Source organism: Capnocytophaga sp. oral taxon 864 (assembly GCF_002998835.1).
GTDB lineage: Bacteria > Bacteroidota > Bacteroidia > Flavobacteriales > Flavobacteriaceae > Capnocytophaga > Capnocytophaga ochracea.
The window spans coordinates 1,714,045-1,770,501 of the sequence record NZ_CP027232.1 but is presented as its reverse complement, the minus strand read 5'-3'; the positions used below and the strand labels follow the sequence as shown (position 1 = coordinate 1,770,501).

At 40.1% G+C, this 56,457-nt stretch carries 59 protein-coding genes, 1 tRNA gene and 2 pseudogenes (2 of these 62 cut by a window edge); 14 read left to right on the top strand and 48 right to left on the bottom strand.

Going from position 1 to position 56,457, the window contains the following annotated elements; genetic code table 11:
- The 13 genes from C3V44_RS07855 to C3V44_RS12310 all read right to left on the bottom strand — a co-directional run.
- Positions 1–285, bottom strand: partial view of a type II toxin-antitoxin system RelE/ParE family toxin gene (locus C3V44_RS07855; protein ID WP_106096092.1) — the 5' portion only. The gene continues 18 nt to the left of window position 1, outside the view; 285 of the gene's 303 nt are visible here — the first part of the coding sequence; its start codon is at positions 283–285; the stop codon falls past the left edge of the window.
- Positions 276–446 (bottom strand): antitoxin, encoded by a 171-nt coding sequence (locus tag C3V44_RS07850; RefSeq protein WP_106096091.1) that lies wholly within the window; start codon positions 444–446, stop codon positions 276–278. The genes C3V44_RS07855 and C3V44_RS07850 overlap by 10 nt, the downstream gene beginning before the upstream one ends.
- 104 nt (positions 447–550) lie before the next feature.
- On the bottom strand, positions 551–1,372 hold the full coding sequence (locus C3V44_RS07845) for a mechanosensitive ion channel family protein (RefSeq protein ID WP_106096090.1): 822 nt from the start codon (positions 1,370–1,372) through the stop codon (positions 551–553).
- Positions 1,373–1,669: 297 nt separating this feature from the next.
- On the bottom strand, positions 1,670–2,353 hold the full coding sequence (locus tag C3V44_RS07840) for a hypothetical protein (RefSeq protein WP_016478441.1): 684 nt from the start codon (positions 2,351–2,353) through the stop codon (positions 1,670–1,672).
- A gap of 19 nt (positions 2,354–2,372) precedes the next feature.
- Positions 2,373–3,068: a hypothetical protein gene (locus C3V44_RS07835; RefSeq protein ID WP_106096089.1), complete on the bottom strand. Its 696-nt coding sequence runs from the start codon at positions 3,066–3,068 to the stop codon at positions 2,373–2,375.
- Between the two features lie 15 nt (positions 3,069–3,083).
- Positions 3,084–3,596, bottom strand: a complete 513-nt coding sequence (locus C3V44_RS07830) for an STM3941 family protein (RefSeq protein WP_016478443.1) — start codon at positions 3,594–3,596, stop codon at positions 3,084–3,086.
- A 22-nt stretch (positions 3,597–3,618) separates the two neighbouring features.
- Positions 3,619–4,278, bottom strand: coding sequence for a hypothetical protein (locus tag C3V44_RS07825; RefSeq protein ID WP_016478444.1), 660 nt, complete (start codon positions 4,276–4,278; stop codon positions 3,619–3,621).
- A gap of 113 nt (positions 4,279–4,391) precedes the next feature.
- Entirely contained in the window at positions 4,392–7,994 is a 3,603-nt protein-coding gene (locus C3V44_RS07820) for a class I tRNA ligase family protein (protein ID WP_106096088.1), read from the bottom strand.
- 188 nt (positions 7,995–8,182) lie between these two features.
- Complete coding sequence (locus C3V44_RS07815; protein WP_254425417.1) at positions 8,183–8,389, bottom strand: hypothetical protein; 207 nt, start codon at positions 8,387–8,389, stop codon at positions 8,183–8,185.
- The gene (locus C3V44_RS07810) at positions 8,379–8,651 is read right to left on the bottom strand and encodes a flagellar motor switch protein FliM (protein WP_164996610.1); all 273 of its coding nucleotides are present in this window, start codon (positions 8,649–8,651) and stop codon (positions 8,379–8,381) included. Before C3V44_RS07810 ends, C3V44_RS07815 begins: the two co-directional genes overlap by 11 nt.
- 158 nt (positions 8,652–8,809) lie before the next feature.
- Positions 8,810–9,460, bottom strand: coding sequence for a hypothetical protein (locus C3V44_RS07805; RefSeq protein WP_009411537.1), 651 nt, complete (start codon positions 9,458–9,460; stop codon positions 8,810–8,812).
- Between the two features lie 787 nt (positions 9,461–10,247).
- Complete coding sequence (locus C3V44_RS12315; protein ID WP_254425416.1) at positions 10,248–10,760, bottom strand: hypothetical protein; 513 nt, start codon at positions 10,758–10,760, stop codon at positions 10,248–10,250.
- Positions 10,761–10,898: 138 nt separating this feature from the next.
- The gene (locus C3V44_RS12310) at positions 10,899–11,492 is read right to left on the bottom strand and encodes a hypothetical protein (protein ID WP_254425415.1); all 594 of its coding nucleotides are present in this window, start codon (positions 11,490–11,492) and stop codon (positions 10,899–10,901) included.
- 210 nt (positions 11,493–11,702) lie between these two features.
- Here C3V44_RS12310 and C3V44_RS07795 point away from each other — a divergent pair, with 210 nt between their 5' ends.
- The 5 genes from C3V44_RS07795 to C3V44_RS07775 all read left to right on the top strand — a co-directional run bounded on the left by C3V44_RS07795 (position 11,703) and on the right by C3V44_RS07775 (position 16,715).
- Entirely contained in the window at positions 11,703–12,020 is a 318-nt protein-coding gene (locus tag C3V44_RS07795) for a hypothetical protein (RefSeq protein ID WP_106096087.1), read from the top strand.
- A 105-nt stretch (positions 12,021–12,125) separates the two neighbouring features.
- Positions 12,126–12,806 (top strand): hypothetical protein, encoded by a 681-nt coding sequence (locus C3V44_RS07790; protein ID WP_129588183.1) that lies wholly within the window; start codon positions 12,126–12,128, stop codon positions 12,804–12,806.
- Between the two features lie 207 nt (positions 12,807–13,013).
- Positions 13,014–14,759 carry a thiamine pyrophosphate-dependent enzyme gene (locus C3V44_RS07785; protein WP_106096085.1) on the top strand — a complete coding sequence of 582 codons (1,746 nt, stop codon included), beginning with the start codon at positions 13,014–13,016 and terminating at the stop codon, positions 14,757–14,759.
- A gap of 291 nt (positions 14,760–15,050) precedes the next feature.
- On the top strand, positions 15,051–15,614 hold the full coding sequence (locus C3V44_RS07780) for a hypothetical protein (RefSeq protein WP_106096084.1): 564 nt from the start codon (positions 15,051–15,053) through the stop codon (positions 15,612–15,614).
- A 132-nt stretch (positions 15,615–15,746) separates the two neighbouring features.
- Positions 15,747–16,715, top strand: coding sequence for a cation diffusion facilitator family transporter (locus C3V44_RS07775; protein WP_106096083.1), 969 nt, complete (start codon positions 15,747–15,749; stop codon positions 16,713–16,715).
- A gap of 50 nt (positions 16,716–16,765) precedes the next feature.
- Here C3V44_RS07775 and C3V44_RS07770 read toward each other — a convergent pair whose 3' ends face one another.
- The 19 genes and pseudogenes from C3V44_RS07770 to C3V44_RS07670 form a co-directional block, all read right to left on the bottom strand.
- On the bottom strand, positions 16,766–17,377 hold the full coding sequence (locus C3V44_RS07770) for a DUF502 domain-containing protein (RefSeq protein ID WP_106096082.1): 612 nt from the start codon (positions 17,375–17,377) through the stop codon (positions 16,766–16,768).
- Between the two features lie 11 nt (positions 17,378–17,388).
- Positions 17,389–18,303: a glutaminase gene (locus C3V44_RS07765; protein WP_009418159.1), complete on the bottom strand. Its 915-nt coding sequence runs from the start codon at positions 18,301–18,303 to the stop codon at positions 17,389–17,391.
- A 6-nt stretch (positions 18,304–18,309) separates the two neighbouring features.
- Complete coding sequence (gldE, locus tag C3V44_RS07760; protein ID WP_009411525.1) at positions 18,310–19,605, bottom strand: gliding motility-associated protein GldE; 1,296 nt, start codon at positions 19,603–19,605, stop codon at positions 18,310–18,312.
- 56 nt (positions 19,606–19,661) lie between these two features.
- Positions 19,662–20,084: a single-stranded DNA-binding protein gene (locus C3V44_RS07755; RefSeq protein WP_002674608.1), complete on the bottom strand. Its 423-nt coding sequence runs from the start codon at positions 20,082–20,084 to the stop codon at positions 19,662–19,664.
- 64 nt (positions 20,085–20,148) lie between these two features.
- Entirely contained in the window at positions 20,149–21,168 is a 1,020-nt protein-coding gene (gene mutY, locus C3V44_RS07750) for an A/G-specific adenine glycosylase (RefSeq protein WP_106096081.1), read from the bottom strand.
- A 16-nt stretch (positions 21,169–21,184) separates the two neighbouring features.
- Positions 21,185–21,502, bottom strand: coding sequence for a heavy metal-binding domain-containing protein (locus C3V44_RS07745; RefSeq protein WP_106096080.1), 318 nt, complete (start codon positions 21,500–21,502; stop codon positions 21,185–21,187).
- A pseudogene (locus C3V44_RS12305) lies at positions 21,499–21,597 on the bottom strand (IS1595 family transposase); the annotation flags it as partial. The gene C3V44_RS07745 and the pseudogene C3V44_RS12305, both read right to left, overlap by 4 nt.
- 260 nt (positions 21,598–21,857) lie before the next feature.
- Positions 21,858–22,292: a DUF417 family protein gene (locus C3V44_RS07735; protein WP_106096079.1), complete on the bottom strand. Its 435-nt coding sequence runs from the start codon at positions 22,290–22,292 to the stop codon at positions 21,858–21,860.
- 317 nt (positions 22,293–22,609) lie between these two features.
- Positions 22,610–22,732 (bottom strand): annotated as a pseudogene (locus tag C3V44_RS12300) (IS1595 family transposase); the annotation flags it as partial.
- A 34-nt stretch (positions 22,733–22,766) separates the two neighbouring features.
- The gene (gene tatA, locus C3V44_RS07725) at positions 22,767–22,979 is read right to left on the bottom strand and encodes a twin-arginine translocase TatA/TatE family subunit (RefSeq protein ID WP_009421490.1); all 213 of its coding nucleotides are present in this window, start codon (positions 22,977–22,979) and stop codon (positions 22,767–22,769) included.
- A gap of 132 nt (positions 22,980–23,111) precedes the next feature.
- On the bottom strand, positions 23,112–24,101 hold the full coding sequence (locus tag C3V44_RS07720) for a DUF4837 family protein (protein ID WP_106096078.1): 990 nt from the start codon (positions 24,099–24,101) through the stop codon (positions 23,112–23,114).
- A 671-nt stretch (positions 24,102–24,772) separates the two neighbouring features.
- Complete coding sequence (locus C3V44_RS07710; protein WP_106096076.1) at positions 24,773–26,938, bottom strand: peptidase domain-containing ABC transporter; 2,166 nt, start codon at positions 26,936–26,938, stop codon at positions 24,773–24,775.
- Between the two features lie 102 nt (positions 26,939–27,040).
- Positions 27,041–27,262, bottom strand: a complete 222-nt coding sequence (locus tag C3V44_RS07705) for a hypothetical protein (protein WP_106096075.1) — start codon at positions 27,260–27,262, stop codon at positions 27,041–27,043.
- A gap of 415 nt (positions 27,263–27,677) precedes the next feature.
- Positions 27,678–28,133 (bottom strand): hypothetical protein, encoded by a 456-nt coding sequence (locus C3V44_RS07695; RefSeq protein WP_106096073.1) that lies wholly within the window; start codon positions 28,131–28,133, stop codon positions 27,678–27,680.
- A complete protein-coding gene (locus tag C3V44_RS07690) occupies positions 28,130–28,645 on the bottom strand; it encodes a hypothetical protein (protein ID WP_106096072.1) in 516 nt (171 codons plus the stop codon). Before C3V44_RS07690 ends, C3V44_RS07695 begins: the two co-directional genes overlap by 4 nt.
- Before the next feature lie 307 nt (positions 28,646–28,952).
- Positions 28,953–29,150 carry a hypothetical protein gene (locus C3V44_RS07685; RefSeq protein ID WP_106096071.1) on the bottom strand — a complete coding sequence of 66 codons (198 nt, stop codon included), beginning with the start codon at positions 29,148–29,150 and terminating at the stop codon, positions 28,953–28,955.
- Between the two features lie 43 nt (positions 29,151–29,193).
- Positions 29,194–29,433, bottom strand: a complete 240-nt coding sequence (locus C3V44_RS07680) for a hypothetical protein (RefSeq protein WP_106096070.1) — start codon at positions 29,431–29,433, stop codon at positions 29,194–29,196.
- Positions 29,434–29,527: 94 nt separating this feature from the next.
- Entirely contained in the window at positions 29,528–30,052 is a 525-nt protein-coding gene (locus C3V44_RS07675; protein ID WP_106096069.1) for a redoxin domain-containing protein, read from the bottom strand.
- 122 nt (positions 30,053–30,174) lie between these two features.
- Positions 30,175–30,807: a hypothetical protein gene (locus tag C3V44_RS07670; RefSeq protein WP_106096068.1), complete on the bottom strand. Its 633-nt coding sequence runs from the start codon at positions 30,805–30,807 to the stop codon at positions 30,175–30,177.
- 180 nt (positions 30,808–30,987) lie between these two features.
- Here C3V44_RS07670 and C3V44_RS07665 point away from each other — a divergent pair, with 180 nt between their 5' ends.
- Positions 30,988–31,368, top strand: coding sequence for a helix-turn-helix domain-containing protein (locus C3V44_RS07665; RefSeq protein ID WP_106096067.1), 381 nt, complete (start codon positions 30,988–30,990; stop codon positions 31,366–31,368).
- Between the two features lie 599 nt (positions 31,369–31,967).
- Here C3V44_RS07665 and C3V44_RS07660 read toward each other — a convergent pair.
- From C3V44_RS07660 to C3V44_RS12585, 11 genes are all read right to left on the bottom strand, one after another.
- Positions 31,968–32,591 carry a hypothetical protein gene (locus C3V44_RS07660; RefSeq protein ID WP_106096066.1) on the bottom strand — a complete coding sequence of 208 codons (624 nt, stop codon included), beginning with the start codon at positions 32,589–32,591 and terminating at the stop codon, positions 31,968–31,970.
- A gap of 97 nt (positions 32,592–32,688) precedes the next feature.
- Complete coding sequence (locus tag C3V44_RS07655) at positions 32,689–32,919, bottom strand: hypothetical protein (RefSeq protein WP_106096648.1); 231 nt, start codon at positions 32,917–32,919, stop codon at positions 32,689–32,691.
- Positions 32,920–33,103: 184 nt separating this feature from the next.
- A complete protein-coding gene (locus tag C3V44_RS07650) occupies positions 33,104–34,354 on the bottom strand; it encodes a glycoside hydrolase family 57 protein (RefSeq protein WP_106096065.1) in 1,251 nt (416 codons plus the stop codon).
- A gap of 11 nt (positions 34,355–34,365) precedes the next feature.
- Complete coding sequence (locus tag C3V44_RS07645; protein ID WP_106096064.1) at positions 34,366–35,655, bottom strand: glycosyltransferase family 4 protein; 1,290 nt, start codon at positions 35,653–35,655, stop codon at positions 34,366–34,368.
- Positions 35,656–35,710: 55 nt separating this feature from the next.
- On the bottom strand, positions 35,711–35,965 hold the full coding sequence (locus C3V44_RS07640) for a DUF4377 domain-containing protein (protein ID WP_254425414.1): 255 nt from the start codon (positions 35,963–35,965) through the stop codon (positions 35,711–35,713).
- Between the two features lie 117 nt (positions 35,966–36,082).
- The gene (locus C3V44_RS07635; protein WP_106096062.1) at positions 36,083–38,038 is read right to left on the bottom strand and encodes a glycogen debranching enzyme N-terminal domain-containing protein; all 1,956 of its coding nucleotides are present in this window, start codon (positions 38,036–38,038) and stop codon (positions 36,083–36,085) included.
- Between the two features lie 176 nt (positions 38,039–38,214).
- Positions 38,215–38,670: an SMI1/KNR4 family protein gene (locus C3V44_RS07630; protein ID WP_016478389.1), complete on the bottom strand. Its 456-nt coding sequence runs from the start codon at positions 38,668–38,670 to the stop codon at positions 38,215–38,217.
- A 113-nt stretch (positions 38,671–38,783) separates the two neighbouring features.
- On the bottom strand, positions 38,784–40,748 hold the full coding sequence (locus C3V44_RS07625; protein ID WP_106096061.1) for an alpha amylase C-terminal domain-containing protein: 1,965 nt from the start codon (positions 40,746–40,748) through the stop codon (positions 38,784–38,786).
- Between the two features lie 226 nt (positions 40,749–40,974).
- Positions 40,975–42,252, bottom strand: a complete 1,278-nt coding sequence (locus C3V44_RS07620; RefSeq protein ID WP_106096060.1) for a Na+/H+ antiporter NhaC family protein — start codon at positions 42,250–42,252, stop codon at positions 40,975–40,977.
- A 183-nt stretch (positions 42,253–42,435) separates the two neighbouring features.
- A tRNA-Leu gene (locus C3V44_RS07615) sits at positions 42,436–42,517 on the bottom strand.
- 175 nt (positions 42,518–42,692) lie between these two features.
- The gene (locus C3V44_RS12585) at positions 42,693–42,839 is read right to left on the bottom strand and encodes a phosphinothricin acetyltransferase (protein WP_082150243.1); all 147 of its coding nucleotides are present in this window, start codon (positions 42,837–42,839) and stop codon (positions 42,693–42,695) included.
- Between the two features lie 572 nt (positions 42,840–43,411).
- Between C3V44_RS12585 and thrS the strand changes: the two genes are divergently transcribed.
- The 4 genes from thrS to rplT all read left to right on the top strand — a co-directional run bounded on the left by thrS (position 43,412) and on the right by rplT (position 46,718).
- Entirely contained in the window at positions 43,412–45,352 is a 1,941-nt protein-coding gene (thrS, locus tag C3V44_RS07595; protein ID WP_106096059.1) for a threonine--tRNA ligase, read from the top strand.
- A 105-nt stretch (positions 45,353–45,457) separates the two neighbouring features.
- Complete coding sequence (gene infC / locus C3V44_RS07590; RefSeq protein WP_106096058.1) at positions 45,458–45,955, top strand: translation initiation factor IF-3; 498 nt, start codon at positions 45,458–45,460, stop codon at positions 45,953–45,955.
- A 121-nt stretch (positions 45,956–46,076) separates the two neighbouring features.
- Positions 46,077–46,274 carry a 50S ribosomal protein L35 gene (gene rpmI, locus C3V44_RS07585; protein WP_002674635.1) on the top strand — a complete coding sequence of 66 codons (198 nt, stop codon included), beginning with the start codon at positions 46,077–46,079 and terminating at the stop codon, positions 46,272–46,274.
- Between the two features lie 99 nt (positions 46,275–46,373).
- Entirely contained in the window at positions 46,374–46,718 is a 345-nt protein-coding gene (gene rplT / locus C3V44_RS07580; RefSeq protein ID WP_106096057.1) for a 50S ribosomal protein L20, read from the top strand.
- 105 nt (positions 46,719–46,823) lie between these two features.
- On the opposite strand, the gene C3V44_RS07575 is transcribed toward rplT, so the two are convergent.
- The 4 genes from C3V44_RS07575 to C3V44_RS07560 form a co-directional block, all read right to left on the bottom strand.
- Positions 46,824–50,762: an ATP-binding protein gene (locus tag C3V44_RS07575; protein WP_106096056.1), complete on the bottom strand. Its 3,939-nt coding sequence runs from the start codon at positions 50,760–50,762 to the stop codon at positions 46,824–46,826.
- A 26-nt stretch (positions 50,763–50,788) separates the two neighbouring features.
- The gene (locus tag C3V44_RS07570; protein ID WP_106096055.1) at positions 50,789–51,112 is read right to left on the bottom strand and encodes a type II toxin-antitoxin system YafQ family toxin; all 324 of its coding nucleotides are present in this window, start codon (positions 51,110–51,112) and stop codon (positions 50,789–50,791) included.
- Positions 51,105–51,362 (bottom strand): flagellar motor switch protein FliM, encoded by a 258-nt coding sequence (locus C3V44_RS07565; RefSeq protein ID WP_015782214.1) that lies wholly within the window; start codon positions 51,360–51,362, stop codon positions 51,105–51,107. Before C3V44_RS07565 ends, C3V44_RS07570 begins: the two co-directional genes overlap by 8 nt.
- A gap of 79 nt (positions 51,363–51,441) precedes the next feature.
- Positions 51,442–52,149 carry a tRNA1(Val) (adenine(37)-N6)-methyltransferase gene (locus C3V44_RS07560; RefSeq protein ID WP_106096054.1) on the bottom strand — a complete coding sequence of 236 codons (708 nt, stop codon included), beginning with the start codon at positions 52,147–52,149 and terminating at the stop codon, positions 51,442–51,444.
- Positions 52,150–52,765: 616 nt separating this feature from the next.
- Between C3V44_RS07560 and C3V44_RS07555 the strand changes: the two genes are divergently transcribed.
- The 3 genes from C3V44_RS07555 to C3V44_RS07545 all read left to right on the top strand — a co-directional run bounded on the left by C3V44_RS07555 (position 52,766) and on the right by C3V44_RS07545 (position 54,812).
- Complete coding sequence (locus tag C3V44_RS07555; protein WP_009410996.1) at positions 52,766–53,173, top strand: hypothetical protein; 408 nt, start codon at positions 52,766–52,768, stop codon at positions 53,171–53,173.
- Positions 53,173–53,691: a J domain-containing protein gene (locus C3V44_RS07550; RefSeq protein ID WP_106096053.1), complete on the top strand. Its 519-nt coding sequence runs from the start codon at positions 53,173–53,175 to the stop codon at positions 53,689–53,691. The genes C3V44_RS07555 and C3V44_RS07550 overlap by 1 nt, the downstream gene beginning before the upstream one ends.
- 200 nt (positions 53,692–53,891) lie before the next feature.
- On the top strand, positions 53,892–54,812 hold the full coding sequence (locus C3V44_RS07545) for an acyl transferase (RefSeq protein ID WP_106096052.1): 921 nt from the start codon (positions 53,892–53,894) through the stop codon (positions 54,810–54,812).
- A 426-nt stretch (positions 54,813–55,238) separates the two neighbouring features.
- On the opposite strand, the gene C3V44_RS07535 is transcribed toward C3V44_RS07545, so the two are convergent.
- Complete coding sequence (locus C3V44_RS07535) at positions 55,239–55,481, bottom strand: twin-arginine translocase TatA/TatE family subunit (protein ID WP_106096050.1); 243 nt, start codon at positions 55,479–55,481, stop codon at positions 55,239–55,241.
- Between the two features lie 129 nt (positions 55,482–55,610).
- Here C3V44_RS07535 and C3V44_RS07530 point away from each other — a divergent pair, with 129 nt between their 5' ends.
- On the top strand, positions 55,611–56,457 hold the 5' portion of the coding sequence (locus tag C3V44_RS07530; protein WP_106096646.1) for a M23 family metallopeptidase. 128 nt of this gene lie beyond the right edge of the window; only the first 847 of its 975 coding nucleotides appear in the window; the start codon lies at positions 55,611–55,613; the stop codon falls past the right edge of the window.

The following is a 56,457-nucleotide window of genomic DNA, read 5'->3' as shown; positions in this document are numbered from 1 at the left end:
TAAGCTATTAGGATTTCTTCGATTGTCCCAAAAAGAAAGAATACGAATAATATTGTTTTCTACTCTGTAAAAAATAGAGTAATTATAAAATACTAAAACAGAACGGACATCTTCATATCCTTGTTCTATAGGCCAGATGTATGGATTATCAATAAGAGATTTAACTACTTTTTGTGCCTCTGTATTCAGTTTTACTGAATAAGTATTACTTTTGTTCCGTTTTTTCCAATAAACAAGAATTTCTTTCAGCTCCTCCTTTGCTTTAGGAGTCCAAACTACGACCATAATATCGCATTCATTTCTTGTTCTACATCTTCTTGAGGAATATGTAACCCTGCCTTATCTTCCTCCAAACCTTTTTGTATACTATACTTTTTCGCTTCTTTTTGTTGTTTAAGAAGGAAATCGTCTTCAGTTAAGATATTATCTATAAGCTCTGCGTCCATAGTCTTTTATGTTTTTACGTTGCAAAAATATAAAATAAAGAACAATTAACAATGAATAAAAGACAATTTTAATCACTAATCATTAACCATTAATCACTGCCTCTCTACTGATGCACTTGCACTTGTGGGAATGGTATCTCTATACCAGCTTCGTCGAAGCGGTTTTTGATAGTCTCTAAAGTACGGAATATACACCCTGCGTGCTCGGAAGTCAAGCACCAATAGCGCAGTGAAAGGTTCACCGAACTATCAGCCAATTCCTCTACATATACCACAGGCTCAGGGTCAGGCAAGGCTTGGGGCTCTTCTTTAGCAATTTGCAAAAGCACTTCGCGAGCTTTTTGAATATCCGAACTGTAACCTATGCCTACTAATACGTACACCCTGCGCTTCTCTTCCCTACTGTAATTGATAATGCTATTGCTAAAAAGTTGGGTATTGGGGATAATCGCCTGCTCGTTGTTGGCTTTGTTAAGAGTTGTAGCAAAGAGTCCAATGGTTTTTACTGTCCCTTTTTCGCCATTACCTTCAATGGTATCGCCTACGCGGAAAGGTTTAAAGATAAGAATCATTATCCCGCTTGCAAAGTTGGATAGCGACCCCTGTAAGGCTAACCCCACTGCTACAAAACCACTGGTAATAATCGCAATAAACTGAGTCGCAGGCAAACCTATCACTTGCACGATAGTAAGGAACAGAGCAATATAGAGTATCCACCGTACAACTTGCAAGAGGAATCCCTGCAAAGCCACGTCTACTCCACGGCGTACCATCAAGCCTTTAAGGAGTTTTGCAATAAACCGAATAATGTATCGCCCTATAAAATAAAGCGCAATTGCCCACAATAGTGTAGGTGCAAATTTAATAAGTCCGGTAATCCACTCTTTAATGAGTCCTTCAAAATCCGCAGTCGAAAAATCATTCATTTTTGTTTGTTTTATTTTTTAGTTTCTAAATCTCACCAGCCCCTCTCTTCTCTCTGTTCTATCTCGATTGATGCGCAAAAATACAAACTAATTCCCAACCGCCAAAATTCCCTACAACTCTCTTTTGATGTTTTTCGTTTCTCTCTGATAATTCAGGAACTCTTCAACCCTCTCCGAAAACTCCGACCAAACTCTCTTCCCATTTCACAAGGCGTAGCCTTAATTTTGTTTGATTTTTGTTTAATTTCTGAGGCACAGCCTCATTCCTCTAATTCAAGCTCGCACCTCATTTGCTAATTAGAAAGTTCGTATTTTCGGGTTATATTTTTTAATGATTTGCAAGAGATAAGACAATGTCTCGCGCGACATTGTAATCCTTGTGACTTTAGGCGATTTGATTTTTACATATAAACCATTTTTGCTATAACCCCAATCTATATCTGTGATTTTAGCAGGGTCAATTTCACGAATTGCATAGAAAATAAAGAAGTACAGTTGCTTGTTGCATAACACAAACGGCGGATTGTAGCGAGTGAGAACAAATAGACTATCTTTTACTTTTAACAGCAAGTCGAAATCACTATCGCTCATTTGTTCTACCAGCATACGCAGAGCTTTTTCGTTGCGCTTGAACACATAAGAAAGGAGGTAATACACCAAAAAGGGAATAAGTAAAGAAAGGAGGGTTTCCCCTATTATTTCATCAGGAAACAACAAGTGTAGCACCTCTACACCTTCTTGTATCATCAGCACAAGATAAAGAAACAAAGGCGCTAAAAAAATCACGATAATAATACCGGTAACCCACAAGCGGAACTTACGTACCTTTTTCAAATAAGCCTCCCGCTTTTGTGACAGTTGGTGCTGAGGACGATAAAGTGCCAAGCGCTCTTCGAATTCGTTTTTGCGCAACATCGTAAAGTACATAAAAACCAAGAGAAGCACCAACGAAATAAAACAGAGTAAATAAATTATGTCCATAATTTTAAGTAAGAGTTATTTATTTGGACTTTGTATATTGTTCAACGATTGGCAAGAAATAAGAAAACGTTGTGGGGGATAGGGTAAACATCGTTCTCTTAGGAGATTTGAGGCGTATAAAAATACTATTCTTATTATTTTCCCAATTTATCTCGATTATTTGAGTAAGGTCAATTTTTCTAATTGCATAGAAGAGAAAAATATACAACTGATTGTTACACAATACAAACGGAGGACTATACTTACTGATAGATGACAAACTATCTCTTACCTTGAGGAGTGTTTCAAAATCAGTATCACTCATTTGTTCCAAAAACATACGTTGAGCTTTTTCATTGCGCTTCAGCACATAGGTAGCAAGGTAATACGCCAGAACAATAGGTATAAGGACAAGAAGGACAAACAATATGAGTTTCTTAATTTTATTAAAGATTACCATATATACACTGCCTATTTCCTCAAAATCCTCTTTGAACATTACAAAAATCAAAATCAATAAAAGAAAAGAAAATAGCACCAGCAAAACAATAGAAGCATATTTGCGGTATTTGTGCGCCCCCTGCATATAGCTTTCACGCTTTTGTGAAAGCTGGTGAGTAGGACGGAAAAGCACTAATCGTTCTTCAAAGGCGTTTTTCCGTATTATCGTAAGGTACAGAAAGAAGCCTATAAAAATCACTAAGGGTACCAAACAGATAATGTAAACTGTGTCCATTTTTTTAGGTAAGAATTAAGAATTGCCGTATTTAGCAAAATACTCATTGATAAGCCTTTCTAATTCCTCAAAAGTGATTTTGAGTTCGCTATTGTCGATTTGAATTCCTTCAAACCTATTCCTTATCTCTTCACTTTTGATTCTGCTCAAGTAGTTTTCAGGGTGTTTGAGTTTGATATGGATGTGTATTCCATAGAATTTCATTCTGCCTATAGCAGCTATTTCGTTCCAAGGAATTTCACCTACCCATTTACCTACAAGACTCACATTGCTTTTGAGGTACTCAGGAGTGAGTATTACACCTCCTTTGCTTCTCTTTAACGATAATAGTCCTTTTATTCCCATAAAAAAGAGAATAATGGTTACTATCAATAAAACTAAAAAGAATGCTAAATAGTATAGGTTTAGGGTATCAGCTGATAAAATAAGAGCGATAACACCTGCTACACCAAGGATTATAAGAACATAAATGCCTGTGAGTTTCAGCATTTTCTTTTTGCTGAACGGAATGATGATAGTATCGTTCATTTTTTTTTATTTAGTTAATAGGTTATTTTAAAGTTTTTATTTGAGCATTAGGATTGTATTTCTCGATAATCTCTACCAAGAGAGGGTATATATTCCTATACATAGTAATTCGAATAGATTTTATCGATTTAATATGTAGAAATAATCTCCCTCCCCTAGCATAAACAAAACTTACTTCTTTTATTGTTGTAGGATCAATCTCCTCAACGGTAAGAGAAACAAATAAGTACAGCTTATCTTTACAAAGTATAAAAGGAGGAAAGTATTTGAAGAGAAATAATTCTTTTTGTACACTCTGCAATAGCCGAAAGTCGCTATCACTCATTTGTTCTAAGAGTGCTTGCTGGTTTTTTATATTTCTTTTTAAAATACGATATAGTAAATAAATAGCCAAACACTCTATTGCTATTAGAAAAATTAGAAGAAGAAAAATGATAGGAATACCAACATCAGCTAATAGAAAAGCACATATAACCATTAACGGAAAGCTAACAAACAAGCCTATAACTACGCTCGCTTTTTTGATATATCGTTCTGCACCCTTTATATATTCCCGTCTTTCGGAGGAAAGAAGGCGGGGGGTATGATAGGCTAAGCGTTTTTCGAAATTACTTTTGTACTGCACAATAAAATATACCGAAACAACTACAAGTACGAATATGAGAATGATTATGGAATTCATTGTATATATACTTTTATTTTAATTTAGAGCGAAGTTTTATTTTTTAAACCCTCAATAATAGGACTACAACAAAAAAAGAGGCTTCTCCACTGAGGAGAAGCCTCTTTGTATTATTACATTACAATATTGATAATCCTATTAGGCACTACAATTATCTTTTTAGGGGTGTTGCCTTGTAGCTGTTCTGCGGTTTGAGGATCGGCGAGGATGGCTTGCTCTATCTCTGCCACACTCATACTGGTAGCATAAGCGCGTTTGAAGCGTACTTTGCCATTGAACGATACGGGATATTCCTTACTGTCCTCTTGCAAATACTTATCCTCGTGTACGGGATAAGGTGCATAAGTTACGCTTTCAGTATTTCCAAGCCTTTTCCAGAGCTCTTCGGCGATATGTGGAGCGAAAGGTGCTACCAATACCGCAAGAGGTGTTAAAACGTCTCTATGGTGGCATTTTAGCGATGATAACTCATTCACACATATCATAAACTGACTCACCGAGGTATTGAATGAGAAATTCTCGATATCTTCATTTACCTTTTTAATCGTTTTATGCAGTGCTTTGAGCATTTCGGGTGTAGGGGCTTCATCGGTTACTTGCCAGCCATTGTCATTGAAATACAAACGCCATAGCTTGCGCAAGAAGTTATATACCCCCGAAATACCTGCTGTGTTCCAAGGTTTAGCTTGTTCCAAAGGTCCTAAAAACATTTCGTAGAGGCGCAAAGTATCCGCACCGTATTGTTCGCAAATATCATCGGGGTTTACCACATTGTATTTGGATTTCGACATTTTTTCGACTTCGCGACCTGTAAGAAAAATTTCTTTTTCATCTATATCTTCTGAGCCAAGAATTAATTCTCCTGATTTTGTAAAGAAAGAAGCGTTATTATAATCCTTTCTCCATTCTCTAAACTTCAACATATCTAACTCATCAGAAGTATCTTTAAGTAAAGAAATATCTACATGAATAGGAGTAATAATTATTGATTCAAACTCAAAATTTATAATTGAATAAGAGTCTCCAAATTTTTTTTCAATTATTTTATTTATTAATAATCTTTCGGATTCTTCTTTTAACTTACCATTTTTAGTCATAAAAGGAATATTACTATTCTCTAAAAATGCTACAAAATCTTCTAAATGATCTAAGGAAACAAATACATTAAGTGTTACTTTAAATTCTTCATATTCTTCTTTATTTTTATTTTTTAAGCTTATTTTACAAACATAAGTTGCTCTGTACGCAAAGGCACTCATTCCCAATATCATCCCTTGATTAATGAGTTTCTTAAATGGTTCTTCAGTAGGGGCAAAACCGCGGTCTTTGAGGAATTTGTTCCAGAAACGAGAGTATAACAAGTGCCCTGTGGCGTGTTCGCTACCTCCTACGTAGAGATCTACGTTTTGCCAATAATCTACTACGGCTTTGGTAGGGAAGGTTCCACGTGCGTCTTTTTCCATCATATATTCCAACCAATACCACGAAGAGCCCGCCCAACCTGGCATTGTATTCAATTCCAATGGGAATATGGTTTGGTTATCAATCAGCTCATTGCTCACTACCTTGTGGTTTACGGTATCCCACGCCCAAGTGGTCGCGTTGCCCAACGGGGGGTTACCCTCTTCGGTAGGGAGGTATTTCTCTACTTCGGGTAGGAGAATAGGGAGGTGCTCCTCGCCTATCATCTGTGGCAAGCCGTTTTCATAGTATACTGGGAAAGGTTCGCCCCAATAACGCTGACGTGAGAAGACAGCATCGCGGAGACGGTAATTCACTTTGGCTTTGCCTGCTCCTTTGGCTTCTAAGGCAGCTAACACTTTGTCAACCGCTTCGTCAAAGTTAGTGCAACCATTGAGGAAATCCGAATTTTGGTAAGTCATTCCCTCTTTGTCGGTAAAGGCGTTTTCTGAAATATCTTTATCGAAAATGTTAATCATTTCTGGCATTCCTTTAGTGCCCTTGAAGTGTTTGGCAAAGGCATAATCGCGGTCGTCGCCAGCAGGCACTGCCATAACAGCTCCCGTACCATAGCTTGCCAATACATAATCGCCTATCCAGATAGGGAGTTGTTTGCCGGTAAGTGGGTGCACGGCATACGCTCCTGTGAAAGCTCCTGATACGGTTTTGGTATCTGCCATACGGTCGCGCTCTGAACGTTTGGCAGTAGCAGCGATGTAGGCTTCTACCTCAGCGCGTTGTTCCTCATTAGTAATTTGCAATACTAAGGGGTGCTCGGGAGCAAGGGTAAGGTAAGTAACACCGAAGAGAGTATCGGGGCGAGTGGTGAAGACTGTGATAAGCCCCCGTTCCCCCGAAGGGGGACAAGCCTCAGTAGCGATGGTAGAACCTGATGCAATAGCCTTACTCAATTCCTTTTGATTAGGAAGAAAAGAAAGTTTTTCAGTGATTTGGTGAATAACTTTATCAAGGTTGTTTAATACTTCTTCATTGGTAAATCTAATTACTTCAAAACCTAATTGTTTGAGTTCTTCTGCTCTTCCTTCATCTAAACCTTGTTGAGTGTCATCAGTATGATAGCCTCCATCTACTTCAATTACTAAACGTTTAGAAAGACATACAAAATCTGCAATGAAATTGCCTATAATATGTTGTCTTCTAAACTTATCTCCTATATGTTTTGATTTTAAAGCTTCCCAAAGGACTGTTTCGGATTCAGTCATATTTTCTCTCATTTCTTTAGCTTTCTGTTCTAAGAAATGAAAATTATCTCCAGAAGTCATATAACCAAATTTTCCATCTGAAATCACTTCTGAAACCATATCTATTGTCTCATCCGCTGCATTTGCGGATTTTCCCCCTTCGGGGGATAGGGGGCTAAGCACAAAATCGATAGAGGCTCCTACTGATTTTCCTATCCAGTTGCGTTGACTTTCTTTGATGCTCTCACTCCAATCGATGGTGTCTAAGCCTTGCAAAAGGCGTTCAGCATAAGCGGTAATGCGCATACTCCATTGGGTCATCTTCTTGCGAATCACTGGGTGACCCCCACGTTCGGATACACCATTGACAATTTCATCGTTGGCGAGTACAGTTCCTAAGGCAGGACACCAGTTTACTTCGGTTTCTGCCAAGTAGGTAAGTCGGTATTTTAGTAAATGACGTTGTTTGCTTTCAGCTGTCATTGCGTGCCATTGGGCAGCAGTGAAGGTTGGGGTATCGTCGTCGCAGGCAGCATTTACCTTGCTATTGCCTTCTGTTTCAAAGAGAGCGATAAGCGTTTCGATAGGCTCTGCCTTGTCGGTTGCGTTGTTATACCACGAGTTGAACAACTGTATGAATATCCACTGGGTATGACGATAGTAGTCGGGGTCGGAAGTTTTGACCTCGCGACTCCAATCAAAAGAAAAGCCCATTTTATCTAATTGTTCGCGGTAACGGGCAATATTCTGCGCGGTAGTAACCGCAGGGTGTTGCCCTGTTTGGATAGCGTATTGCTCGGCTGGCAGACCGAAGCTATCGTATCCCTGAGGATGCAACACATTGAACCCTTTGTGACGCTTGTAGCGCGCTACAATATCGCTGGCGATATAGCCCAGCGGATGCCCTACGTGTAAACCCGCTCCTGAGGGGTAAGGGAACATATCGAGCACGTAGTACTTAGGTTTGGTACTGTTATTCTGGGCTTTGAAAGTTTGGTGTTTAGCCCAATATTCTTGCCAAAAGGCTTCTATTTCTTTGTGATTGTAAACCATTCGTCGTTAATTTGTCGATTTGCTAATTAGCAAATTAGGTATGAGCTACAAGCTCTATTTATAGTAGGCACGAGCTACAAGCTCGCGCCAACGGGAGCAAATTTGCCAATTGTGGTGCAAAGGTAGTGTATAATTAGCAAATGAGCAAATTTGGTGTGAGCTACAAGCTCTATTATAGTAGGCACGAACTACAAGCTCGCGCCAGCGGGGGGCAAATGAGGATATCTATCAAAAGGAATTCCTTCACTTCCTTTTTCCATTAAGATTTGTACTATCTTCTCTATTTTGTCAAACTTCTTCGGTTGTTTTTTGTATTTCTTCAATTCTTTTTTATAAATGGATGTAGGAATAATGGTGTACAAAAACTCTTGGCTTTCATCATCTTCATTCATCATCTTCGGATAATATGTCGTTAAACATTTCTTTAGCGTTCGTATAGCCTTTCACAAGTCCTTTTTTGTATTTTTCTACTAACATATCGCCTTCTTCAATAGCTTCAATAGTTTTTTTATTAGGTACATACTCTTCAGTAGGTTCGGATATGTGCACGGGTTTTACTATTACATTGTATTTCTTGAAGAGAGATTCAAAAATAGGCATATCAACTTCAGGAATGCTTACATTGTAATTCATCATTTTGTAATTTGTAGTTCTCATATTTCTTCTATTTTTGTGCAAAGGTATGAAGTAATTAGCAAATGAGCAAATTTAGGGATTGGCAAATGCTGAGAAGTAATAAAATAGAAATCTTTGCCAAGATTATAAAACCTTGACAAAGATGAAGAAAGTTTATGTTTTTCGATTAACTTATGTTTCTAAAAACGTGGGAGTTTTTCAGGGATAATGTGTGCTGTGTCGTACCCTGCAAAGTGTTTTAGGTAGTTTTGCAACGTAGTACCATTGCCATCGGCAAAGGCATAGCGTCCTTTTTTCTTCAAATATTTTTTTACTGATTGCGCTCCGACTAAGTGAGCTGCGGCTAATATGCCTGATTCGGTAATTTCTATACCGTTAATTTTAGTGCCTACGTATTGCTTGATTTCATTGCGCAAATACCATTTGTTGCGCTGAAGACTAAGAGTAAAAAGTCGTTCTTGTTGTTCGGGGGAATTGAGAAATTGCTGAGCGTCTTTTACTCCGTAGAACTGCAAAGCTGATTTTCCGAATTGATATTTCCCCATATAGCCAAACCTATTCACTATAAAATAATTGCCTCGTGACTCGCGGTAGGCTAAGGCTTCTTTAAAGCCTATAAAACTTTTTCCTACTTGTGGTGGATTTAAGGAAAACAGATTGGGTTCGCTTGTTATTTCTTTTGGCATAGCGGTAACCAAACGAGGTATATCTACTACAAAACTGGGCGGTACTACGGTAGTTCTCTCTTCATCACTTTTTACAGTAAAACCCAACATAAAAAATACGGCCATCATCACGGCACAATAATACCTCTTTTTTATATTTTTCATAAAAATTGTTTTCTTTAAGACTTACATCTGTTCTTCATAAGAAGTACACCTGCTTAAAATTATTTCGGGGGCAAAATTACAAAAAAAATGCCAAATGCAACTATTTTGGGTTATAATTTTATCGATAGTGCTATAAGAGTTCTCGATAGCTACCTTCTAAACATTAGTAATTACAAGGGTCGTAGCACGACGGACGAGAGAGAAATTAGAGAATTAGCAAATGAGAGAATGAGGATTCTCAGTTTATTCAACTTTGCCAAAGTTAACTTCCCATTATGCTACGACCCTACATTCCCTTCCCTTTTTTGTCATTACATTCCCCCTCTTCGAGGAGGCTAGGAGGGATGTTATCCCCTATTGCCAATGACCTAAGATCTATCGCCTGTTTCCCTTTCTTTCGCCTCGAAACCCCTTTTTCACCATTTTTTGCATCGCTGTATTATACTATGAGTCAGCTACTTATACACCCTTTCTAATACCAATCGTCCAAGATTATTCGTATAAGCTTCCTATAAGCTCTCTATAAGCTAACCCCACCCTCCTTACAGCCTTTTTTCATCAAAATTCTCTTCATTATCCTTTCGTTCTTCTTTGTTATCTTTCGAACTCCTCAACCCTCCAATTTGCTAATTTTCTCATTTCCTAATTTGCTAATTTTTTTCCTGCCCGTGTGGCTCACACAGCCTGTGCGGATCGCACCTTTGGCTCGCATCTTATCTTGATAATACATTATAGCGGCGTTTTGCAAACGCCACTATAAACAAAATTCTTCAGATAGATTCATTTTTTATTGGAATAGTTGTATCAAATTTTCTATGACTCCGAAGTTTGTTTGCTTAGCAAGAGTGCGCAATCGCTCTTTTAAGGTCAAACGCTTGCTCAACTCTCCTTTTTTACAGCGCTTCAAATCGATGAGAAGTTGCTGAATTTCTTCATATACCCTCGTTTTCCAATGTGGCTGACGTTTAGAAACAAGCTCAGGAATAGAAGGGTCAAACAAACGCAACATATCCACCGTTTGGGCAGCAAATTGAGTGTCGCGCTCATATACAAAACGCTGCGACATATTTTCTACAGGATCTTTCGTTAGAAAAAGTTCTTCGCTAAAAGTACTATAAATCTCTATTGCAAAATCCACTTTTCCCATCCATATAAGAGCATTACACAGTTTAGAAATGAGGATATCAGGAGTGTTAAATTCCTCATCAAACACGTGTAAGGGTTTGGCGCGTAGGTTGCGATGTAAAGCAGCTTCAGCCACACGAATCGCTTCTTGTTCATTGTTGTTCAAGTAAGCCAATACTACTTTGGCTATGGTATAGCGCGTTTCAGGGTAATGAAAGAAACTATCAGGATAATCTCGCCATACCGATTCGATGTATTTATCAGCTTCTTTAGTATATTTTTCTACAAGACCTTCTCCCCCCCATTTTGTACTTCAAAACACACCATAAGCAAGAAAAGAATTTTGGCATACTCTCAAGTGTTCCAAAGGTTGAGTAGCGAGATAGGTTTCAATGAGGTGTACATAACTCGCTTGTGCCATATAGTCGTAGTATGGGAACCAAGGGTAAAGCGACTGAGTGATTTTTGGGGTGTTTTTATAGCGTTCCAAAAACGAATATGCATAAGGCAAATCGTTCAAAATGATAGGAGCGTAAGCCTCGTGAGTATCACGCAGTTTAGCATCGAAAAAACTCGCGTCCGAGAAAGCAATAGTGTCGTAGAAAGAGTTGATAACCTCGCGCAGTTGTGTAGGGGTAGCAGGGGTTGTGTTGTTGCAAAAGCTCTGCCAGTCGGCAAAACCAATGTAGTTACACAGCAAGTTTAAGCTTGTAGTGCTAAGTTGTTTATCCTTGTCAATTTTTCCAAAGAAGCGGCGCAAGGTTTGGGTAGATAGACGCGTTTTTTCCGATAATTCTTCAAAGTCAGCTATAGAAGTAACCGTTTTTCCAAAGAAGCGGTTTACTTCGTTTTGTAAGCGGTTAATATGTTGTTTATAAGCGTTATCAGTAGCTAAATCATTTGTCATTTTCCACGTCAAGTATTTATAATAGGGGTGCAAATATACACAAAAAACACCAGACTGTATAAAATTGTACAGAAATCTTATACAGAATTGTACAAAATTGGACTTTCATATTTTTTGGAGCGATTATACTTTTGCCTCTGAAAAAAAAAAAATGAATGTAGGGGAAGCCGAAAACCTGATAGAGTAGGTATAAACAAAAACAAAGTGTCTATGATCACAAAAATAGATAACAATGGTAAAGTGAAATTTTATAATCCTCAAACCGGAGGCTTATGTGGTGGTATAAGTGCCATAGGTAAAGCAGTAGAAGCATCTCTTAATAGCAATGAGGAAGAAGTTCTTATTCTTTTCGAAAATGGAGATGTAAAAATCTATGCTGTGAAGTCTGGAGGACTTAAGTATTCAGTAGCTAATGCTTCGGAAAAAGTAGTAAGAGCAGTTTTTCAAGGAGATAATGTTCTTCTTACTTTTCAAAATTCTAAAATGCAATTGAGAAGTAAAACAGGTGGGATTATTAGTAATTATTAGTTCCTTTTCTAAAAAAGATACAAACTATAAAAAAATAGAATTTGTGTCTTTCTTTACCTTATTTAACGATTGTTAAAAAGAAAAAGCTATAATAACATGTTTAATATGAGTATTTTAGACCGAATAGAAGAAGATATAAAAGAGTTTTTGAATAAAGAACTAGAAGAAGAAGGGAGAGTATTCCTTAATGAATGGGATTTTCAAATGAGCTTATCCCTATTCCTAACACATATAAAAGGTTATAAAGTTCACTTAGAGTATGTTGTACCTTTAAACTTTTTGGGAAAAAAGAATAATAAGGAATATCCATTTGCTAACAAAGAAAATATCAACATTGATATTGTGATAGAGAAAGAAGGTCTTTTTTATCTTATAGAACTCAAATATAAAACTCAAAGAGCAACTATAAAATTTGAGCGATTTGGGGAAATAAATTGTGTTTCATTAAAAGACCAATCTCGCATACCTATGAGTAAATATGATTTTTGGAAAGATGTAGCTCGTTTAGAATTCCTAAAAGAAAGTTTTGAGAAAGTTAAAGGTGGACTTTGTATATTTCTAACGAATAATGAGACTTATACAAAGGGGGATAAAGGTATTTCAGAAAAATTTACTATGGAAAAAGGGGAACCTCATTCAGGTGAATTAAAATTTAAGGAAGGCGAACTTAAAGAAAAGAACCCTGCTTTTTCATTGTCAAAAGACTATCAGATAGAGAAATGGCACGAATTGACAAATGAGGAAACTAAAATAGCTTTCCACTATTGTATAGTAAGAGTTGATTAAAAATAGCAAATTGGCTAATTTCCTCATTCTCTCATTTTCTAATTTTCTAATTCTCTCATTTCTTTCGCTGGCTTTGGCTCGCACCTCATTCCTCTAACTCAAACTTGCACCCCTAGTGCCTATGGCCTAAGGCCTAAGTCCTCATACAATAAAATAGTATTAATTGGTATTATTTTTGCATACAAAAAACCATTAATAATAAAACATATGAGCAAAAATGTATCCGACCAATTGGTCGAAATGTTAGTACAAGCAGGCGTAAAAAGAGTCTATGCCATTACCGGCGATAGCCTCAACCCTGTAAACGACGCCATCCGTCGCGATGGTCGCCTTGAGTGGATACACGTCCGCCACGAGGAATCAGCGGCTTATGCTGCCTCTATGGACGCCGAACTAAACGGCATAGGCTGTTGTATGGGAAGTTCAGGACCTGGACACGTGCACCTTATCAACGGACTCTACGACGCCAACTGCTCAGGCAACCCTGTGATTGCCATTGCCAGCACCTGCGCCACCCATAAATTCGGTACCCACTGGTTCCAAGAAACCAACCCCTTCTTGCTGTTTCAAGATTGCAGTAAATACGTATATGTAGCCAATACCCCAAAACAGTTCACCACAATGATGCAACGCGCCATACAAACGGCTATCAACGAGAAAGGCGTGGCGGTGTTGGGACTCCCAGGTGATGTAGCAGGCGCCGACCTTGAAGAGGTACCTACTGCTACACAAACCTTCTTAGCAAAACCCGTAGTACGTCCTTCCGATAGTGAACTCGACAAATTATCAGCCGTATTAAACGACGCTAAAAACAAGAAAATAGCCCTTTACTGCGGTCACGGTTGTCAGTATGCGGTGAAAGAAGTAGAACAGCTTGCCGAAACCCTCAAGGCGCCTATCGTCGCTTCTTTCCGTGGCAAAATATTCTTCGACCGCACCGATAGCCCTTATATAGCGGGAATGAACGGCTTGCTCGGGCATCGTTCAGGTTATGATGCTTGCGCCAAAGCCGATGTGCTCGTAATGCTCGGCACCGATTTCCCTTATGCGGAGTTCTTACCTAAGAAAAGCACTATTATCCAAATAGATGAACGCCCCGATATCATTGGGCGTCGTGCCAAAGTAGATTACGGTTTTGCAGGCGATGTGAAAGATACCATTACCGCCTTATTACCTAAACTCACCCCTCGCACCGACGATAGTTTCCTCAAAGACATTCACAAAGAGTATTTGGATCTCGAAAAATCATTGGACGATTACACCAAAAAGAAAACCGAAGAGAACCAAATAGACCCCGAATATGCGGCTAAACTTTTGGATAAATACGCCGCCAACGATTCTATTTTCACCGTCGATACAGGTATGAATGTAGTCTGGGCAGCGCGCTTTATCAAAGGTACGGGCAAACGTTACCTCACTGGTTCGTTCAACCACGGTTCTATGGCAAACGCCCTCCCAATGGCAATTGGGGCAGCAGCTTCCTCCAAAGGCAGACAAGTGGTAGCAATGTGTGGCGATGGCGGGCTATCAATGCTCTTGGGCGATTTGGCTACCCTGATGCAATACCAATACCCTGTGAAAATATTTGTGTTCAACAACCGTTCGCTCGCAATGGTAAAACTCGAAATGGAAGTATCGGGCTACCTCGATTGGCAAACCAATATGGTAAACCCACCTTTCGACAAACTCGCCGACCTGATGAACATCAAAGGCTATGAAGTGCGCAAAACCGAAGACCTCGAAGCCACCGTAAAAGCAGCTTTCGAGCACGACGGGCCTACTTTGGTGAATATCTACACCAATCGCGATACCTTAGCGATGCCTCCTCATATCACTTTTGAACAGATGAAAGGTTTTGCGACCAACATCATCAAGAAGATAGGTCAAGGTGACTTTGCAGAAGCCAAAGGCAGTATTGCCAACAGTATGAAACACATCAAGGACGTTTTTTAGATTTTAATTTTGATAATAAAAAAGTCGCTAAGCATCTCGCTTAGCGACTTTTTTTCTTGTATTTACTGTGTTACTCTCATTTTTTCAATTCTTAGCCTTGTATCTCAAACGCACAATCCTTGTCCTAAAATCCTACAACCCTTGAATAAGAATTTGCCCATAAAAAATTATTGCCAGAATTTTGCACCGTAAAAACTTGATAAGGAGAAAAGCCGAAAGACAAAAGGTAAATATAAAGTCGACGCCTTTTATTTTTTAGGTTTTAACCCCTTATCTAAAAAATCAATCATTATGGCAAAAAGTAAAAATAATGTAGTAACCGAAGGATTGAGCGGTATGTTAGCTCGCCAAATCGTATTCCGCCAACGCGCAGGACAAATCATCGTAGGGAAAGCCCCCGTTCGCTCTCAGAAAGCAAGCCAAGCTCAACAGCTACATCAGCAAAGGTTTGCTCGAGCAGCTTTCTATGCTAAAAGCGCTTTGCAAAATAGTGCACTTAAGCAAAGCTATGCCGAGGAAGCTAAAAAGCGTCCAGGTACCACCCCCTATAATATGGCAATTGCCGATTATCTTAAAGCTCCTGTGATTGACGCGGTAGATACCTCAAACTATACAGGTTCCGTTACCGGAGAAAAGATTGTCGTACAAGTGTCCGACACTTTTAAAGTAACAGGCGTGAAAGTGAAAATCACCGACCACGATGCTACACTTGTAGAGGAGGGGAATGCTACCTTCCAAGAAGGTAAGTGGGTGTATACCACCACTGTGGTAAACGCTTCTCTTACCGGCGATAAGGCAATAGTAACAGCCACCGACCGTCCTGCCAATGTTACCACTAAGGAATTTATTCTTTAAAGTGAGTAACAACAAGAAAGGTAAAGCCAACAGAACTGGCTTTACCTTTTATCTTTTACCTTAAAATCACCCTTATTACAAAATAATTCGTATCTTTGCATCGCTTGTTATCTTTTACCTAAAAAAATTATTATGGAACATTCACACCACGGTCACGACCATCATCACCACGGTCACGACCACCATCATCACCACGGTCACGACCACCATCATCACACCGTAACTGACCTCAGTACTCTCAATCGTGCCTTCTACATAGGCATTGGGTTGAATCTGCTCTACACAATTATTGAGTTTGCAGTAGGCTTTCGCGTCGATTCCTTAGCACTTATTTCCGATGCAAGTCATAATTTAAGCGATGTTGCCAGTTTAGTGATTTCACTTATCGGTATGAAACTCACCCATCGCACCGCTAATCAGCTCTATACCTATGGCTACAAAAAAGCATCTATTCTCGCATCGCTCATCAATGCGGTACTACTGATGTACATTGTGATAAAAATCTTTATCGAAGCCTTCGAGCGTCTTGCTAATCCACCCGAAATGGTAGGTTCAGCAATTATGCTTACAGCTTTTATAGGAGTAATAATCAATGCAGTTTCAGCATTCCTATTCTACAAAGGACAGAAGACAGATATCAATGTCAAAGGAGCTTTTCTGCACCTAATGCTCGATGCTTTGGTATCGGTAGGGGTAATTATCTCAGGGGCAATTGTATATTTTACCGGTTGGAACTTAGCCGACCCTATCAGTAGTTTTATGGTAGGTATCGTGATTCTGTTCTCCACTTGGGGATTGCTCAAAGAAAGTGTAAAACTCATCTTAGATGGAGTGCCTCACGACATCGATAAGGAGCATATACAGCACCTTATAGAAGAGCACCCAATGATAGAGAGCGTACATCACTTGCATATTTGGGCGCTCAGTAGTTCACAGAACGCTCTTACGGCTCATATTGTACTGAAAGAGTGTATTACGCTTAAAGAATTTATGAATATTAAAGCCGAGTTAAAGCACAAGCTCTCACACGAAGGGATTACCCACAGCACTTTTGAAATAGACACCGATAATTGCCACTGCGAAGAAGAAAAATGTAATTAATACCACAATGCTAATAGCCTAAACAAACAATAAACTACTCTATAAAATCACTATTTATTACCAGTATTATCGGCATTATTGGCATTACTGGTATTAGAAAGGATTCCGCCACTAAGGGCAAACTCCATTGCTTTTTGGGAAGAGAAACCTTCGGCAGGCTTTATGTTATCTTTAGAAGTAACAATCACCCAACCAGAAATAGCATACGAATGCGGAAGATAAACACTTACCATTTCGCTGAGTTCAGCAAAATCCATAGAAGGTTGGGTAAGGAACCCAATGCGCCATATTTCGGGCGCTTCATTCACTTTTACCCATACCGGATTAGTAAGCTTGCGTTTGTCACCTACAAAAGAAGCTAAAATATCTTTAATAGAAGAATAAATAACCTTTACACCGGGAATATGAGCTACTAAATAATCTAATAGTCCCACGAACAGTTTCCCTAAAATCAGTCGACTACCAATAAAACCAATAATAGCAGTACCAAGTAAAACCAAAGCAAAAACTAACCCTGGGTAAGCCTTTGAGATATCAGGTACAAGGTTATCTACACTCTTGAATATCGACCAAATAATCCAGATAGTAGCACTCAGCGGACCTATGATAAGTATCCCTTGAAAAAAGTATTTGATAAAGGTACTGAAATAATTCTTTGACATATATTTTATTACTAAAAAATAGAAGTATGTGTTTGTGCGGTAAACTCTTCTAAGAACTTCATTCCTCTATACGAATTCCCTTTGTTATTAAGTTTCGGACTCCATACCGCAATGCTATATTGATTAGGCAAAAGAGCTACAATACCGCCTCCTACACCGCTTTTACCTGGTAGCCCCACCTTAAAAGCAAACTCCCCCGACTCATCATAGAAACCGCACGTTTGCATCAAAGCGTTTACCCGTTTAGTACAAGTTTCAGTAAGGATTTGAACTCTATCGTGCATACGGATACCATCGTTGGCAAGAAACGAGAAGATATATGCCATCGATTTGCAAGTAAGCTCTAATGAACAGAGCTTGAAGTAGAAATTGAGTACCTCAATAGGGTCATTCTCTATGTTCCCTAATGATTTGATATAATAACATAAGGCAAAATTACGATATCCTACTGATTTCTCCGACTCGGCTACTAATATAGAGTAATTTATACTATCATCATTAGCTAATTCTCTTACAAAAGTTAAGAAATCGGCTTCAGCATCTTCCAAGATAGAGAGGAGAATATCACAAACTACAATAGCCCCTGAATTGATAAGAGGGTTACGTGGAATACCGTTATCGGCTTCTAACTGTATTAATGAATTGAATGAAGTGCCCGAAGGTTCTACGTCTACACGTCGCCATAGTTGGTCGCCTATAATACTATACGCTAACGAAAGCGCTAATACCTTAGAAATACTCTGTGCTGAAAACTTTTCATCGCAATCACCAATCCCATACGATTGTTTATTGAGGCTATAAAAATATACTCCAAACTTATCGGGGTTCACTTGTGCCAATTCTGGGATATAAGTAGGAACTTTACCTAAATTATCAGCAGATAAAACAGATTGGTATATAGTGTCAATTATTTTAGAATATTTCATATGTATTTATTGTGGATTGTTCGTTCTAATGATTTTGATTTGCTTGATGCGTTTCTTGTCAAAAGCCTCTACAATGAATTTATAGTTGCCAAAGAGGATAGGTGTTCCTTTCTGAGGAAAGTTGCCCGAAATCTCCAAGAGAAAGCCTGCAAGCGTTTCGGCGTCACCGCGATTTTCGTCAAATAGAGCCTCTTCTTCATCAGTAAATTCAAGAATGCGATAGAAGTCCTTTAAAACCGTTTTTCCTTCAAAAATAAAGACATTATCATTGATTTTGAAGTGTGTTACATCTTCATCGTCAAACTCATCGTTGATATTTCCCACAATTTCTTCTATGATATCCTCTAAGGTAATCACTCCACAAGTACCACCGTACTCATCTACTACAACAGCGAGGTGTATCTTCTTCTCTTGAAACTCGCTCAACAAATCGTCTAATTTCTTGTTTTCGGGAACGAAGAAAGCATTGCGTTTCACACTATTCCAGTCGAAATCAGTTTTGTCTAAATGTGGCAATAGATCTTTGATATAAATTACCCCTGTGATATGGTCTAAATTCTCGTGGTATACGGGAATGCGTGAATAGCCTATCGCCACGATTTCGTTTAGCAACTCCTGATATGAGAGCTCTTCGCTGAGAGCAAAGATATCTACACGGGGTACCATCACTTCGCGGGTTTCAGTATTACCAAAAGAGACAATACCCTCTAATATCTTCTTTTCCTCGTTGGTGGTATCTTCTTCGGAGGCAAGTTCTAAGGCTTGCGAGAGTTGTCCTACTGAAATATTGCTTTTCTGTTTGCCCAATTTCTTTTGTATCCATACGGTAAAGTTTTTCATCGGCATACTGATGGGCGTAAAGAAGGTGTCGAGAGAATAGATGAAGTAAGCTATGCGCCGTGAAAACAAAATATTGTTGCGATTGGCATAGATTTTAGGCAGAATTTCACCGCAGAGCAAAAGCACGAAGGTAACCAGACCTACATCGAGTACTGCCCGCACCCAAGGAGTTTTAATTCCTCCGAAGAGGAAGTCGCCTAAATCGGCAAAGAGGAGTACGATAGTGATGTTTGCCAAGTTATTGGCAATAAGTACCGTTGCCAATAGCTTTTTAGGATTCTCTGCGAGCTTGGCTATAATATCGCCAGTAGGCGTTTTTTCTTCTTTGAGTGTTTCAATCTCAGCAGGAGTAAGCGAAAAGAGAGCTACCTCAGCTCCTGAGATAAGAGCAGAGCAGAATAATAATAGTATAAACACTGCAAATTGAATAACGATACCCACGTCAATGCTTAAGAAAGGCATTAATGAGAGTACCGACAAAGGTTCTGTTTCCAAAATATTATTATTTCGTTACACATTTAGAAAGGAGGCTCCGTGCTTACGGGCGGTTCAGGAGCCTTAGGTTCAGCTGTTTTAAGAGCTGGTTTAGGTTGCCCATCACGTTTAGGATTTGGTAGAAAAGTTACATCGGAAGCGTGGATTTCAGTTGTTTGGCGCATCACGCCGTCTTCCGTTTGCCATTTACGTGTTTTGATGCGCCCTTCGACATAGATAAGGTCGCCTTTGTGAGTGTATTTCTCTACGAGTTCTGCCAGCTTGTTGCGTACGATAACAGTATGCCATTCGGTACTGCTAATGCGCTCGTTGGTAGCGCGATTGGTATACTCATCATCAGTGGCTAAGGGGAACTGACCAATGCAGTTACCTTCGCTGAAATAGGTAAGCTTTACAACATCTCCCATACGACCTATGAGAATAACTTTATTTAAAGTTCCGTTCATTGATATATATAAATATAAAGTTGATAATCTAAATATTCTCCAAAAGTACGACAAAATTTTAAAACTACCAAAATTTGGTAATGAAATTTGCAGTGAGAGCTGATACGGGATAGCTGTGTATATCGGCGATAAGTATGCTATTATCAAGGAGTTCAGTGGTGGTAACTATCCAAAAAGAAGTATAAATATGCTGGTGGGTGAGTTTGTGGATTACAGGCATTTCGTTATACAAACTCACGGTAGCAGAGGGTAAGATAGAGGCTATTTCTTCGGTAGTAGCAGGAGCGTGAGTTTCGAGTAGAGGAAACTCATAGAGCCCGTGCCAGATATCTTTGCCTTTGCGCTTTTGCAAAAGGGTTTGTCCGTAAGGATTGAGCCATACGAGATAGTTGAAATAGCGTTTTTTTATAGTGATTTTCTTGATTTTTACGGGTAGGACGTCTACTTGCTGATGATGAAAAGCCCAACAGTGGTCACGTAATACACAATTTGCACAATCGGGACTCTGGGGAGTGCACTGCAAGGCTCCGAACTCCATTAGGGCTTGGTTATAAGTACCGGGGTTGTGCTTGTCTAAACATTCGTAAGCTAATGCTTTGAACTCTTTGGCACCTTGTGGGCTGTTAATAGGTGTTGCAACACCAAAAAGACGAGAGAGCACACGGTATACATTACCATCGACTACGGCACAAGGTTCGTTATAACAAAAGGAAGCTATGGCACTTGCGGTATAATCGCCTATACCTTTGAGTTTTACAAGTTCTTTATAGGTTTTGGGGAAGACACCTCCCAATTCAGTAGCGATATATTGCGCTGTGTGGTGTAGATTCTTAGCGCGCGAGTAATAGCCTAAGCCCTGCCATAGTTTGAGCACTTCTTCTTCGGGGGCATTGGCTAAATCGGTGACAGTAGGGTACCGACTGATAAAACGCTGGTAGTAAGGCAGACCTTGCACTACGCGCGTTTGCTGTAAAATTACTTCGGAGAGCCACACCTTATAGGGATTAGTGGTGCCACGCCAAGGCAAAGACCTTTGCGCAACTTTATACCAAGAAATTAGTTTGTTGATGAGCCAATCTGTCAATTTGTGAATTTGCTAATTAGATAACTACGGCAGTGCCGCTAACAGTAACCATTAGCATACCGCCGTTAGCGCCTACGGTTTCATAATCGAGGTCGATGCCAACGATCGCATTAGCACCTTTTTGGGCAGCACGTTGTTGGAGTTCAGCAAGGGCAGAATCTTTAGCTTCGATAAGGACTTTTTCGTAGGTAGAGGAGCGTCCGCCAAAGAAGTCGGTAAGTCCAGCCATAAAATCTTTAATAGCATTTGCTCCGATGATAGTTTCACCGGTAACGATACCTAAATACTGTTTGATAGGTTGTCCTTCGATAGTGGGGGTTGTTGTTAAAATCATAGTGTTAAATTGTTAAAGATAGTACCTTTATTTTGTGAGCGATTAATTCTAAAACTGTATTCCGCTAAATATCGGTCTATATTAAATTCTGATACTCAAGAATACATACCTCGTATCTAAGACTTTTCTTGGTGTATTTCCTTTCTCTTTTTCCTCCTATGGTAAATTCATCAACCTAAACGCTATCATTCAATTTGTGCAAATCACTAGATTTCATAGCTTCGCGGACTTTTTGCATAAAATAGTGTTCCTGCAGTAGGACTTTCTGTATCAAATCCATAAAAATCTTTTCTGACTTAATATTTTTTATGACTACATTTGCTACAGCAATATTCTTCTTTCCATTTTAAAAAAGCTACTTAGGCTTGTTCATACTTATCATTCCAAAGCCTAACATAGGAATATCTTTTAAAATAAAGAAATCAGTAACGGGAACTCCTTCTATATAGTAATAGGTTTTAGCAGAAGTAAAAAGAAAACTCAAAGTAATAAGAAAAGTAATTGTACAACCTACAAAGGCTAATTTACGCACTATGGGAGAGAATATCCCTATTATCAGTGCTACTGCTATAGCTATCTCTATTACGCCTATGAGATTGGAAACTCCTTGCAAACTTAGAATTTTATAAAGCCATGATAGCAGGAAACTTTGTTCTACCAAGGATTTAATTCCCTCTGCCTCAGCATGTGTAAACTTGAATGCGCCTATCCAAAGTAGAATAGTTGCCACTCCAAAAAGACTGATGTAATACCCTATTTTGTAACATAGGGAGATGCTACTATTTTTCATTTCTTGCGATTTATTATATTGCAAAGTTACAATTTTTTTAAGTAAAAAAATTACTGAGGTGCCTATTAGTTAGATACTAATACTAAGGAATTTGAGTTATATTAAGGTCTTTTATTAGGTTTATATCCTTTCCATTGGTCAGTAGTAACTTGTGCTGTTTTCCTTCCTCTTTTTCCTCCTATGGTAAATTCATCAACCTAAACGCTATCATTCAATTTGTGCAAATCACTGGATTTCATAGCTTCACAAACTATTTTGCATAAAATAGAGTTCCTGCACTAGGACTTTCTGTATCAAATCCATAAAAATCTTTTCTGACCACATTTGCGACAGCAATATCCATCTTCCCATTTTGAAGAAGCTAAATATTCTTCCCAATCTAAGTCAGTTTTAAAGCGTTCAGTAAACTCTAAGAGGTTTTGTCCATTAAATAATCCCATAATGTATTAATTTTCAGAGTGCAAATATATGAAATTATTTTGACATCTCAATTTCTGATTTCTCGGTATTTTCTTTTTTCTTGTCGGTATCGTTATTCTCTTTGGTAGCATCTTTGAACTCGCGAATACCTGTGCCCAGACCGCGCATTAATTCGGGAATTTTCTTGCCTCCAAAGAGCAATAATATAAGGGCTACAATGATGACTACTTGCCAGGGACCTACTACCCCTAAAAATATACTTAGCATAGTTATTAGATTTTAGTTATTAGTTATTAGTAAATTAGGTATGTCGGAATTGTCAAACTTGACAGACGATTCTGAACAAAGAAATAATAATAGTGCAAAATTATAAAACTTTTTTGAATTGACAATCTTTTTCTAACGACTAAATTCTATTGACTTGATAATGGCTTCGAGTTCGAAGAGCATATCGCGTTTAGCAACGCCTGGGGCATATAAAAAACCTTCGGCTACTACCAGGCGGTTATGGGCTTTGTCTTCAATAATATAATTGATATAAGGGCCTCCAAGGGCGAAATCTTTTACTTCCCACAAGCCTTTGCTTTCAATGGTTTTTCGTCCTTTTATTTTCATTTCGCTAATGCTGGGAGCCAAATAGGTTTCGGTAACCATATACATACCTTCTTTGGGGCCTGGAATATATTTTTTGCCTATGGAATCGCGCATCTTTACGATGGTTTTAGCGCGCCCTTCTTCATCGGCAGGGATACTTCCGAAAGGCATTTCGTAAAGGATAATACTTGCTCTCCCGCCTTTGATAGGACGTTCTATCCAGAAGAAATTGTCGCCGTATTTTCTCACCTGGTACACGGCGGGCATCACGAATTTGAAGCCTAAGGTTTGTTCTACTTGTTTGTCTTTGCTAAGGGCATTGTTAAAACGATGACGTGTTTCTTTCAGGTCGTTGTTCTTGAACGCAAGGATAAACTGGTCGTGAAATTCTTCGACTTTACAGGCTATATCGCGCACTTGTTTGCCTTGTACTTCGCATACTACTTGTGGTTTGGCGTATACATCTTCGCTGATAGTTGCTTCGTTTTTATTACCGCGATGCACAATGAGCACATTGCGACTGTTACGGGTGTTGCCTTCAAATACTTGTGGGGGCACTTGATGTAACGAAAAGATAGGTTCTTCGGTAGGTAGCCCATCGATAGGGGCGGCGAAGTAACGGCGAATGGTATCGCCTACGGCGCCTTCCCAGAGGTCGTTATCGATGACCACGGCGAGGGTGTTGATTTGCCCTACTGAAGAGGGGAGGTAAGTTTCTCCGTTTTTATTGTTGCTATTGTTACAACCCAATAGGAACAGGGAGCAGGCGATGCTTGCAAATAGAAAGCGTTTCATAAAAATAACTGATTATTTCTTTATAAGAAAAGATACAGCTAAAATCGTTCCAAAATCACTTTTTTGGTAAAAAATATTGTTAGATTAGGAAGGAGGTGCGAGCCACACGGGCTGTTGAATTAGGAAATGAGAAAATTAGAAAATGAGGAAATGGGGTGTGAGGTTGTATTAGAGGAATGAGGCTGTGCCTCAGAAATTAAACAAATTTTAAACAAAATCAAGGCTGCGCCTTGTGAAATGCGGGAGAAGCGACGGGCGGTTGTAGCACGACGGGCAGTAATGGAGTTCTCGGACGATTCAGACTTGTCGGACAGAAGTAAGACGAGATTAAAGGCTTTATTGGGAAGAGCTAAGGAGATAGAAAGATATCGGAGAGATTCGGAAGAGGGGAGGAAGGATTTTGACGAAAAAAGAGTGTAAGGAGGGTGGGGTTAGCTTATAGAGAGCTTATAGGAAGCTTATACGAATCTTGGACGATTGGTATAGAAAGGGTATATAAGTGGTTGATTTATAACATAATACAGCGATGCAAAAAATGATAAAAAGAGGGTTTCGAGGCGAAAGAAAGAGGAAGAAATGACGAGGGACGAATGACGAATGACGAAGGGAATGTAAGGTCGTAGTAAGACGGGCGGGTGAAAAATAGTGTTATATATTATATTGAACTGATATTAATGGGTAGGCTTACTCCTTAGAAAGAAATCGCTGTAGAAGTTTTGGGTTTGCATAAGGTGGTTGTGAGTGCCTGAATGTTTTACGGTGCCGTTTTCTAAAATACAAATACGGTCGGCGAAGTGTTGCAAGGAATGCAAACGATGAGAAATAAAGAGTGTAAGACTATCGCGTTTAATTTGATTGAGTATCCTATGCACAAAAGCTTCGGTATGCCTATCCATTGCTGAGGTAGCTTCGTCTAAAATGAGCAATTGAGGTTTCTTAAACAGCGCCCGCGCAAAGGCAATAAGTTGTTTTTGTCCGCCTGAGATATTTACACCTTTCTCTCCTAGCTGAGTAGTTAAGCCTTGTGGAAACTGATTGAAGTAAGTGTCAAAACCATATTCACTAAGAAAAGCCAAGAGGTCTTCTGCTTTACAAGGAGTTCCTAATAAAATATTATCCAATACATTTCCGTTGAAAATAGCTACTTCTTGAGGAATATAGGCTACTTTACTGCGATAGCTCTTTGTAGCAATAGTGTTTAAAGGGTATTGCTGATTGATGTAAATAACACCTTCATCGGGAGGGTAAAACTGTAATAACAGATTGGCAAGCGTACTCTTACCACAACCATTTTCACCTACAACAGCCACTATTTCGCCTTTGTTTATTTGTAAAGAAAGATGGTGCAAGATAGGTTTTCTACCTATAAAGCGAAACGATACGTTTTCTAAGGTTATCCTATCGATAGTGTGGATATTTTCACCTTCTTCTTGCTCAGGAGGTATGGCTGTGAAATTGTACATACGAGCAAAAGCCACTTTAACTTCGTTGATAGGAATGCTTATCAGGGCTAAATTGAGAACAGAGGGCAATAAAGAACCTACCATTGAGAGGATAGCCATCAGTTCGCCTAATAGTAATGTTCCGTTTAGCACTTGTATGGCATTGTAAACGAGTATGCTCACTAAGAAAATGACGCTTATCGCTCCTGAAATCCAAGAGAGTTTGATATTTACTTTACCTAACTGAAAAGTTTTCTCTTGTGAAGACAGAAAAATAGTCTTGTTTACTTTTGAAAAGACCCCTTGTTTATTACCTATCTTTATATCGGTAATGCCTTGAAAGGTATTGATATAATGACTTTCGACCAAAGCGTAACTCTGCATTACTTCGCGTTGTAAGGCAACGATTTTAGCATTGTTTTTATGAATGACGAAAAAGTAAATGGGAATGGAAAGCAAAGTGAATACGCCCACTTGCCAAGAGTAGTAAAACAAGAACGTAGACGTGATAAACACTACCAAAATATCAATGAACGTAGCACTCACGAGCATTTTTATCACCCGTTGAATGCGCTGAGTGTCGTTTAGACGAGCTACTAATTCGCCTATTTTGCGTGTATCGAAAAAGAATTTGGGCAAGTGGAGGAGTTTGCTAAAAAACTGCTCATTGATACGCGTATTGAAGTCTTTGGCTTGCAAGAGTAAGAAATATTCTCTCACTACTGAAATACCAATGCGTGCCAATAACAAGAAAGTGAGCAATAGCACGCCTTGAATGAGTTTACTAACGTCTTTTGAGGGGAGGATATTATCGATGAGTTTTTGAGAGAAGATAGCCATAGCTAAACCTAAAACAGCTATAACCGTGCCTAAGAGTCCGCTGATGAGTAGCAGGCGTACGTCTTTTTGAATGAGGTTTAAAAACCATTTAAACTGTGCTTTTTGCTGTGTTGTTTTCTTTTTAAACTGCGGAGTAGGGGTGAGTGTTAGACAAGTTTTAGAACGCCAAAGGCTGTTTAATTCTTGTGGAGATAGTTTTATAATACTTTTGGCGGGGTCTCCAATGATAAATACACCCTTTTCAAAGCCATAGCACACTACATAATGCTCTAAGTTGCCCATAGTTAAATGCAGTATAAGCGGAGCGTTATAGGCTTTGAGAACTTCTATATCAGCCTCATTGCCTTCTGCTTCAAAGCCTATGGAATTGGCAGCTTGGTAGAGCCCTAATAGGGTAGTGCCTTGCACGGTAGTACCACTAAGGGAGCGGAGTTCTTCTAAAGTGTGCGCACCACCGTAATATTGGACAAGAGACAACAAGCAAGCCACTCCGCAATCGCTTTGGTCGTGCTGGAGTACAAAAGTTTTATGAATAAGTTTTAGGGAGAGAGACATATAACAGAAGGGCTGTTAAAGTTAGTTAGTTTTTAGTTTTTTTCCTTTTGGTCTCAAAATATACTACTAAGGGGTTGTTAAGGTTAAATTTTATAAAGCAAGCTAACGCTCTTGTTGTTCTTTTTCTTCTTCTTTTCGTATTTTGTAAATGTCTATACCGACAGATATACCAGTGGATACACATACAAAAACATTGATCATCATAGCCCAAAATATTTTGGGTTCAGGATTTGTTACTACAACGTAAGCAATGCTAGCCCCTGCAGTAAGAAAAGCAACTATAAATATAACACTTCTTAAATCCTTTCTTAAATAAGGTTTCATATAGTATCAATTAATTTTTATTACAAAATACCTATCTGTTTTAACAAAACTATAATACGATATAGGAATAATGTACAAAAGTAAAACTAAGCTAAAAAATAACATAGGTATCTTTCCAAAGAAAAGCAAGAAACACACTATTAAAGTAAAACCTCCTGCTAATAAATAATATTTATCAGAAAGACGACTTTTGATGTTTATAACGGTATTTTCTGACAAATGAGAAACTGTTTTGTGATTCTTTTTGAAAAGGAGAGGCTTTATTACTTCTATACAGTAGCTTTCAGCTTCTTTGAGGGGTATTACTACCTTTTTTGCTGGAGAAAGTTTTACCTTTTCACCATTTATAGCCACTGTGATATTGCATAACGGGAATATACTTCTTTTGAGAACCATAGAAAAATGTTTCTTTACTTTAAAACCAAATAAGTTTGGCGAGAATGATAAGAAATAGTATAAAATAGCAAATAGTAATATAATATTCCTTTTTATAGTGTTTAGCTATGTACTGCCTCAAAGCCTCTAAAACAAAAAGCACTACAAGAACGGTTACTATATGTGCTAAAAGCACTTCGTACCACTGATAGCCTATGATATTTTTGCAAAGGTATACACTGCTTAATACAAAATACCCTATAAAGAAAGGATTTTTAAGCAACTGACCTACATTAGCCAGCACCTTCCCTTCTTTGTATTTTTCGGGATATATGAAAGGGATAACCAAATGCAAGGAGATGAAAACTACTGAGTCCATTAAAAAGGCTTCGGTGAAATGTTCTTTCTCAAAAGCAAATACAATGACTATTACGTAGAGGGCTAATAGTACAGCGTATAAAGTGATAAATATTTTAGATAAATCTTCTTTTTTCATACAGATTGTTCTTTTCTCTTTTCTTCATACAAGAAGCCTGCTCCTGCTACACTTAAAGCTAAGATATAGGATATATTTTTAAAAAATGTATCACTAAAAAAAGCTATATAGTTTTGGAGAAGTATCCCCATAATACATATATAAATATAGTAATACCTCTTGAATTTTAAAAGATATAAACTTAGTTTAACAATAACTGTTGCCAAGATAAGCAAAGCTACAACTAATACTACTGTTTCAAGGATAGAAAAAGTGTTTTCTATTTTATAAAAGAGCCCCATTAGTAAAGGCAACAACAATACTACCCAATTGGGGATATATAAACTTTGCTCTTTGAAAGTAATGTATTTATTTTCTTTAAAGTTATCTAAAGGAATAAAAATAGATAAAGAAAATATATTTAATACAATATTGTACAAAACGATATTTCCTTCTGTCTTATCTACAAGATAGAATAATACAATAGTAATAGCTACTACAAAAAGCCTAAATAAATTGCCAAAAATGCGCATAATAAGCTGTAATTATTTTTTTGGCTTGTGCCTCAAAAGCAAAAAGTTTTAACAACCCTCATTTAAGAAACCCTAAATGAGGGTTGTTAAGGTTAAAAATTTTTACATTGAAGCAAGCTAACGCTCTTTTTTCTTTTTTAATAAATAGGTAGTAATTAACCCACTACCAAATATTATTACATATGATGAAGCTATCACCCATTTGTTTATTTCATAATCGGTGAAAAGTCTCATAAAAACAGGAACAGCTGCTATAAGTGTTATAACAAGCAAGGTATAACGTACTGATTTTTCATAGCTTTAACATCTATCTTAAAGCATAACCAGCACAACCTAATCCTATTGCAGCTCCTGCAATTTGTGCTCCCCATCCCACTGGGTTCCAAAGATTTGCTATAACAGCTATCTCATAAATAGCAGCTACACCTGCAAAACCAGCACAAAATTGTTCGATACGATCGCCTCCTTTTATGCTTTCCATTTCAATTAGATTTAATTTTTTCATAATATGAAATATTTAATTATAGTTAAACAAAAGTAAAGTAGAATTAACTTTCTAAATCTATTAATTCTATCTTTTGGGGCACCAAATATGTTTGACTGATATTTCTACACTTTGTTTCTGCATATACAATCATACCAAAAGCACAGAGAACAGCCCCTCCTAACCCTCCAAAGAAAATTGCTCCTCCAAGGGCAGCACCTCCAACATAAGAAAGTTTTCCTTCAGGAGTACAGTCAATTCCTCCTTGGATTTCTTCCATTTGTTTTAATTCAAGTTTTTTCATCGTTTAAAAAATTTATATTAATAAATAATTACTATCATCTAAAAGAAGTATCCACAAACGCTAGCTTTTTTGCTCCTCTCCTTAACAGATGATTTTATTTTTCGCCTAAGAGCTGTAATAGTTTTTCGGCTCTTAGTTGTCCTTTATGCCTGAGTAGTAATTTGCCTTGCGCATCGTACGCCAATATATAGGGTATACTATTGGCTTCGAATTGTTTAGCAAAAGTATAAGTGCTATCTTGCAAAAATATCACTTGGTCTTTACTAAATAAGTTTTGCCTTATGGCAAAGGCTTTAATGGCTTCTTTACTCTCGTTTGAGACGAGTAGTAATGTGGTTGCTTTAAAATGTTCTAACTGCTCGCTAATGTCTTTGGTTTCATAGAAACAATAGCCACATTCGGTATTGAAATAGATAAAAACTGCTTTGTTATTTTTAGGAAGGTTCGCTTTCGTAAAAGCACTCCCCTCTAAGGTTTGAAAGCTAAACTCGGGCAAAGTGCTGAGTTTTTGCTGTACTTGCTCTTTGTATTGTAGCTTTTGTACGATTTGAAAGCCCATAAAACTTAGAAATAGTAGTACGACTGCTATAATGAGTTTCTTTATGACTGATTTCTTCATATTTAAAAGGATTATAGAAAATATTTACATATTAAGAACATCCCCCTGTCCCCCTTCAAAGGGGGAATTGTAGCGATGGTCATTATACATAAAAACCACATATTACTATAACATATTTGTTATTATGATATATTTAAGGTAAAGAACATCACACATACTACCCATAAGAGTAAGCCTACCCCATAACCGCTTGCCATAATGTTAATCCCTTTGCCGGTGGTGCTACCGATGGCTTTATTCAGTTGTACCGCCATAAAAAACCAATAGGCTATTTCGAATAAATTCAGCACTTGCAAAGGATAGATAAACCAAACAGCAATGCCTTTATACCCTGTGATATTCAGTGCTGAAAGCGGATAGAAATACTGCACGTCCTCCAAAGTAAAATTGGGCTGAAAGAACGCAAACCAACACAACTTAACAATAGGGACGACTAAAAAGATACATTCACCTAATAGCACCATACGAAAGAGCTGTTTATAAGGTAGTTTCTCATTGTAAAACAGACAACCTATGTCTATCAGCAGGGCGGTAACGCTTATTTTTATCAGTAGTAGTATAGGAACGAACACATAGCCTACCCATTGCCATTTATCTTTAAATGAGAGTACTTCGTTTATCTGTTCGGCAGTGAGTTGTTCGGATAAGGAATGTGCCATTACGCCGTTTAGGTTTAGCACTACCGATGAGATATAAGAAAGCACTATATAAGTAGCTGATAAAGCAATAAAAATAGAGCTGTTATTCCATTTCATAATAACGCATTGGTTTTAAATCACATTACAAAGGTATAGTGTCTTTTTTGAATTCCGCAATACTTTTAAGAAGAAAAAATAAACCATTGGTTTATGAAAAATATACTTTTAGTTAAAAAAAATTGCGCATTAGTGTATTTTTCCTACCTTTGCCAAGAAAACTAATAGTATATATTTGGTATGGAAATAAACAAAATATTAGAAAGAATTGCTAAAGAAAGAAGCAAAAAAGGCTATACGTATGAAAATATGGCTGATGATTTAGGGGTTACTCCTCCTGCTTATAGAAAAATAGAAACAGGCGAGACTAAACTTTCGGTGGAGAGAATGTTCCAAATCTCCACTGTTTTGGGCATTCCTGTAAATGAGCTCTTGGATATAGGGGAGAGTTGGGTGCAACATAATAGCTATAATAAAGATTCTAGTATTTCTGCTCAAAGAATAGAGCACTTTTATCAAGAGAATAAAGAGACGATAGAGAGGCTTATCGCTTCGTATGAGGCACGCTTGAAAGAAAAGGACGAACAAATAGCTTTTTTAAAAGGGTTTTTGAAGAAGTAGGTCGTAGCACGACGGGCGAGGAAATGAGAAAATGAGAGAATGAGAAAATTAGCAAATGTGGAGGGTTGAGGGGTTCGGAAGGAAACGGAGAGATTCGGAAGGTTGAGTTGAGGCGGAAGGTAAAAAATGAGCTGTAAGATGGGTGGGGTTAGCTTATAGAGAGCTTATAGGAAGCTTATACGAATCTTGGACGATTGGTATAGAAAGGGTATATAAGTAGCTGATTCATAATACAATACAACAAGGCTAAAAATGTTAAAAACGGGGTTTCGAGGCGAAAGAAAGAGGAAGAGGCACTAGGCCTTAGGCCATAGGCACTAGGAGGGAGTGTGACGGAAAAGGAAAAGGATAATTAGGGAATTAGCAAATTAGAAAATTAGTAAACGGGGAAGTGTGAGGTCTTAGGTCATAGGCAATAAGGGGAAAACATCTTCCTAACTCACTTTAAAGGGAGAATGTGATGATGGGAAAAAAGAGGGGTAGGGTGGGAATCCCTGAATAATATGTAAATTATTAAGGGGGCAAATGGTGCTACTTAGGTAATTGGTAGGCAATGAATAATAGGGATAATTTGTTTAAAGACTTAAATGGCTAATTTGCTACATTGCGAAAATTAGATTTCTGAACAATAACAGTAGCGAGAGCTGTGGTAAAACCCCAATGAGCCAACTTAAAAACATTAGCCATAAGGACTTCTGGTTGAGGTAAGCTTGTGCTGAAATACAGGCTCCGCTGAGGAATAAGAAAAAGGCTACTATGTAGGTCATATCTTTTTCTACGGCAATACTGAGCAATATTGAGAAGGTAGTAAGCGCCCCCATTCCCATAGCAAACATATTGACTTGCAATCGCAGAAAATGTAAAAACAAAATTATAAAACAGCTGATGGCTAAGTTCATCACATAGAAGTAGAGGATAGGATAGGGGTCGATGGGGGTGATGCCAAAAGCTACCCCTAAGAGCATTGCTATATAGCCGTACAAGAGCCATTTTTGTTTTTCTAACGGAATGATAAAAGGGTTTTGCAACCAGCCTACTACAAACAAGATGAGGTAGATGAGTGTAGGGATAGCAATGGTAACTATCAGTAATAATAGCCACGTAAACTTCATTTGCTCTACAGGGAGAGGAAAAGGGATATTAAAAAGCACCACCATAGCTCCGTAGATAGGGAGCCAGATGGGGTGAGTGAAAAAAGCTATGATATAACTCAAAAAACGCATTGTATTCTTCTTTTTTTGCAAAGGTAGTACAAAATAGCAAAATAGCAAATTTGAGAAAAAGCAAAAAAGCCCCTCGCGTGAGCGAGGGGCTTTTTATTTAAGGAGTGTAAATAATGTTTTCTACTAAGTCGTTGTCGGTATTCTTGGCGAGCTGTGAGTTTTTCTCGTTAAAAGGTGTGGTATAGAGAAACTCTTCGCTACTTAGATGTCCTGTGGGCATCTCGTCGGGGTTCGTCTCGGCAACTTTGTTGGTTCCAGACAGTTCTTTCAGTTCTTCAGCGACAATCCCTTCAAAGAAATTGTCTTTCCTTGTTTTTACATTTTTCATCTTGTCTGCTTTTAAATTATTATTAAACTTTCTTTTAGTCCTTAGGTCACACGCCATAGAGCAAAGGTTTCGAGAGGTAGCGTTTCTCAAAAGAGGGTAACCTCTCCCTAATTTCACATACTCAGCTACGCCAGCTGGCTGATTTCTCTTAAATAGGGGGAGAAGGGGACTGAAAAGTGACTTTTCACTTTTTCCTTGTCTGGCTCTTTTTCTTTGTTACTTGTGCAGGTTGCACCTCTTCTTGCTCGTGTGGTTTGCATCTTTCGATGAAATCGCTGAGCACGTTCATATAGTTGATGAAGGCTTCGTAGGGCGAATCGTAGGGTAAGCGATACTTATGATAATCGGCACCTGAAAAGAGCTTAGTACGCATAAAATAGAAGTGCTCACTGGCTTGCAGACGAGTATAATCGTCTATCAGGTCGGCGTTCTTTTTCTTTCTTACTTCTGGTTGTATCTTAAAGAGCTCTCGGAAGGCTTCTTTTTGCAACTCGTTACCCAACCAAGAGGTGGTATCGCGCTCTTCGTCTGTCCACGAAATAGGGTAGGGCACAGGTAAGACATCTTTAGCAGGGTGCTTTTTAGCTACTTCCTTAGGCAATAAGAACTCATAGTTATCGTCTTCCATCATATAGACGATGAAATAGCGCAAGAAGTCGAAAATACCGCTTTGGGCGTTGTTGTAATAGCCTATTACCTCGTAGTTCATAAAGAGGTTGAGCACCTCGCTATCTTGCAAGCTGTTTTTCACCCAACTGATATACTTTTCAGAAGTGAGTGGGTATTCACTCCAATTTCTATCGGAAAAGCGTATGGCGATATCATCACTGAGTTTGCTGTTTTTGAGCAAAAGGTTGAGGTTTTCGTCGATAGCGTTTTTGTAGACAAAGTTTGGACTCTTCCAACCCAATACGTGCTTAGCTCCATCGGTGAGCATCGTCTTGAAACCGAGTTTTGCGACGCGTTCGCCTATGGTATCGGAATAGATGAGAGAGGTGTTGCGAAAAGTTACAGGCTTCTTGCCAAAGAGCTGTTTGATAGCCGTAGTATGGCGTTTTACTTGTTGTTCGAACTCATCGGTATCATCGGAAAGCGAAGCCAAAGAGTGGGAATAAGTTTCTGCCAAAAACTCTACACTACCGGTTTGGGCGAGTTCTTGGAAAGAGCGTATCACCTCAGGAGTGTGCATTTCGAGCTGGTCGATAGCACTTCCTGTGATGGAAAAAGCTACTTTGAACTTGCCTTTGTATTTATTGATAAGCTCCAAGAGCAAGGCGTTAGCAGGTAGATAGCAATGCTCAGCCAAATCTTCAAGCTCAGAGCGATTGGCGTAATTATCGAAGTAATTATGTTTCTTGCCGATGTCGAAGAATTGATACTTTCTAAGACGTTCGGGGTGATGGATTTGGAAATAGATACAAATTGACTTTTTCATCGTTGGTTATTTTATATTAAAGATTCGTAAATGTTTTTAAGTTTCAAGGAAGCTTTTTCCCATTTCAGTTGGTTTACCTCGTCGTACCCTTCACGTTGCATATAGTGAGCGAGGGTAGGGTAAGCCAAAATGCCATAAATAGCATCGGCAAGGGCGTTGATATCCCAATAGTCTACTTTGATAGCGTGGTTCAGTACCTCAGCCACTCCCGATTGTTTGGAGATGATAGTAGGTACTCCTGAGCGCATTGCTTCCAAAGGAGAAATCCCAAAAGGCTCGGATACTGAGGGCATCACATACACATCGCTATATTGGAACATACGCTGTACGTCGTTGCCTCTCAGGAAACCTGTGAAGTGGAAGCGGGTTCCTAATCCTAGTTGTGCAACACGGCGCACTAAGGGGTTCATCTTCTCGCCACTACCTGCCATTACAAAGCGTACGTTAGGCATACATTTCATCACTTTTGCAGCTGCCTCGACGAAATATTCAGGACCTTTTTGCAAGGTGATACGCCCTAAGAAAGTAACGATTTTATCCTTAATACCGCGTTCTTCTTTGGCATCAGTTTCGGCTTTAAAGTCTACTGCATTGTGCACAGTAATCACCTTCTCGGCAGGGATACCGTATTTTTCAATGACGATATTGCGCGTCCAGTTGCTCACGGTTACTACTCTATCGGCAGCTTCCATACCGCGTTTTTCGATGTCGTAGACCAATGTGTTGCGGTTATACTCGCCCCCACGGTCGTATTCAGTAGCGTGCACGTGTACGATAAGGGGTTTGCCGGAAATCTTTTTGGCGATGATACCTGCACTATAGGTAAGCCAATCGTGGGCGTGAATCACGTCGAATTCATAGCGTTGGGCAACCGTACCCGCTACTAAGGCATAGCGATAGACCTCTTCCATCAGATTTGCACCGTATTTGCCTGAAAACTGAAATTTGTTATGATACGAAATGCGTTCGCGGTGTTCGCCTTCTTTGAGGTACTGGTCGCGTTCGCGGGCAAAGGTTTCGGGATCCAGGTAAGGCACGAGGTTCGAACCTATCTCCATAAAATTGATGTGCTTCCAGAAATCTTCAATCTTTTCAGCGTTTTGCAACATCTCTACATCGCTAGCGTTGATAATCTTAGCCACATTGCTGTCCTCATCACCGGAAGCTTTTGGCATCACAAACAGCACTTTTACGCCGTTTTTAGCCAATCCTTGGGCTATACCCAAGCAGGCTGTTCCTAATCCCCCACTAATATGAGGGGGAAATTCCCATCCAAACATTAATACTCTTGCTTTCTTCATATGCTTTTATTTATTCCTTCCCCAATCCCCTCCCACGCGGGGAGCAAGAAGAGCGTTATTCTAATTTTTGTTTTGAGATGATGCTGATTAACTCATAATCATCGGGCAGATTACCATCTTGAATAGGGTAGTCATAGATGATTCTCTTGACTTTCAACTGATATTTATAACCTTTTTCAAGGGTAATACCTTTTATTTGGTTGTTGCCAAAACAAAGTTCTTTATTACCTATTAGTGCTTTAAAACATTCGAATTTCACTTCAGGCCAACTAAAGGCTTCTCCTATCTCTCCTGTAATTGTAAGTGTCACTTTTTGTACTTCTTTAACTCCATTATTGGTGTAATCACTTTCTTTACTAAGGCAAGAACAGCACAAGACACATATCAATAATATTAAAATATTTCTTATCATATTAAAGTAACTTTCTCAAAGTGTTGCAGGCATCTGGCTCAGTAGCCATTGAGCACGTAATATCTCAGCTACATTCTTAGCTTTGGCAATACAACCGCGTGAGTGGAATGGTGGATTGCCGTCGTAAATAGCCGATATAGTACATACGCCGTGTTCGTTGAGCTCTTCTTCAAAGTTTTCCAAGATAGCTTGCGCTTCTGGCAGGTACTGTGCTCCAAAGATTTTCAGATAAGCCTCTATATAGAACCCAATAAACCAAGGGTGTGCTGACCCGTTGAAGGTGGCTTTGTCTCGCACATATACATTGCCTACACTCACGCCTTCATAACGAGGGTTTTGAGGAGATAAACTGCGCAATCCGCGGGGAGTGAGCAACTCTTGGGTGACAATGTCCAATACTCTCTTCTTAGTCTTCTCGTTTATGGGAGCATAGTCGAGAGCACAAACGATGAGCTGATTAGGGCGTACATCGGTGTTTTTATTCGTGCGGTTAGCATAGTCGGCAAGATATTTCTTGTCGTCTATCCAAAAAGTCTCTACAAAGCTCTTTTCGATGGTTTCAGGTAGCGAGAACCATTCGCCGAGGAAAGTTTTATCTTTTGCTTCTTCTGCTAAGGCAAGCGCGTAACACACGGCATTATACCAGAGGGCATTCACTTCTACTACATAACCGTTGCGTGGCACGATAGCGCCGTAATCGCTTTGCGCATCAAACCACGTAAGCGGACGTGTAAGGTCGTCACTCCAGATGAGCCCGTTAGCTTCCATACGGATATTCTTATGAGCGCCTTGCTTGTAGGCGTTTAAGATACTTTTGAGCGTATCGCCATACTCCTTCCAAAGTTGTTTCTTACTCTTAATAGTTTCCTTTTCATACTGTTGAAGCGTCCAAAAGAACCACAGAGAGGTGTCGGCATCATACTCAGGGTGTATGTTGTGCGTACTGATTTCCTTAGCAAAAAGCCCTTCGTAGAAGTATTTTTGAGTAGAGGTGAGCACGTCTTCAAATATCTTGGCTGTACTGCCTGATAAAGCAATACCTGGCAAGGCAATAAAAGTGTCGCGCATATTGCTGTCGAACCAGTGATAACCTGCCTTGATACGGGTTTCGCCTGCCTTGTGAATAATAAACTGAGAGGCGGCGTACTGCAAGCATTCTTCAAACGAATTGCGGTCGGCGCGCTCTTTGAGGTACTTAGCAAAGTCCTTTGCAAGGTTCTTAGGGTTGGCTTCCTCTAAGCTGGCTGAAAAGACGATGCTTTCGCCTTTCTTGAGGCTCACTTCGAAAGCCCCTACACTTAGGAGGTCTTCTTGGTAGTCATACCCGCGTTCTTTTTCCTTGGTGTAATAGATGTTGTTGTTCCAATAAGCCCCACCGCCAAAATTAGCGAATTTGCTGAGTTGCATATAGAGATAAGGAAACTCTGGGTATAGTTTTACACGCACACCACCGCCTACTGCTTCGGCTTGGGTGTTGGCTACGGGGTTTTGCTTGCTAAGAGAATGGATATCGCGGAAAGCCAAGAGAGGGTTTAGGCGCAAAAGGGTAGCCGAATGGGCTTCTAGTAGCGTATAGCGTATCAATACTTGGGGAGCATTGTGCATCATCAAGATTTCTTTTTTCAGCAATACGCCACCTACTTGGTAAGTAACGGTAAAAGCTTTTTCGTAGGAAATATCTACGATATACTTATGCCCGCGCGGTTCATAGGTACCTTCGTATTTATGAACGCCGAAATTGAAATCGCGTCCGTGCTGAATGATACTTTCATCTAAGGAGGAGAGCATCACGTAGTTTTTGCCTCTAAACTTTTCAATAGGCACTACCAGTAGCCCGTGGTATTTACGGGTATTGCAAAAAACGAGAGTAGAGGAGCAGTAGCCTCCCCCTCGGTTCGTACCGAGAAACTCTCTATCCAGAGAGTATTCAAGATTAATAAGTTGGTCTTTTTTGAATGATAAATAACTCATATTTCAATTAACAATTTACGATTAATAATTTACAATTTAGGTTGTAGTATATACTTTGCCAGCTTCGCTGGAATATCTCACACAGATTTCACGAATCTCACAGATTTCTTCACGGATATTTCTTTTTATAATGTTTATTTGTGCCACGGATTTTAGTACCAAGCTACACTTGGATTTCAGAGATCTTCTTCATCATCACCTTCTTCCTCTAACGCCTTCATAAAGTTTAGGAACCCTTTTGTTAAGTATTTGATAGATTCCTCTGTAAAATCTCCCAAATCCATCAATAACAAAACGATTTTGTTTGTTTCCAAATCTATTGAAAAAAGATTTCCTCCCCAATCTACAGCAAAAGGAAGGTATTTATTAGGAATTCCTTTACTAACAAGATGACTATAGCTTGTAGCGATATCTATATTGCCTAAATCAGTACTTGGGTACTTTATAGGAATGAAAAAACTCACTTCTACATACCCATCATCATCTTCCACATAAAAATAAGTTTTATCTGCAACCCCTCCATTGAAATGAAGGTATTGATTTATAAAGTCGGTGGGCAAGCTATATCCTACTATTTCTTCTAAGGATTTAATATCAGCTTGTGTTAATAGGTTTGATGATTTTGAAAACATAATTCTGTTTTTTAGGTTTGTATTATTTCTCCTAATTGTGTAGTTTCTTTGATTCTTAATAAACAGAGCTACAAACTCACACTTTACGTGAGGCGCACTCATTTTCTAATTTTCTAATCTGCTAATTTCAATACAAATCCTATTCTCGCGGGTATATACAACGATAGCAAATTCTCCTTGCCGGTGTACTGCGTAAAATGCTCTACGCTTTCATCGATGCGGTTATCACCTCCAAAGGCGGGGTTATCAGTATTCAGTACCGTTGTGTATTTACCTGCTGGCACATCAAACTGATAATCGGTGTAGGAGGTAGTGGGGTTAAAGCTGAAAACAAATAAGTACCCACTTCGCTCGAATATGAGTAGCTGTCGCTCGATGTCGCGCACCAATATATGGGGTTCTCGGTCTAGGAACTTACTATCGGTGGCAAAGTGTATCATTGCGCTATCAAAAGCGTTGAGGTATTTAAACTTTAAGTTAGAGTCGTCTACCAAACTCCATAGCCTGCGTGCGTGGGCATAACTCCAGTTGTTGCCAGCACGCGGAAAGTCAATCCACTCAGGGTGTCCCCATTCGTTGCCCATAAAGTTGAGGTATCCCCCACCTGCGGTACCAAGAGTTACCAAACGTATCATCTTGTGGAGTGCCATCGCACGGTCGATAATGAGACTGTGGTCGAACACGCTCATACCCGTATACACTTCCTTATCAGTGAGCCAGAAAAATATCGTTTTATCACCCACCAAGGCTTGGTCGTGGCTTTCGGCATAGCTAATGGTGCGTTCTTCGGCGCGTTTGTTAGTCAATTCGTAATAGATATTGCCTACGTGCCACTGTTCATCGGGGACTTCTTTGAGGAGCTTAATCCAATAATCGGGAATACCCATACTCAGCTTGTAATCGAAGCCTACGCCTTTTTCAGCAATAGGCGAAGCAAGACCGGGCAATCCGCTCATCTCTTCGGCAATGGTCAGCGCTTCGGGGTAGAGCTCGTGAATAAGTTGGTTAGCCATAGTGAGATACACCAAAGCGTCGTCGTCCTCATTGCCATCATAATAGAAACTATAATTGGTAAAGGCTTTGCCCAAACCGTGATCGTAATAAATCATACTGGTAACGCCGTCGAAGCGAAAACCGTCGAAGCGATATTCTTCTAACCAATACTTACAGTTAGAAAGTAAAAAATTCAGTACTTGGGGCTTACCATAGTCAAAACAGCGGGAGTCCCAAGCAGGGTGTTTACCGCGCTCACCGCGGTGGAAGTAAAGATAGTCGGTACCGTCGAAGAGGCTGAGCCCTTCTGCCTCGTTGCTTACCGAATGCGAGTGTACAATATCAAGCAGTACACGTATGCCTAAGCCGTGGGCAGTATCGATGAGTTCTTTGAGTTCTTCGGGGGTGCCAAAGCGTGAACTCACCGCAAAGAAGTTAGCCACCTGATAGCCAAAAGAACCGTAGTAAGGGTGTTCTTGTATTGCCATCAGCTGGAGGGTGTTATAGCCCAAAGCTGCGATACGAGGTAGCACATAGAGGCGGAACTCTATAAAAGTACTCACGCGCTGGTGCTCGGTACTCATTCCTATATGTGCTTCGTAGATAAGCGGATGCGGGGTAGCTTTGGGGCGCGGGTGTTGCCAGTGGTAGGGGTGCTCGGGACACCACACTTGGGCGGAAAACACTTTGGTATAATCGTCCTGCACAGCGCGGGTTGTATGTGAGGGGAGGCGTTCGCCACTGCCTCCTTCCCATTCCACAAGTAGTTTGTAGAGCATTTCGTGGCGGAGGATATTAGCAGGAACACGCAATTCCCAGTCTTGGTCGTTTAGTTTAGTGAAAGAATAGTGTTTGTTTTTTTGCCAGTCGTTGCTATCACAAAGAAGAAAGATAGCCGTTGCATTTGGAGCCCACTCGCGTAGCACCCATTCTGTATGAGTACGGTGCAGACCGTAGTAGAGGTGCGAATTACAAGCATCAGCCAGGCACTTAGCGTCCCCTTGCACTCTATGAAGGACATCGATAAAGTGCTGATGCCTTCCCTGAATAACAGGGAGGTATGGTAGCAATAGTGGGTCGTTCATAAGGTTTGGTATTCTGGCTACGGAAAAGTCAAAAGATTGGCTTTTAGGTAAGTCAATTAAATTCGCCGTAAAATTAAAACAATATTTTGATAATTGCAAATTTTTTTGCAATTATTTTACAATAATTTTATAGTCTGTTATGATAAACTTATGTAGTTTAATAGAATACAAACACTTATAAAGTAGAAGACATCACTGTTAATGCTGTGTAAAAACAACTTTTTTATTACTTTTTACCCACATAAATATACCCCAAAGTGCCTATCAGCAGTAAATGTAAGTAAATAGCATACATCACCAGCTGGGGGTAATCTATCGTGTCGGCAAATTTGTATAGGGCAATTACCTGCGCTCCATACGGGATAAGCCCCTGCGCATAACAAGAGAAGATATCTAATACCGATGCCACACTGCGCAACGGTATTTTAAACTGTTCAGCAATCGTTTTGCTCGTCTTCGAAGCGATGAGAATAGCCACCGTGTTATTCGCCACGCACACATCGGCTACTGTCACCAAAAAGCCCATCCCTAAAAGAGCCGACGAGCCACTTTTGATGCGCTGAGTAATGAGGTTCATCAAAAACCGAATCCCGCCAAAATGCTCTACCAAAAACGCCAATCCTCCTATGATAAAGTATAAGAAGAAGGTATCAGCCATTCCCATAAAACCTTTGTGAATGTCGGTAGCAAACTGCAAGAAATGAAACTTGCCGTACGCAAACCCTATCACCCCCGAGATAAGAATACCTAAGAAAAGCGACACAAATACGTTTACCCCAAAAAGCGCAATTATCACCACTGCCACATAAGGCAAAATAAGCACAGCGTTAAAATCGCTATACAACTGATTGTGAAGGTGATTTTCGGCGTCAGGATTTCCTATCAACAGCAGTATGATAACCGCCAGAATCGCCATTGGTATCGCAATTTTAGCATTCGCCTTCATCTTTTCGTTCATCTGACATCCAACCGACTGTGTGGCGGCAATCGTCGTGTCCGAAATAAGAGATAGGTTATCGCCAAACATCGCCCCCGATAGCAGTGATGCGCCTATGAGTGCCGTGTTCGACTGGCTTTGGGTAGCAAGGTCAAACACTATCGGCGAAAGCGTCATAATAGTACCCACCGAAGTGCCCGTAGCAAATGAAAGAAACGATGCAATGATAAAAATCCCTACCGGGAAATACTCTGGCGAGATGTAATACATACCCATATTCACAATACTATGCGTACTTCCCAAAGCATTAGCCACCGAAGCGAATGCCCCAGCCAAAAGTGCAATCATACACATTTGTAGCACATTGCTATCACCCGCCCCTTTAAAGAACAATCCTATTTTCTCTTTCATAGGAGCTCGGTAGATAAGTAAAGCCACTACCACCGAAAAAAGTGCAATAATAGGAGCAGGTAGCGAGTAGAAGTTGTCGAAATACAACCCACTACCTAAAAATAATGCTACGAATACGAGCAGAGGAATAATACTGATGATAGTTGTTTTCTGCATAGTTATTGTCTGTTTTATAGCAAATCAAAATCACTTTTGTGTCCCTTCCCCCCTTCGCTTTTGCAGATTGTCCCCCTTCGGGGGCTCGGGGGCTTTATACTAACACTTGCCAATCTCCTTTATCTTTACCCTACCATAAAAATAAAAAAGCCTTAATTCACTACTGATGAATTAAGGCTCTTGTGCGGGTGAAGGGACTCGAACCCCCACGCCGTGAAGCACTAGATCCTAAGTCTAGCGTGTCTACCAATTTCACCACACCCGCAAATGATGAACGTTTCAATGATTGACGGCGCAAAAGTACAACAGTTTTTTTTAACTGCAAATTTTTTCCGTGTTTTTTTATCCTTAATCTCACCTTAGCCCCACCAATACATTAATTATCAGTTAAATTTATCAACCAAAAATCATTCCTTCATCTTGCCTTCCTCTTCCCGTCGCTACACTCCCCCTTTGAAGGTAGCCAGCGACAGCTGGGTATGTGTATCGCGAGAGCGGAGTATGTGTAAAAGGGGAGGTTTGTTTCCTTTTCCAGCTTGTCCCCCTTCGGGGGTTCGGGGGCTTACCGAATAAATGACTCGCCACATTCCCCCTTTTTCGTCATTCGTCATTCGTCATTCGTCATTCTCTCCCTTTTCCGTCGTACTCCCCCCTAGTGCCTATGGCCTAAGGCCTAGTGCCTCTTCCTCTTTCTTTCGCCTCGAAACCCCGTTTTTACCATCTTTATACTCGTTGTATCATATTATGAATCAACTTTTTATATACCCTTCCTATACCAATCGTCCAAGATTCGTATAAGCTTCCTATAAGCTCTCTATAAGCTAACCCCACCCATCTTACACCCTTTTTTCACCAAAACTTCTCTCAGCTCTCTTCCGAACTTTTCCGTTTCCTTCCGAAAACTCCTAATAGTCCCAATACATCACTTTTGCGGTACACACTTTGCCAAAGTTTTTGCCTGTGCGGCTCGCACCTTTGGCAAAGTTGATTACTGGTATTTCCGGTATTATTGGCATTATTGGTATTATTGGCATTATTGGCATTATTGGCATTCACCTCATTTTCTAAATATTTTTCTTCATTATTTATTGTCAATTACTAATTATTTTGTACTTTTGCACTTTCTAACACAACAACACCAATTTTCAACAACAAAAAAATGATTAAAATCACACTACCCGACGGCTCTGTAAAAGAGTACCAAAGTGGGATTACTCCCGCCGAAATCGCAGCCTCTATCAGTGAGGGACTGGCGCGTAACGTCCTTTCTGCCAGCTTCAATGGCAAAACCATAGAAACCGTTACCCCCCTGACGACCGACGGTAGTTTAACATTATACACTTGGGATAGTCCCGAAGGTAAAAAAGCTTTCTGGCACTCCTCAGCGCACATCTTGGCACAAGCGCTCGAAGAGCTCTACCCCGGCATCAAGCTCACCATAGGGCCTGCCATCGCCAATGGTTTCTATTACGATGTCGATTTCAACGGCAAACCGATTTCCGAAAAAGATTTTCCTGCTATCGAAGCTAAATTCTTGGAAATCGCTCGTGGCAAACACCCTTTCAAAATGCGCCCCGTGAGCAAAGCCGAAGCCTTGTCGTACTACGCAGGCAAAAATGAGTACAAAACTGAACTCATCGAAACCCTCGAAGATGGTACGATTACCTTCTGCGACCATAGCACCTTCACCGACCTTTGTCGTGGGGGGCATATCCCTAACACAGGCTTTGTAAAAGCCGTAAAAGTACTCAGCGCTGCTGGGGCTTATTGGCGTGGCGATGAGCACAACCCACAACTTACTCGTGTGTATGCTATCTCATTCCCTAAACAAAAAGAACTCACCGAATACCTCGAACTGCTTGAAGAAGCTAAAAAACGCGACCACCGTAAGCTCGGTAAAGAACTCGAACTCTTTACCTTCTCTAACAAGGTAGGTCAAGGTTTACCACTCTGGTTACCCAAAGGAGCTGCCTTGCGCGAACGCCTCGAAGCCTTCTTGCGCAAAGCCCAAAAACAAGCTGGTTACGAGCAGGTAGTTACCCCGCATATCGGTCATAAGAATTTATATGTAACCTCAGGTCACTGGGATAAATACGGAAAAGATAGTTTCCAACCCATTGCCACCCCTAACGAAGGCGAGGAGTATTTACTAAAACCAATGAACTGTCCGCATCACTGCGAGATATACAATTCACACCCTTGGAGTTATAAAGATTTGCCAAAGCGTTTTGCCGAGTTCGGTACAGTATACCGCTATGAGCAAAGTGGCGAGTTACACGGTTTAACCCGCGTGCGTTGCTTTACCCAAGACGATGCACACATCTTCTGTACTCCTGAGCAGTTAGACGACGAGTTCAAACACGTAATCGATTTGGTGCTCTATGTATTTAGTTCTCTTGGATTCGACAATTTTACCGCACAAGTATCGTTGCGCGACCCCGAAAACCCTACCAAGTACATCGGTAGTGATGAGAATTGGGCAAAAGCCGAAAATGCCATCATCAACGCTGCGAAAGAAAAAGGCTTGAGCTATGTAATCGAAACAGGCGAAGCCGCTTTCTACGGACCTAAACTCGATTTTATGGTGAAAGATGCCTTAGGCAGAAGCTGGCAACTCGGTACCATTCAGGTAGATTACAACCTCCCAGAGCGTTTCGACCTTTGGTATAAAGGCGCTGATAATGAAATGCACCGCCCTGTAATGATTCACCGTGCGCCTTTCGGAAGTATGGAACGTTTCGTAGCCATTTTATTGGAACACACCGCCGGAAACTTCCCATTATGGCTCAACCCGAGTCAAGCTATCGTACTATCATTGAGTGAAAAATATGAAAATTATGCTCAAAAAGTTTTGAGATTGTTAGAAAATTCCGATATTCGCACCCTGATAGACAATCGTGCTGAAACTATGGGCAAAAAAATACGCGAAGCCGAGACTCAAAAAATCCCGTATATGCTCATTGTTGGCGAAAATGAAGAGAAAGAAGGCACCGTATCAGTGCGCAAACGCGGTGGTGAGGATTTAGGAAGTATGAGCGTAGAAGCCTTCGCTAAACTCATCAACGACGAAGTTAACAAGAGTATTAAACAATTCCAATAGCCCTTCTCCCTCCCCTCGGGGGAGGGTTAGGGTGGGGATAAAATTTAAATAGCCATCATAAAAAAAAGTAACACACCGGGCAGAGATGACAAACAACCTCATCGTATCAATCGCGATATCCGCGTTCCTGAGGTGCGTTTGGTAGGGGAAAACGTCGAAGGAGGCGTATACCCCACTCGCAAAGCATTAGAAATTGCTAATGAATTAGAACTCGATTTGGTGGAAATTTCACCAAACGCCACGCCTCCTGTTTGTAAGGTAATCGATTATAAGAAATTCCTTTACGAACAAAAAAAGCGTGAGAAAGAGATGAAAGCCAAAGCTACCAAAGTAGTAATTAAGGAAATTCGCTTTGGTCCTCAAACCGATGACCACGACTATGAGTTTAAGAAGAAACACGGCGAGAAGTTCCTCAAAGAAGGCTCCAAAGTAAAAGCCTACGTATTCTTCAAAGGTCGCTCTATCATCTATAAAGACCAAGGGGAAATCCTCCTCTTGCGCCTCGCCACCGACCTCGAAGACTATGGCAAAGTAGAACAAATGCCTAAACTCGAAGGAAAACGTATGACGATGTTCCTCGCACCCTTACCCAAGAAAAAATAATCCCCTCCCTAACCCTCCCCCAAGGGGAGGATAAAAGTGAGGGCAAAAATAAACTCCCATAACTCCCCTCCTTGGGAGGGGCAGGGGGAGGACGGAATTATATCAATAAAAATCTAAGCAAATGCCAAAAATTAAAACTAAATCTGGAGCTAAAAAGCGTTTCAAGCTCACCGGCTCTGGTAAAATCAAGAGAAAACACGCGTTCAAAAGCCACATCTTAACTAAGAAAGCTAAAAAACGCAAGTTAGCACTCACCCACGCTACACTCGTTCACTCTAACGACGAAGCAAGCGTGAAGAAACAATTAGGCTTAAAATAATTGTTTAAATAGTAGGAAATTAATAACCGTGGAGTAGGTACCCCTAAGAGTTTGTTTTAAGCACAAACCACCTGCTACAAAAATTAAAAAAAGGAATTTATGCCAAGATCAGTAAATGCTGTAGCTCGTAGAGCTCGTAGAAAAAAAATAATGAAGCAAGCCAAAGGTTTCTTTGGCCGCAGAAAAAACGTTTGGACGGTAGCCAAAAACGCTGTTGAGAAAGCAATGCAGTACGCTTATCGCGACCGCCGTAACAAGAAGAGAACCTTCCGCGCTTTGTGGATTGTGCGTATCAACGCAGGGGCTCGCTTGCACGGATTGTCTTACTCTCAATTTATGGGTAAACTTAAAGCAGCTGATATCCAGCTCAACCGTAAAGTTCTTGCCGATTTGGCAATGAACCACCCCGAAGCGTTCAAAGCTATTGTAGAAAAAATAAAATAAACGTTTAACTAAAGATATAATTCCGTATAGAAAAAGCGACTCCTCAGGAGTCGCTTTTTTATTTTTCTTGTTACGGTCTTTCTGATATTCCACCTGCCTGTGCACTTATTTCGCCCATTTCCTTTTGTAGTCAAAGCCGGCATTGAGCAATATTTTTTCCTTGTGCAGGTCTTCTAAATAGGCTAAATCGTTGTTGTAAAGAGGTTTGCTGAGGCATTCTACAGCTACGGGCTTGCCTTCTTTGGGCTCTAACAAAATATCGATAGTATAACCCCCAAACTCGTAGTCCATAGTGATACGCTGGTCGGGGTATTTTTCTTTGAGCTGACGGTAGGTTTGTTCTTTAAAAGCACTTTTACTTTGCTGGTCGATATCGGTGTGTTTGTGTCCGTAGAGGTCGAGTTCCGATAGGACTTCACGACGAAGGACATCATTGCCGTCGCTTACGGCACGGGCGTAGGCGAGGTAGGCGTAGAGCACAGCGCGGCGGTTGTTAGCGCCTTCTTGAGCTAAAGCCTCTTTATAGGTTGCTAACAATTCTTCGGGGATAGAGTTGCACACGTATATCTGTTCCTTGGCACGAGTGATAATCACGTTCAGCAGTTTGTAGCCTTTGGAGAAGTTCAGCGGACCAAAACTCTGTACGAACTTGCCTCCTTTCTTCTTACCATAAGTTACCGATAAGATGATGATATCGCGCTCGTCTCCTTGTATGTTCTCCAAGTTCTTGATAAAGAGTCCTGCTTGCTCTAAGGCGTTGATTTTCTCTCGGAAAGCTGTTTGGGTAGGGTCGTTTTGCTTTTGGAGTATCTGTTTGCGTATATAGTTGCGCTGGGTGATGTTGAAGGTCGCAATCCCCACCGATGGGTAAGTACCGTCAGGACGAAGCTCTATTTGTGAGAGGATACGCAACACTTCGGCGGCTTCCTCACGGTTGATATGCTCATCAAATGTGCCATTTACCTGAGTGAAATGAATAGGGATACGATTTTCGGTGCTGGGTAACGGACGCAATCGGGCGTTGTAGAAAGCGTGGTTAGAAAAATCAATCAGATAAGGGTGTTTAGAACGATAGTGAAAATCTAAATGGTTCTTACTGAATTGGTATTCCAAAGCGTAATCCAAGAGCGACTCTATGTTCAGCATCGCATTTTTGTAGGTGAGGACTTCATCTTCTTCCTCGTTGTCGTCCTCATCTTCAGCACTACCGTCGAATACTTTGCTAAAGTAGTTAGACGGCGGCATTTGGTGTTCATCACCTGCGATGATAATCGTCTTGCCTTTGAGCATAGCCGGCAGATTGTCTTCGAGTTTCAGCTGACTTGCCTCGTCAAACACCACATTGTCGAAATAGAAATTCTTGCCCTCAAACAGATTGCAACAAGCATCGGGGGTGGTGAGGATAATAGGGAAGAAACTCGTAAAGAGGTCGGTGTCCTTCATCGCTATTTGTCTCAAGGTAAGGCGGTTGTGTTTTTCACTTTTGCGTTTGTTGTAGAGGTTCGCCACAGTGAGCTCTTTGTTGGTCTCTTCAAACGTTTTTACAGCTTTGCGTTGCTGGGTATTCCAGTAGCCCTCGATAAAATCTTTTTGGGTAGAGGCAAAGTAGTGTACTTTCTTTTTAAAGTCGGCATAATCGCGCTCGTTGAAGTTCAGCGTATCATCGGCATTTCGTTGTAAGAGCAAGGTGTAATAGGCGTAGAGGAAGGAAGCTTCCCAATGCGTTACTTTGGTAAGTGATAAAACAATGCGCTCTTGGAAATCGTTAAGCGATTGGAAGAATGCAAACCACTCATACTGTGCTACCAAAGGCTGTGCAGGGTCGGCTTGATAGCTGTTGTAGGTTGCCAAACTACGGGTGATAAAGGCTTCAAACTCGGCAAAGGTATTGCCAAAATTGATAGCATCGAGCCAACTGTCAGCTTCTATCCGGTTTTTAAGCGATTTTACTTCGCTTATGAGCTTGTCTAAATCGGCGTTTACAAACGAGCGTTCGTAGTAATTCAGTAGGTCTAAGGCAGCAAAATCAGCATTGACTTTGCTGTCGAAATCGGTTTGCGCTTGGGTGATGGCAGGAGTGTATTCGGCGATAACAGTTTTGTTGAGCAATAAGTTATCCGAAATAGCAATCGACGAAAAATTGCGGTGCAAACTGAGCGCTTTAATCGCTGTACAGAGTTCTTGCAAGCGTTTTTGGGTTTTCAGCACCTGCTTTTTCTCAGAAGAAAAGAGTGCCGAGAGTTTGTAGAAAAATCCTTTGGTCACCTCTGGTTGATACACAGGTGAAGTAGGAGGGAGGGTAGCAGTAATCAGCTCATACTCATTGCGATATTGCGCTAAGGTATCCAACTGTTGTATAAATTCTTCTTTGCGTTTGTGCAAGTAATAGGCTTTATAAACGGCTATTTGTTGCTGGATAACCTCCCACTGTTGTGCGTATTGCTTGAAGGCTTCAGCGAGTTGTTGTTGGGTGTTAAACAGATTGGTAGCGGTGAGTTTTTTGGGGTTGAACAGATGATTTTGGGCGTAGGGTGCATATCGCTGATAGAGTGCCTCACCTTGTTGCCAAAGGGGTGCGAGAGAGGCAAATTCTTCATCGGTAAACTGAAAGGAAAAAGCCGAGAGGTCGAGTTCTTCTCTATCTGTTTCGTAGCGCATTAGCTCCGCCATTACATCTGTCCACGACAGTTGGTTGAGGAGCGGTTGGTTGAGTTTGTGGTGAATAGCATTGATATCTGTTGTGATTTTGCGCATTGCTTGCACTTGTTCGGCAAGGAGATTTTCGAGGAAGGCTGGTGTTTCTTTTTTAAACTCGGCATTATCTATATGGTTACGCACAGCATCAACAATGAACCTACGGTCGGCAATAGCATCTTTTATCATTGTACAATACCTGCCCAAACCTTTGTTTTGCAAGACGTTGTAGAGCACTTCGAGGGCTGTTTGTTTCTCGCAGACTACTAATGTTTTCTGTTTGTTTTCCAAAGCATTGATGAGAATCGCCGTGAGCGTTTGGCTCTTACCCGTACCTGGGGGACCTTGAATAAGTATTTTCTGTTGACTTTTCAGCGATTCCAAAATCGACTGTTGAGAGGGGTCGGTTTCAATAGCGCTCAGCGATTGGAATTGTTCATTGGCTGTTGCCTGCAAAGGTACAAATTCCTTTTTCAGCGATTCGTAATCGTTGATGATGTTCTGCTTTTGCACTTCAAAGAGGGAGAGGATACCGCATTTTTCTATAAAAGCATCGCCTTTGTTAGGCAAAAGTTCCTCGTACTCCGCTTTGGTTTTTAGGGGGAGAATTTCGGTATAGTTGTTCAGCAGGAAATCCAAGTTTTGGGTAACTTTCAGTTGGTTGAGGATATCCGAGCAAAGAGAATGCAATTCAGGTTTATCGATTTTGCCGTCTTCTAGCATCTCGTCGGGGATAGGTTTAAGGCTTACGCCCGAATCATTTTGCAGGTGGTTGATGAGCACCTCATTTAGGTAGATAGGGTCTTCCTCGCTACGGCTTATTACCCACGTATTCATTTGGTTAGCTGGCTTTATCTTCACCGACCAAATCAGGATAGGCGCAGCTGTTAGTTGTCCGTCGCCCATATCCCGACGCAACAGTATGGGGAAACCAAAGCCCAGTGTGTTCACCCCTTTTTCCGAAGTGATAACCTCGCTTTGGAACATCAGGTTTTCGATACTATCTACGAGTTTTCCCAGCGCTACTTCCCTTGTACCCTTTTCTTTTACTGATTTTCCTTCTTCTTTTTCATTCACTTTTACGGCTTGTCCCTCTTCGGGAGTTCGCGAGCCAGCTCCTCTATGATCAATATCAGTACTTTCGGTATCGTGAATAGAAAACGAAAAGTTGAGGTTGCGTAAGGTCAGTAAGTCGAGAATAAAGCGTTCGGGCAAGCTCTTGAAGATAGCCGAGAGACGTGCGATATCAAATTTATAGCGCGAAGCACCAGGAAGTGCATTGAGGTGCACGCCACGACGGTTACCCACTTTCAGTTTGTTTTGCAGAGCAGTAAATACTTCTTGGTTCATTTTTCAGTGCTAAAAGAGGAAGTGTTTTATTTCTTGTTTTTATAGAAAAGTTCAGAATGGCTACCTATTCTTTGAAGTATAATAGCCATATTTTCATCGTTTTGTTCCCAAATCAGTAACAAATCAGACTCTATATGGCATTCCCAACAACCTTTGTAATTTCCTGTTAAGAGGTGTGGAAGGTTTTTCTTGGGAATACCTTCAGTTCCTTTGTACATCAGGATTTTTATGATTTCTTTTATAGTCTTTTTCTTAGCTTCCTGATTAGAGAATTTTTTGTATTCTTTTTTATAGGTAGTTGTTATAAAAATAGAATATTTAGGAATTTCTTCTTGCTCCGTATTATTCATTGTCTAAATCACTAAATAATTCATCAAGATTTTTATAACCTTTTAGTAGTCCTTCTCTATACTCTCTTCTTCCCTCCTCAATAGCTCTTATAGTTTCCTCGTTAGGAATATACTCCTCTACGGGTTCAGCTACTACAGTAGGTTCGGCAATTACGTTGTATTTCTTGAAAAGTGATTCAAACATAGGAGCATTTTCCTTAGGAATACTCACATTATAATTAACCATTTCGTTATATTTTACAGTTCTCATATTTCTTTTTTTGGCAAAGATAATGCATAATTACCAAATCACCAAATTCCTCTCCTTAGTCCTTAGCCCACTTCATTTGCTAATTTCCTAAATAAAAATCCTTTGTGAGCGACTTGTACGCCTCAGTATAAACCCCACGTTCCTTCTCAATAATAAGCACATCGATAGGATAAGAGGAGAGCTCTTTTCTACTCAGTAGTAGCATACTCCGTTTTAGTTCAGCCGTAGCATTGCCTCGCGTATGAGTGATTTTCTGAGGAAAAAGACCATAACCCGACGCAAGAGCGATAAACCCTTCGGTTTCGCTATAAGGCAAAATAACACTAAAAACACCCTCGTCCGTCAGTAATTGGCTTACCCCTTCTAAGAGCTCCGAAAACGAAAGCGTATCAGTAAACCGAGCTGTGTTGCGCGCTTTTTCAGTTGTTTTATAATCAGCGGTATAGAAAGGCGGATTAGAGATGATAAGGTCGTACACTTCATCTATCTCCAAAGCAAATTCCTGAAACGAAGCGTGATAGCAAAACAAGCGGTCGCCCCATTGGCTCTCTTCGAAGTTTTCCGTGCATTCTATATAGGCTTTTTCATCTATTTCCACGGCGTCAATCACAGGAGCGTCAGAGCGTTGAGCTAACATTAGCGACAATAAGCCCGTTCCCGCCCCAATATCCAGTATACTTTTAGGATTCTCAATAGGCGTCCACGCCCCCAATAGCACTCCATCAGTGCCTATCTTCATTGCACTTTGTGCTTGCTTTACGTTAAATTGCTTAAACTTAAATATCATATTCTCTTTGCTCCTTCCTCCGAGGTTATCAGTTTTTAATACAAAAAAGTCGTTCTACCCCTTTTTCAACCTCTTTTTTTTAATTCAAGCAAAGATACAAAATAATTACCAATCAGCAACCCCCTTCTGAATATTTTTTTGACTTTCAGAGTTGGTACCAGTCACATAGGAAATATATTCTACCTATCTACTAATAAAGCAGAATATATTACCATAAAATTCCCTTTTTATAGATTTCCACCTTTCAAAAAAGCACCTTTTATCCTATACCAATCTTCCAAGATTCGTTCAAGGTTCGTATAAGGTACCTATATCATAGTATATTTTTCTTTTTGAAAATCCCTATTTTATTCTTTTTAAAAACTACCCGTGCGGCTCGCACTTTCATTTCCTAATTCTCTAATTTCCCAATTTTCTAATTTTCTCCCCTGCCTAGTGCCTATGGCCTATGGCCTGAGGCCTCACATCTATCGCTTTTTCGTCGCCTTTCCTAGTGCCTATGGCCTATGGCCTGAGGCCTCACATTTAATTTTCTAATTTTCAAATTTGTATATTAAAAATTGTTTTTGTAGTTTTGCACCCTCAGTGAAGAATTATATAATAAAATAAGCATACAATGATATATTATTCTATTCTCACAATAAGCGTAGCCTACCTCATTTATATACTTGTAATGCAGGCAACTACCAACTTAAAAAGAGAAAAATCCATTGAAGAAAAACGCCAAAAATGGCAAAATGCTTTGGTAGACGAAGAATATACCAAAGACAGAATTATGGAGCTCATCAAAAGTGAATACGGTGAGCCCACCACAAGTTCCGTCGAAAAAGGCGTATATACCGAAGGTATGCCCGACTTTTTGGTGAAAATGGCGCTCGGTAAGCCGTTAGAAGTCCAAAGTGCAGGATTCAAAGGCTCTACTACCGAACGTTGGCACTACAAAACCCTTACCCTCACATTCCAAAATAACAAACTCATCGGCTGGGAAAGCCACGATAACACCTCTCAAAAACCAAGATTATAATGTTAAAGGATTACTACGAAATATTAGGAGTTAGCCAAAAGGCTTCTGACGACCAAATACGCGACGCCTACAAAAAGCTCGCAAAAGCCTATCACCCCGATAAACATCAGGGCGACGATTTCTTTGCCGAAAAATTCAAAAGCCTACAAGAAGCTTACGCAGTCCTTTCCGACCCCGAAAGTCGTAAAGACTACGACGCCGACCTCGCCGCCGAGTTAAAAGGACAAAAGAAAACCGAAGAACCCAAAAAGCAAGCTAAAAAGAAAACCTCACAAAAAAATAGCAATAGCGCCTCCTCAAAAGCCCGTACCGTAAAGGATTTGCCCTCTTTGATAGATATTTATTTCGAACAGAAAATCGCTACCGTAAAAACCCGTAAAGAGTACGACACTTTTTTAGCATCTCCCAAAAAAAAGTACTCCTCTTGGGTGAAAATTGTGCTTGTAGTCCTTGTCATCATTTTAAGCACCATCTTGCTAAACCCCTCTTTCGGTCTCCTAAAAGGACTTTTGCCTTAATTAAGCACAGTTGATAAATATAAATTGAATAATCAATAAAATTTGCGATATACACTTTGTCAAAGTGCTAAGCCTTTGATAAAGTCTATCAATGAGTCAAAAACTTAATTTTTGATTAATTTCTATAGCCCAAGCCATACTTCACTTTAACGAACGACAAAATTCAACTATCAGCAAACATAGATTTTACAGCTGTTGCCTTGGATACTTTTCGTTATCAATACGAAAACAACGAGGTATACCACCGCTTTTGTACCCTATTGAACTGCCTTCCTAATAAGGTAAACACACTCGAAAAAATACCTTTTCTTCCTATCGAATGTTTTAAAACTGAAAAAGTGTACTGCGGTCACACCACACCTCAGCAGGTATTCACCAGCAGTGGTACAACAGGCACACAAACCTCCCGACACTATGTGAAAGAACTTAGCTTGTATGAACAAAGCTTCCGTAAAGGCTTTGAACATTTCTATGGCAACGTTGAAGATTATGTAGTTTTAGCCCTTCTTCCCTCGTATTTAGAACGCACCGGCTCTTCCCTCATCACTATGGTAGCCGACCTTATTGAGCGCTCAGGTAGTGAGTATAGCGGTTTTTATCTCAACGAATACGACCGCTTAGCCCAGCGTTTGCAAACCCTTGATGCTTCGGGCAAGAAAGTACTGCTCATAGGGGTATCCTTTGCGTTACTCGACCTTATAACCGAGCATACTTTCTCTTTAAAAAATACGATTGTAATGGAAACAGGAGGTATGAAAGGTCGTCGTAAAGAACTCGTGCGCGAAGAGTTGCACGCGCTCCTCTGCAAAGGCTTTGGGGTAGAAATGATTCACTCCGAATACGGAATGACCGAACTGCTCTCGCAAGCCTATTCTGCTGGTAAGGGGATTTATAAGTGTGTACCTTGGCTAAAAGTCCTTATACGCGATACGAATGATGCGTTGAGCTATTTGCCTACTGGCAAAACCGGCGGACTTAATATCATCGATTTGGCTAATAGAGAGTCGTGTAGTTTTATTGCTACTCAAGATTTAGGAAGATTGCATTCTAATGATACTTTTGAAGTATTAGGACGCTTCGACAACGCCGATATTAGAGGTTGCAATTTACTCATTAGCTAATTTGCGTCGCTACACTTTGCCAAAGTTGCCTGTGCGGCTCGCACCTTTGGCAAAGTTTATTGCCCGTGCGGCTCGCACCCTGAAGACCTCAAAGCCATTGCGCTCTCAAAAAAGCAAGGCAACCTCGGTATGGTTACAAGCAATGACGATGTTTTTAAAGAAATCCAATATTTTAGAAGTTCAAAACAACAACCTATATCTTGAGAATAAAATCTATAATAATAAGAAGTATAAGATTTTTTACTCAAAAAGTCGCTTTTGCGGCTTGTCCCCTTCTCTTCGGAAAGTCTGCGAGAGCAGAGTATGTGAGGAACGGGGGTAGGTTTCTAAATGTGAACACCCTATCCGATTAACAAAAATCTTCCCTACCTATCGCTTTTGCGTCGCTTTCCTAGTGCCTATGGCCTGTGGCCTAAGGCCTTACATCTAATTTCCCAATTTCCCCATTGAATCTTTCATTTTTTCAATTTCTTTTTGAGTCTCTTCTACAATTTTAGTATCTACCCCTGCCTTTTCAGCACCGCGTTGTATTTCAGTTTTAATCTCATCGGTAGCATCGCGCAGTTGGCGCATTGTCTTTCCTAAACCACGCGCAATACTTGGGAGCTTGTCAGCCCCAAAAAGGATTAAAACCATAAAAAGTATGAATATAATTTCTGAAAACCCCATAAAATCAATTAACAATTGATAATTAACGCTATGGCCTATGACCTACTGCCTATGGCCTATTCACTGCAAAATTACATTTTTTTTGTCATAAAACAGCAAATATCATATTTTTTTTATACTTTTGCCCGTATGAAAAAGGTAAAATATTATTACGACCCCGATACGCTCTCGTATAAACGCATCTTCTCCCGAAAGCGTACAAAGGTGCGCAATGCTTTGATTTTTCTTACAGCTGCTGCACTCTTCGGGATTTTATTCTCTTTTATAATGATTAACTCGCGCTTGTTTTTCACCCCCCGCGAGGTGGTATTAGCACGCGAGATTAAAACCTATGAAACCAACTACCAAATCCTGAACAAAAAGATGGAATTGGCGGAAGATGTGCTTGCCGACCTTGAAGAACGCGATAATAATATGTACCGCCTTTACTTCAACGCTCCTATTATCCCCGATAGTGTTCGCAAAAGCCTCAAAGACCCTAACCGCTATAAAAACCTCGAAAAATACGGAAACTCCAAACTTGTTGCTAATACAAACAAACGCTTAGACATTTTGCGAAAACAGTTGGTCGTACAGTCGAAATCGTTAGATGAGATTGCTAAACTTTCTAAGGCAAAGGAAAAATTCCTGTCTTCTATTCCTGCCATTCAGCCTATTAATAATAAAGATTTAAAGCATATGGCATCGGGATATGGTTGGCGTATCGACCCTTTTACCAAAGCGCGTAAGTTCCATTATGGTATGGACTTCACTGCACCCCAAGGCACTCCTGTATATGCTGCGGGCGATGGTGTAGTAGCACGTGCCGATAGCAATGCCTCAGGTTATGGTAACCACATTCGCATCGACCACGGTTATGGCTATGTAACTCTCTACGGACACCTTTCGGCTTACAATGTGCGTGCAGGACAACACGTCAAGCGTGGCGACCTCATAGGAAGGGTAGGAAGTACCGGTCGCTCGGAAGCTCCACACC

What these genes read in the sequence shown, in the direction of transcription:
- C3V44_RS07745 (WP_106096080.1), bottom strand. Translation starts at nt 21,502, where the DNA reads ATGATTTTAACAACAACCCCCACTATCGAAGGACAACCTATCAAACAG.
- gldE (WP_009411525.1), bottom strand. Translation starts at nt 19,605, where the DNA reads ATGCCTTTCTTAAGCATTGACGTGGGTATCGTTATTCAATTTGCAGTG.
- C3V44_RS07815 (WP_254425417.1), bottom strand. Translation starts at nt 8,389, where the DNA reads ATGATGAATGAAGATGATGAAAGCCAAGAGTTTTTGTACACCATTATT.
- C3V44_RS07650 (WP_106096065.1), bottom strand. Translation starts at nt 34,354, where the DNA reads ATGAAAAAGTCAATTTGTATCTATTTCCAAATCCATCACCCCGAACGT.
- C3V44_RS07560 (WP_106096054.1), bottom strand. Translation starts at nt 52,149, where the DNA reads ATGATATTTAAGTTTAAGCAATTTAACGTAAAGCAAGCACAAAGTGCA.
- C3V44_RS07660 (WP_106096066.1), bottom strand. Translation starts at nt 32,591, where the DNA reads ATGCGTTTTTTGAGTTATATCATAGCTTTTTTCACTCACCCCATCTGG.
- C3V44_RS07535 (WP_106096050.1), bottom strand. Translation starts at nt 55,481, where the DNA reads ATGGGGTTTTCAGAAATTATATTCATACTTTTTATGGTTTTAATCCTT.
- C3V44_RS07780 (WP_106096084.1), top strand. Translation starts at nt 15,051, where the DNA reads ATGGCAAAAAGTAAAAATAATGTAGTAACCGAAGGATTGAGCGGTATG.
- C3V44_RS07720 (WP_106096078.1), bottom strand. Translation starts at nt 24,101, where the DNA reads ATGAAACGCTTTCTATTTGCAAGCATCGCCTGCTCCCTGTTCCTATTG.
- C3V44_RS07695 (WP_106096073.1), bottom strand. Translation starts at nt 28,133, where the DNA reads ATGAAAAAAGAAGATTTATCTAAAATATTTATCACTTTATACGCTGTA.
- rpmI (WP_002674635.1), top strand. Translation starts at nt 46,077, where the DNA reads ATGCCAAAAATTAAAACTAAATCTGGAGCTAAAAAGCGTTTCAAGCTC.
- C3V44_RS07805 (WP_009411537.1), bottom strand. Translation starts at nt 9,460, where the DNA reads ATGAAAAATATAAAAAAGAGGTATTATTGTGCCGTGATGATGGCCGTA.
- C3V44_RS07785 (WP_106096085.1), top strand. Translation starts at nt 13,014, where the DNA reads ATGAGCAAAAATGTATCCGACCAATTGGTCGAAATGTTAGTACAAGCA.
- C3V44_RS07790 (WP_129588183.1), top strand. Translation starts at nt 12,126, where the DNA reads ATGAGTATTTTAGACCGAATAGAAGAAGATATAAAAGAGTTTTTGAAT.
- C3V44_RS07565 (WP_015782214.1), bottom strand. Translation starts at nt 51,362, where the DNA reads ATGAGAACTGTAAAATATAACGAAATGGTTAATTATAATGTGAGTATT.
- C3V44_RS07655 (WP_106096648.1), bottom strand. Translation starts at nt 32,919, where the DNA reads ATGAAAAATGTAAAAACAAGGAAAGACAATTTCTTTGAAGGGATTGTC.
- C3V44_RS07670 (WP_106096068.1), bottom strand. Translation starts at nt 30,807, where the DNA reads ATGAAATGGAATAACAGCTCTATTTTTATTGCTTTATCAGCTACTTAT.
- C3V44_RS07630 (WP_016478389.1), bottom strand. Translation starts at nt 38,670, where the DNA reads ATGTTTTCAAAATCATCAAACCTATTAACACAAGCTGATATTAAATCC.
- C3V44_RS07570 (WP_106096055.1), bottom strand. Translation starts at nt 51,112, where the DNA reads ATGAATAATACGGAGCAAGAAGAAATTCCTAAATATTCTATTTTTATA.
- C3V44_RS07770 (WP_106096082.1), bottom strand. Translation starts at nt 17,377, where the DNA reads ATGTCAAAGAATTATTTCAGTACCTTTATCAAATACTTTTTTCAAGGG.
- C3V44_RS07830 (WP_016478443.1), bottom strand. Translation starts at nt 3,596, where the DNA reads ATGAACGATACTATCATCATTCCGTTCAGCAAAAAGAAAATGCTGAAA.
- C3V44_RS12585 (WP_082150243.1), bottom strand. Translation starts at nt 42,839, where the DNA reads ATGTGGCGAGTCATTTATTCGGTAAGCCCCCGAACCCCCGAAGGGGGA.
- C3V44_RS07755 (WP_002674608.1), bottom strand. Translation starts at nt 20,084, where the DNA reads ATGAACGGAACTTTAAATAAAGTTATTCTCATAGGTCGTATGGGAGAT.
- C3V44_RS07665 (WP_106096067.1), top strand. Translation starts at nt 30,988, where the DNA reads ATGGAAATAAACAAAATATTAGAAAGAATTGCTAAAGAAAGAAGCAAA.
- C3V44_RS07675 (WP_106096069.1), bottom strand. Translation starts at nt 30,052, where the DNA reads ATGAAGAAATCAGTCATAAAGAAACTCATTATAGCAGTCGTACTACTA.
- C3V44_RS07645 (WP_106096064.1), bottom strand. Translation starts at nt 35,655, where the DNA reads ATGAAGAAAGCAAGAGTATTAATGTTTGGATGGGAATTTCCCCCTCAT.
- C3V44_RS12310 (WP_254425415.1), bottom strand. Translation starts at nt 11,492, where the DNA reads ATGACAAATGATTTAGCTACTGATAACGCTTATAAACAACATATTAAC.
- C3V44_RS07680 (WP_106096070.1), bottom strand. Translation starts at nt 29,433, where the DNA reads ATGAAAAAACTTGAATTAAAACAAATGGAAGAAATCCAAGGAGGAATT.
- C3V44_RS07775 (WP_106096083.1), top strand. Translation starts at nt 15,747, where the DNA reads ATGGAACATTCACACCACGGTCACGACCATCATCACCACGGTCACGAC.
- C3V44_RS07575 (WP_106096056.1), bottom strand. Translation starts at nt 50,762, where the DNA reads ATGAACCAAGAAGTATTTACTGCTCTGCAAAACAAACTGAAAGTGGGT.
- C3V44_RS07795 (WP_106096087.1), top strand. Translation starts at nt 11,703, where the DNA reads ATGATCACAAAAATAGATAACAATGGTAAAGTGAAATTTTATAATCCT.
- C3V44_RS07705 (WP_106096075.1), bottom strand. Translation starts at nt 27,262, where the DNA reads ATGAAACCTTATTTAAGAAAGGATTTAAGAAGTGTTATATTTATAGTT.
- C3V44_RS07845 (WP_106096090.1), bottom strand. Translation starts at nt 1,372, where the DNA reads ATGAATGATTTTTCGACTGCGGATTTTGAAGGACTCATTAAAGAGTGG.
- C3V44_RS07850 (WP_106096091.1), bottom strand. Translation starts at nt 446, where the DNA reads ATGGACGCAGAGCTTATAGATAATATCTTAACTGAAGACGATTTCCTT.
- C3V44_RS07635 (WP_106096062.1), bottom strand. Translation starts at nt 38,038, where the DNA reads ATGAGTTATTTATCATTCAAAAAAGACCAACTTATTAATCTTGAATAC.
- C3V44_RS07840 (WP_016478441.1), bottom strand. Translation starts at nt 2,353, where the DNA reads ATGGACATAATTTATTTACTCTGTTTTATTTCGTTGGTGCTTCTCTTG.
- tatA (WP_009421490.1), bottom strand. Translation starts at nt 22,979, where the DNA reads ATGCTAAGTATATTTTTAGGGGTAGTAGGTCCCTGGCAAGTAGTCATC.
- C3V44_RS07690 (WP_106096072.1), bottom strand. Translation starts at nt 28,645, where the DNA reads ATGCGCATTTTTGGCAATTTATTTAGGCTTTTTGTAGTAGCTATTACT.
- rplT (WP_106096057.1), top strand. Translation starts at nt 46,374, where the DNA reads ATGCCAAGATCAGTAAATGCTGTAGCTCGTAGAGCTCGTAGAAAAAAA.
- C3V44_RS07835 (WP_106096089.1), bottom strand. Translation starts at nt 3,068, where the DNA reads ATGGACACAGTTTACATTATCTGTTTGGTACCCTTAGTGATTTTTATA.
- C3V44_RS07825 (WP_016478444.1), bottom strand. Translation starts at nt 4,278, where the DNA reads ATGAATTCCATAATCATTCTCATATTCGTACTTGTAGTTGTTTCGGTA.
- C3V44_RS07550 (WP_106096053.1), top strand. Translation starts at nt 53,173, where the DNA reads ATGTTAAAGGATTACTACGAAATATTAGGAGTTAGCCAAAAGGCTTCT.
- C3V44_RS07765 (WP_009418159.1), bottom strand. Translation starts at nt 18,303, where the DNA reads ATGAAATATTCTAAAATAATTGACACTATATACCAATCTGTTTTATCT.
- C3V44_RS07625 (WP_106096061.1), bottom strand. Translation starts at nt 40,748, where the DNA reads ATGAACGACCCACTATTGCTACCATACCTCCCTGTTATTCAGGGAAGG.
- thrS (WP_106096059.1), top strand. Translation starts at nt 43,412, where the DNA reads ATGATTAAAATCACACTACCCGACGGCTCTGTAAAAGAGTACCAAAGT.
- C3V44_RS07555 (WP_009410996.1), top strand. Translation starts at nt 52,766, where the DNA reads ATGATATATTATTCTATTCTCACAATAAGCGTAGCCTACCTCATTTAT.
- C3V44_RS07810 (WP_164996610.1), bottom strand. Translation starts at nt 8,651, where the DNA reads ATGAGAACTACAAATTACAAAATGATGAATTACAATGTAAGCATTCCT.
- C3V44_RS07620 (WP_106096060.1), bottom strand. Translation starts at nt 42,252, where the DNA reads ATGCAGAAAACAACTATCATCAGTATTATTCCTCTGCTCGTATTCGTA.
- C3V44_RS07735 (WP_106096079.1), bottom strand. Translation starts at nt 22,292, where the DNA reads ATGAAAAATAGTAGCATCTCCCTATGTTACAAAATAGGGTATTACATC.
- C3V44_RS07685 (WP_106096071.1), bottom strand. Translation starts at nt 29,150, where the DNA reads ATGAAAAAATTAAATCTAATTGAAATGGAAAGCATAAAAGGAGGCGAT.
- C3V44_RS07820 (WP_106096088.1), bottom strand. Translation starts at nt 7,994, where the DNA reads ATGGTTTACAATCACAAAGAAATAGAAGCCTTTTGGCAAGAATATTGG.
- C3V44_RS07710 (WP_106096076.1), bottom strand. Translation starts at nt 26,938, where the DNA reads ATGTCTCTCTCCCTAAAACTTATTCATAAAACTTTTGTACTCCAGCAC.